Source organism: Asaia sp. A2 (assembly GCF_057319415.1).
This window is the reverse complement of the sequence record NZ_JBXWTO010000005.1, coordinates 172,898-229,443: the sequence shown is the minus strand read 5'-3', so window position 1 is coordinate 229,443 and position 56,546 is coordinate 172,898. Positions and strand designations below refer to the sequence as shown.

General features: G+C 58.9%; 55 protein-coding genes, 4 tRNA genes and 1 riboswitch (2 of these 60 running past the window's edge). Of the genes, 18 read left to right on the top strand and 41 right to left on the bottom strand.

The window, feature by feature from the left end:
- The 4 genes from addB to ACWNRM_RS06500 form a co-directional block, all read right to left on the bottom strand.
- A protein-coding gene (gene addB / locus ACWNRM_RS06515) for a double-strand break repair protein AddB (RefSeq protein WP_485169874.1) crosses the window boundary here: on the bottom strand, window positions 1–2,336 show its 5' portion. The gene continues 646 nt to the left of window position 1, outside the view; only the first 2,336 of its 2,982 coding nucleotides appear in the window; its start codon is at window positions 2,334–2,336; its stop codon lies beyond the left edge, outside the window.
- Complete coding sequence (gene tsaE / locus ACWNRM_RS06510) at window positions 2,333–2,767, bottom strand: tRNA (adenosine(37)-N6)-threonylcarbamoyltransferase complex ATPase subunit type 1 TsaE (RefSeq protein ID WP_485169875.1); 435 nt, start codon at window positions 2,765–2,767, stop codon at window positions 2,333–2,335. Before tsaE ends, addB begins: the two co-directional genes overlap by 4 nt.
- A 273-nt stretch (window positions 2,768–3,040) precedes the next feature.
- The gene (locus tag ACWNRM_RS06505) at window positions 3,041–3,679 is read right to left on the bottom strand and encodes a trimeric intracellular cation channel family protein (RefSeq protein WP_485169876.1); all 639 of its coding nucleotides are present in this window, start codon (window positions 3,677–3,679) and stop codon (window positions 3,041–3,043) included.
- Entirely contained in the window at window positions 3,676–4,701 is a 1,026-nt protein-coding gene (locus ACWNRM_RS06500) for a threonine aldolase family protein (RefSeq protein WP_485169877.1), read from the bottom strand. Before ACWNRM_RS06500 ends, ACWNRM_RS06505 begins: the two co-directional genes overlap by 4 nt.
- A 58-nt stretch (window positions 4,702–4,759) precedes the next feature.
- Window positions 4,760–4,871: riboswitch (SAM-I-IV-variant riboswitch) on the bottom strand.
- Between the two features lie 209 nt (window positions 4,872–5,080).
- Here ACWNRM_RS06500 and ACWNRM_RS06495 point away from each other — a divergent pair.
- From ACWNRM_RS06495 to ACWNRM_RS06485, 3 genes are read left to right on the top strand one after another with little or no spacing between them, the layout of a single operon-like run.
- On the top strand, window positions 5,081–6,103 hold the full coding sequence (locus ACWNRM_RS06495; protein ID WP_309682360.1) for an NAD(P)/FAD-dependent oxidoreductase: 1,023 nt from the start codon (window positions 5,081–5,083) through the stop codon (window positions 6,101–6,103).
- A gap of 58 nt (window positions 6,104–6,161) precedes the next feature.
- Window positions 6,162–7,307, top strand: coding sequence for an alanine racemase (gene alr, locus ACWNRM_RS06490; RefSeq protein WP_485169878.1), 1,146 nt, complete (start codon window positions 6,162–6,164; stop codon window positions 7,305–7,307).
- Window positions 7,304–8,563, top strand: a complete 1,260-nt coding sequence (locus tag ACWNRM_RS06485) for a D-amino acid dehydrogenase (RefSeq protein WP_023979251.1) — start codon at window positions 7,304–7,306, stop codon at window positions 8,561–8,563. Before alr ends, ACWNRM_RS06485 begins: the two co-directional genes overlap by 4 nt.
- 78 nt (window positions 8,564–8,641) lie before the next feature.
- Here the strand turns inward: ACWNRM_RS06485 and ACWNRM_RS06480 are convergent, their stop codons facing one another.
- The 4 genes from ACWNRM_RS06480 to ACWNRM_RS06465 form a co-directional block, all read right to left on the bottom strand.
- On the bottom strand, window positions 8,642–9,601 hold the full coding sequence (locus ACWNRM_RS06480; RefSeq protein ID WP_485169879.1) for a DUF2971 domain-containing protein: 960 nt from the start codon (window positions 9,599–9,601) through the stop codon (window positions 8,642–8,644).
- A gap of 102 nt (window positions 9,602–9,703) precedes the next feature.
- Entirely contained in the window at window positions 9,704–9,988 is a 285-nt protein-coding gene (locus tag ACWNRM_RS06475) for a hypothetical protein (protein WP_485169880.1), read from the bottom strand.
- 310 nt (window positions 9,989–10,298) lie between these two features.
- A complete protein-coding gene (typA, locus tag ACWNRM_RS06470; protein WP_485169881.1) occupies window positions 10,299–12,122 on the bottom strand; it encodes a translational GTPase TypA in 1,824 nt (607 codons plus the stop codon).
- Between the two features lie 308 nt (window positions 12,123–12,430).
- Window positions 12,431–13,408, bottom strand: coding sequence for an adenosine kinase (locus ACWNRM_RS06465; protein ID WP_485169882.1), 978 nt, complete (start codon window positions 13,406–13,408; stop codon window positions 12,431–12,433).
- Between the two features lie 477 nt (window positions 13,409–13,885).
- Here ACWNRM_RS06465 and ACWNRM_RS06460 point away from each other — a divergent pair, with 477 nt between their 5' ends.
- On the top strand, window positions 13,886–14,401 hold the full coding sequence (locus ACWNRM_RS06460) for a bactofilin family protein (protein ID WP_485169883.1): 516 nt from the start codon (window positions 13,886–13,888) through the stop codon (window positions 14,399–14,401).
- An 80-nt stretch (window positions 14,402–14,481) separates the two neighbouring features.
- Here ACWNRM_RS06460 and ACWNRM_RS06455 read toward each other — a convergent pair whose 3' ends face one another.
- Window positions 14,482–15,231 carry a GcrA family cell cycle regulator gene (locus tag ACWNRM_RS06455; RefSeq protein ID WP_485169884.1) on the bottom strand — a complete coding sequence of 250 codons (750 nt, stop codon included), beginning with the start codon at window positions 15,229–15,231 and terminating at the stop codon, window positions 14,482–14,484.
- A 206-nt stretch (window positions 15,232–15,437) separates the two neighbouring features.
- Window positions 15,438–16,622 (bottom strand): ribonuclease D, encoded by a 1,185-nt coding sequence (rnd, locus tag ACWNRM_RS06450; protein ID WP_485169885.1) that lies wholly within the window; start codon window positions 16,620–16,622, stop codon window positions 15,438–15,440.
- A 29-nt stretch (window positions 16,623–16,651) separates the two neighbouring features.
- Between rnd and queF the strand changes: the two genes are divergently transcribed.
- A complete protein-coding gene (gene queF / locus ACWNRM_RS06445) occupies window positions 16,652–17,122 on the top strand; it encodes a preQ(1) synthase (protein WP_023979818.1) in 471 nt (156 codons plus the stop codon).
- Window positions 17,123–17,440: 318 nt separating this feature from the next.
- Here the strand turns inward: queF and atpC are convergent, their stop codons facing one another.
- From atpC to atpH, 5 genes are read right to left on the bottom strand one after another with little or no spacing between them, the layout of a single operon-like run.
- Entirely contained in the window at window positions 17,441–17,860 is a 420-nt protein-coding gene (atpC, locus tag ACWNRM_RS06440) for an ATP synthase F1 subunit epsilon (RefSeq protein ID WP_485169886.1), read from the bottom strand.
- 4 nt (window positions 17,861–17,864) lie between these two features.
- Complete coding sequence (atpD, locus tag ACWNRM_RS06435) at window positions 17,865–19,319, bottom strand: F0F1 ATP synthase subunit beta (RefSeq protein ID WP_023979815.1); 1,455 nt, start codon at window positions 19,317–19,319, stop codon at window positions 17,865–17,867.
- 26 nt (window positions 19,320–19,345) lie between these two features.
- Complete coding sequence (locus tag ACWNRM_RS06430; RefSeq protein ID WP_485169887.1) at window positions 19,346–20,221, bottom strand: F0F1 ATP synthase subunit gamma; 876 nt, start codon at window positions 20,219–20,221, stop codon at window positions 19,346–19,348.
- Between the two features lie 9 nt (window positions 20,222–20,230).
- Window positions 20,231–21,766 (bottom strand): F0F1 ATP synthase subunit alpha, encoded by a 1,536-nt coding sequence (gene atpA / locus ACWNRM_RS06425; RefSeq protein WP_485169888.1) that lies wholly within the window; start codon window positions 21,764–21,766, stop codon window positions 20,231–20,233.
- A complete protein-coding gene (atpH, locus tag ACWNRM_RS06420; protein WP_485170044.1) occupies window positions 21,766–22,314 on the bottom strand; it encodes an ATP synthase F1 subunit delta in 549 nt (182 codons plus the stop codon). The genes atpA and atpH overlap by 1 nt, the downstream gene beginning before the upstream one ends.
- A gap of 469 nt (window positions 22,315–22,783) precedes the next feature.
- Between atpH and ACWNRM_RS06415 the strand changes: the two genes are divergently transcribed.
- Complete coding sequence (locus ACWNRM_RS06415; protein ID WP_485169889.1) at window positions 22,784–23,344, top strand: cupin domain-containing protein; 561 nt, start codon at window positions 22,784–22,786, stop codon at window positions 23,342–23,344.
- Window positions 23,345–23,426: 82 nt separating this feature from the next.
- Here ACWNRM_RS06415 and ACWNRM_RS06410 read toward each other — a convergent pair.
- Window positions 23,427–23,500: transfer RNA gene (locus ACWNRM_RS06410), tRNA-Gly, on the bottom strand.
- Window positions 23,501–23,684: 184 nt separating this feature from the next.
- Here ACWNRM_RS06410 and ACWNRM_RS06405 point away from each other — a divergent pair.
- From ACWNRM_RS06405 to nusG, 3 genes are all read left to right on the top strand, one after another.
- A tRNA-Trp gene (locus ACWNRM_RS06405) sits at window positions 23,685–23,761 on the top strand.
- An 83-nt stretch (window positions 23,762–23,844) separates the two neighbouring features.
- Entirely contained in the window at window positions 23,845–24,141 is a 297-nt protein-coding gene (secE, locus tag ACWNRM_RS06400) for a preprotein translocase subunit SecE (RefSeq protein WP_485172177.1), read from the top strand.
- An 11-nt stretch (window positions 24,142–24,152) separates the two neighbouring features.
- Window positions 24,153–24,683, top strand: a complete 531-nt coding sequence (nusG, locus tag ACWNRM_RS06395; RefSeq protein ID WP_023979810.1) for a transcription termination/antitermination protein NusG — start codon at window positions 24,153–24,155, stop codon at window positions 24,681–24,683.
- A 119-nt stretch (window positions 24,684–24,802) separates the two neighbouring features.
- Here the strand turns inward: nusG and ACWNRM_RS06390 are convergent, their stop codons facing one another.
- The 3 genes from ACWNRM_RS06390 to ACWNRM_RS06380 are packed head-to-tail and all read right to left on the bottom strand — an operon-like array spanning window position 24,803 to window position 28,621.
- On the bottom strand, window positions 24,803–25,462 hold the full coding sequence (locus tag ACWNRM_RS06390) for a PqiC family protein (protein WP_485172176.1): 660 nt from the start codon (window positions 25,460–25,462) through the stop codon (window positions 24,803–24,805).
- Window position 25,463: 1 nt separating this feature from the next.
- Window positions 25,464–27,149, bottom strand: a complete 1,686-nt coding sequence (locus ACWNRM_RS06385) for a PqiB family protein (RefSeq protein ID WP_485169891.1) — start codon at window positions 27,147–27,149, stop codon at window positions 25,464–25,466.
- On the bottom strand, window positions 27,146–28,621 hold the full coding sequence (locus ACWNRM_RS06380; RefSeq protein WP_485169892.1) for a paraquat-inducible protein A: 1,476 nt from the start codon (window positions 28,619–28,621) through the stop codon (window positions 27,146–27,148). Before ACWNRM_RS06380 ends, ACWNRM_RS06385 begins: the two co-directional genes overlap by 4 nt.
- A 92-nt stretch (window positions 28,622–28,713) precedes the next feature.
- Here ACWNRM_RS06380 and ACWNRM_RS06375 point away from each other — a divergent pair.
- Window positions 28,714–28,788 (top strand) — tRNA-Thr (locus ACWNRM_RS06375).
- Window positions 28,789–29,660: 872 nt separating this feature from the next.
- Here the strand turns inward: ACWNRM_RS06375 and ACWNRM_RS06370 are convergent.
- Window positions 29,661–30,284, bottom strand: coding sequence for a recombinase family protein (locus ACWNRM_RS06370; RefSeq protein ID WP_485169893.1), 624 nt, complete (start codon window positions 30,282–30,284; stop codon window positions 29,661–29,663).
- Between the two features lie 301 nt (window positions 30,285–30,585).
- Between ACWNRM_RS06370 and ACWNRM_RS06365 the strand changes: the two genes are divergently transcribed.
- Both ACWNRM_RS06365 and ACWNRM_RS06360 read left to right on the top strand, forming a co-directional pair.
- Entirely contained in the window at window positions 30,586–31,182 is a 597-nt protein-coding gene (locus ACWNRM_RS06365) for a recombinase family protein (RefSeq protein WP_485169894.1), read from the top strand.
- Window positions 31,183–31,538: 356 nt separating this feature from the next.
- Window positions 31,539–35,672 (top strand): hypothetical protein, encoded by a 4,134-nt coding sequence (locus tag ACWNRM_RS06360; RefSeq protein WP_485169895.1) that lies wholly within the window; start codon window positions 31,539–31,541, stop codon window positions 35,670–35,672.
- 655 nt (window positions 35,673–36,327) lie between these two features.
- Here ACWNRM_RS06360 and ACWNRM_RS06355 read toward each other — a convergent pair.
- The 11 genes from ACWNRM_RS06355 to ACWNRM_RS06305 all read right to left on the bottom strand — a co-directional run bounded on the left by ACWNRM_RS06355 (window position 36,328) and on the right by ACWNRM_RS06305 (window position 44,075).
- Window positions 36,328–38,202, bottom strand: coding sequence for a DUF927 domain-containing protein (locus tag ACWNRM_RS06355; RefSeq protein ID WP_485169896.1), 1,875 nt, complete (start codon window positions 38,200–38,202; stop codon window positions 36,328–36,330).
- A 4-nt stretch (window positions 38,203–38,206) separates the two neighbouring features.
- Window positions 38,207–39,289 (bottom strand): DUF7146 domain-containing protein, encoded by a 1,083-nt coding sequence (locus tag ACWNRM_RS06350; protein WP_485169897.1) that lies wholly within the window; start codon window positions 39,287–39,289, stop codon window positions 38,207–38,209.
- The gene (locus tag ACWNRM_RS06345; protein ID WP_485169898.1) at window positions 39,279–39,857 is read right to left on the bottom strand and encodes a hypothetical protein; all 579 of its coding nucleotides are present in this window, start codon (window positions 39,855–39,857) and stop codon (window positions 39,279–39,281) included. The genes ACWNRM_RS06350 and ACWNRM_RS06345 overlap by 11 nt, the downstream gene beginning before the upstream one ends.
- Window positions 39,854–40,447 carry a hypothetical protein gene (locus ACWNRM_RS06340; RefSeq protein WP_485169899.1) on the bottom strand — a complete coding sequence of 198 codons (594 nt, stop codon included), beginning with the start codon at window positions 40,445–40,447 and terminating at the stop codon, window positions 39,854–39,856. The genes ACWNRM_RS06345 and ACWNRM_RS06340 overlap by 4 nt, the downstream gene beginning before the upstream one ends.
- A complete protein-coding gene (locus ACWNRM_RS06335) occupies window positions 40,444–41,181 on the bottom strand; it encodes a phage antirepressor (protein WP_485169900.1) in 738 nt (245 codons plus the stop codon). The genes ACWNRM_RS06340 and ACWNRM_RS06335 overlap by 4 nt, the downstream gene beginning before the upstream one ends.
- Window positions 41,178–41,384 (bottom strand): helix-turn-helix transcriptional regulator, encoded by a 207-nt coding sequence (locus ACWNRM_RS06330; protein ID WP_485169901.1) that lies wholly within the window; start codon window positions 41,382–41,384, stop codon window positions 41,178–41,180. The genes ACWNRM_RS06335 and ACWNRM_RS06330 overlap by 4 nt, the downstream gene beginning before the upstream one ends.
- Before the next feature lie 230 nt (window positions 41,385–41,614).
- Window positions 41,615–42,454 (bottom strand): hypothetical protein, encoded by an 840-nt coding sequence (locus tag ACWNRM_RS06325; RefSeq protein WP_485169902.1) that lies wholly within the window; start codon window positions 42,452–42,454, stop codon window positions 41,615–41,617.
- Between the two features lie 155 nt (window positions 42,455–42,609).
- Entirely contained in the window at window positions 42,610–43,044 is a 435-nt protein-coding gene (locus ACWNRM_RS06320) for a hypothetical protein (protein WP_485169903.1), read from the bottom strand.
- Entirely contained in the window at window positions 43,041–43,508 is a 468-nt protein-coding gene (locus tag ACWNRM_RS06315) for a hypothetical protein (RefSeq protein WP_485169904.1), read from the bottom strand. Before ACWNRM_RS06315 ends, ACWNRM_RS06320 begins: the two co-directional genes overlap by 4 nt.
- On the bottom strand, window positions 43,505–43,741 hold the full coding sequence (locus ACWNRM_RS06310) for a hypothetical protein (protein WP_485169905.1): 237 nt from the start codon (window positions 43,739–43,741) through the stop codon (window positions 43,505–43,507). The genes ACWNRM_RS06315 and ACWNRM_RS06310 overlap by 4 nt, the downstream gene beginning before the upstream one ends.
- A 163-nt stretch (window positions 43,742–43,904) precedes the next feature.
- A complete protein-coding gene (locus ACWNRM_RS06305) occupies window positions 43,905–44,075 on the bottom strand; it encodes a hypothetical protein (protein ID WP_162993341.1) in 171 nt (56 codons plus the stop codon).
- 170 nt (window positions 44,076–44,245) lie between these two features.
- Between ACWNRM_RS06305 and ACWNRM_RS06300 the strand changes: the two genes are divergently transcribed.
- Genes ACWNRM_RS06300 through ACWNRM_RS06290 form a run of 3 tightly spaced genes read left to right on the top strand, consistent with a single transcriptional unit; the run spans window position 44,246 to window position 45,850 of the window.
- Entirely contained in the window at window positions 44,246–44,464 is a 219-nt protein-coding gene (locus ACWNRM_RS06300) for a helix-turn-helix domain-containing protein (RefSeq protein ID WP_122048774.1), read from the top strand.
- Complete coding sequence (locus ACWNRM_RS06295) at window positions 44,451–45,227, top strand: abortive infection family protein (protein WP_485169906.1); 777 nt, start codon at window positions 44,451–44,453, stop codon at window positions 45,225–45,227. Before ACWNRM_RS06300 ends, ACWNRM_RS06295 begins: the two co-directional genes overlap by 14 nt.
- Window positions 45,224–45,850: a hypothetical protein gene (locus ACWNRM_RS06290; protein WP_485169907.1), complete on the top strand. Its 627-nt coding sequence runs from the start codon at window positions 45,224–45,226 to the stop codon at window positions 45,848–45,850. Before ACWNRM_RS06295 ends, ACWNRM_RS06290 begins: the two co-directional genes overlap by 4 nt.
- A 108-nt stretch (window positions 45,851–45,958) precedes the next feature.
- Here the strand turns inward: ACWNRM_RS06290 and ACWNRM_RS06285 are convergent, their stop codons facing one another.
- From ACWNRM_RS06285 to ACWNRM_RS06260, 6 genes are all read right to left on the bottom strand, one after another.
- The gene (locus tag ACWNRM_RS06285; RefSeq protein ID WP_485169908.1) at window positions 45,959–46,441 is read right to left on the bottom strand and encodes a hypothetical protein; all 483 of its coding nucleotides are present in this window, start codon (window positions 46,439–46,441) and stop codon (window positions 45,959–45,961) included.
- Window positions 46,434–46,922: an ImmA/IrrE family metallo-endopeptidase gene (locus ACWNRM_RS06280; RefSeq protein ID WP_485169909.1), complete on the bottom strand. Its 489-nt coding sequence runs from the start codon at window positions 46,920–46,922 to the stop codon at window positions 46,434–46,436. Before ACWNRM_RS06280 ends, ACWNRM_RS06285 begins: the two co-directional genes overlap by 8 nt.
- A 408-nt stretch (window positions 46,923–47,330) precedes the next feature.
- Window positions 47,331–48,656 carry a tyrosine-type recombinase/integrase gene (locus ACWNRM_RS06275; RefSeq protein WP_485169910.1) on the bottom strand — a complete coding sequence of 442 codons (1,326 nt, stop codon included), beginning with the start codon at window positions 48,654–48,656 and terminating at the stop codon, window positions 47,331–47,333.
- Window positions 48,657–49,128: 472 nt separating this feature from the next.
- The gene (locus ACWNRM_RS06270) at window positions 49,129–50,577 is read right to left on the bottom strand and encodes an APC family permease (protein ID WP_485169911.1); all 1,449 of its coding nucleotides are present in this window, start codon (window positions 50,575–50,577) and stop codon (window positions 49,129–49,131) included.
- Window positions 50,578–50,693: 116 nt separating this feature from the next.
- Window positions 50,694–51,653, bottom strand: a complete 960-nt coding sequence (locus ACWNRM_RS06265; RefSeq protein WP_485169912.1) for a hypothetical protein — start codon at window positions 51,651–51,653, stop codon at window positions 50,694–50,696.
- 291 nt (window positions 51,654–51,944) lie between these two features.
- Window positions 51,945–52,019, bottom strand: a tRNA-Gly gene (locus tag ACWNRM_RS06260).
- A gap of 219 nt (window positions 52,020–52,238) precedes the next feature.
- Between ACWNRM_RS06260 and ACWNRM_RS06255 the strand changes: the two genes are divergently transcribed.
- Both ACWNRM_RS06255 and ACWNRM_RS06250 read left to right on the top strand, forming a co-directional pair.
- A complete protein-coding gene (locus tag ACWNRM_RS06255) occupies window positions 52,239–53,213 on the top strand; it encodes a tetratricopeptide repeat protein (RefSeq protein WP_485169913.1) in 975 nt (324 codons plus the stop codon).
- A 109-nt stretch (window positions 53,214–53,322) separates the two neighbouring features.
- Window positions 53,323–53,502, top strand: coding sequence for a Trm112 family protein (locus ACWNRM_RS06250; protein WP_023979770.1), 180 nt, complete (start codon window positions 53,323–53,325; stop codon window positions 53,500–53,502).
- Between the two features lie 23 nt (window positions 53,503–53,525).
- Here the strand turns inward: ACWNRM_RS06250 and ACWNRM_RS06245 are convergent, their stop codons facing one another.
- Window positions 53,526–54,272: a class I SAM-dependent methyltransferase gene (locus ACWNRM_RS06245; protein WP_485169914.1), complete on the bottom strand. Its 747-nt coding sequence runs from the start codon at window positions 54,270–54,272 to the stop codon at window positions 53,526–53,528.
- Window positions 54,269–54,577 (bottom strand): hypothetical protein, encoded by a 309-nt coding sequence (locus ACWNRM_RS06240; RefSeq protein WP_485172175.1) that lies wholly within the window; start codon window positions 54,575–54,577, stop codon window positions 54,269–54,271. The genes ACWNRM_RS06245 and ACWNRM_RS06240 overlap by 4 nt, the downstream gene beginning before the upstream one ends.
- A 94-nt stretch (window positions 54,578–54,671) precedes the next feature.
- On the opposite strand from ACWNRM_RS06240, the gene ACWNRM_RS06235 reads away from it, so the two are divergent.
- Complete coding sequence (locus tag ACWNRM_RS06235) at window positions 54,672–55,334, top strand: tyrosine-protein phosphatase (RefSeq protein WP_485169916.1); 663 nt, start codon at window positions 54,672–54,674, stop codon at window positions 55,332–55,334.
- Between the two features lie 33 nt (window positions 55,335–55,367).
- Here ACWNRM_RS06235 and ACWNRM_RS06230 read toward each other — a convergent pair whose 3' ends face one another.
- Both ACWNRM_RS06230 and lnt read right to left on the bottom strand, forming a co-directional pair.
- Window positions 55,368–55,868 (bottom strand): helix-turn-helix domain-containing protein, encoded by a 501-nt coding sequence (locus ACWNRM_RS06230; RefSeq protein WP_485169917.1) that lies wholly within the window; start codon window positions 55,866–55,868, stop codon window positions 55,368–55,370.
- 65 nt (window positions 55,869–55,933) lie between these two features.
- Window positions 55,934–56,546 carry the 3' portion of an apolipoprotein N-acyltransferase gene (lnt, locus tag ACWNRM_RS06225; RefSeq protein ID WP_485169918.1) on the bottom strand. Its footprint extends 851 nt past the window's final position, so the window shows 613 of its 1,464 coding nt (coding positions 852–1,464); its start codon lies beyond the right edge, outside the window; it ends in the stop codon at window positions 55,934–55,936.

Sequence of the window (56,546 nt, the reverse complement as noted above, 5' to 3'; positions counted from 1 at the left end):
TGCCCTGCGGCCAGCCAGGCATCGATGCCGTCATGCACCACCACACCGATATCCGAGCGATCCGCTGCCTCTTCCAGAGCAGGCAGGGCTCTCAGGCCCAGCACATGACGGGCATAGATGGCGTAAGGGTCGCGCAACCACAGATCGATTTCCGTTACCGAAAGCCGTCTTGGCCTGCGGGCCACAGGCGGGCGCGGTTCAGGCGGCGGCACCGGACGGGCTGCCCCTTGTGGCTGGTCCAGATGGACCTGCCAGAAAAGGGCCGGATGGCTGGGCAGGTTTTGCCCGCGTCCTTCAAGCAGGGCATCGAGCCGCACAAGCCAACGTGCCGGGACGGCAGGGGCCCCATCGCGTCGCGATGCACTCGACAGGACAATTTCCTCACCTGACAGGAACGCTGTGGTGAAGTCATGCGCCGCCGTGCCCACCAGTCGTTCTGGCGAAGGCAGGCCTGCGCGCGTGCGCATTGGGCGGCTGAGCCACGGGCCGGGGTCGGTGGCAGGCGGCCATATCCCCTCGTTGAGCCCCCCCAGAATGACAAGATTGGCAAACTGCAACCGGGCCTCAAGCACGCCCAGTATCGAGACACGGGGGTGAAGGGCTTCGCCATCGCGCCCCTGCAATACGCGCTGGCCAAACACCATCTGCCCCGCCATCGAGGCAAGAAGGAAGGCAGGCATGGCCGCCAGACCCTGCGGCGGCAGAACGGCACCATGAGTCATCAGGCTGGCGACATGGCGCGAAAGGGCGTGGCCCTCTGCCCCAAGCCAGAGCCGCTCTTCACCCGGCTGATCCGATGTCGTGGCCAGCACCTCTGCGGCACGAACGAGCAGGGTGAGCAGATCCGGCAGGGGAAGATCCCCACATTCCAGAAGAGGCGACATCGCTTCCGAAAGCCGTTCCAGAAAATCCGATAGTGGCTCGACCTGATCGGGGCTGTCTGCCGTCTCGGCCGCGCTCTGGTCCTGCTTCTGCAGCGCAAGGCGCAATCCGGCCATGCCGGGTGGTGGCGCAGGACCGCGCAGCACCAGTCGCTCAAGGCGACGCGCCGTGGCACGACAATTGCCCGGTGTGCTGCCCAGCGCGACAAGCGGATGCTTGAGCAGCGCCAGCAGGGCAACGGGGGCCAGATTGGCGACAGCCGCTTCGGCCACAAGGCGCAGCAGGATGGAAGCAGGCGCGAGCGCCAGCGCCTCACCTGCGCTGTCATCTGCCACAATGCCGTAACGCAGCAGTTCCGTTGCCACGCGACGCGCCAGAGCGCGGTCAGGTGTTACCAGTGAGGCCGTCCGGCCGGGAGTCTCCACCGCATGACGCAGGATCATGGCGAGACTGGCGGCCTCCTGCTGCTGGTCATCGGCATCGACACGCGTGATGCCGGCCAGTGGCAGGGGGGTCGTGCTTTCTCCCCAGGCCGAAAGGCCTTCCATCGGGCGCATGAACAGGCTGGTCAGGGCGGCACGCGCCTGAAGGGCCTGTGCGGCGGCCTTGTCCGCGTTGGTCGGGAGGTCGTCCCAGAGCACGATGGTTTCACGGGAAACACCCAGATCGCTGACAAGGCGACGAAATCCGGATTGCGGATGGCTTTCCGGCAATGTGTCCCACAGCGTTTCCGGCAGATCGAGATCCACACCGGGCAGAATGACACAGCCCTGGGGCGCATCGAGCACCGCACGCAGGATAGCACAGACGGCAAACATGCCATCGGTGAATCCGACAGCCCAGAGCGGCCCCTGAGGCGGGACATCGCGCCAGCGCGCCGCCTGCGCCTGCAGGACCGCCACCTGCCGCGCGACCGGGTTCATCAACCCGGTTTCCTTCAGCCATTGCGGCCAGGCCTCGGTGACGATGTGCAGAAACTGCAGCGTTTTATGCCAGTGATCGGCAAAGCGTGGCTCGGCAGCATCGGGCAGACGCTCGCGCAGATCGACACCAACGCGTTCGGCATCATCCATCAGCTCTGCAAGGGCAGAGGCCAGCGGCCAGGCCTGCTCAAGGGTCAGGTCAGCGCTGAACACGCCCCTGGCCTGAAGCACCAGCGCCGCCAGAACCGACAGGCGGCGCAGCTTGTCCACCGCAGGCGGGAAGGAAAACGCCTCGGCTCCCGAAAGCGCCAGATCCTCCTCGTTCACATCACCAACCGGCACGATGCGGGGTAGCAGCGCTGCCTTGCCATCCAGAGAGCGCAAAAACGCCTCGGTGAGATTACGGGCAGCGCGTCGGCTCGGCACAAGAATCAGCGCATTATCGGCCTCCTGCCGCGCCGGTCCGGCCAGCCAGCGACGCGCCACATCGTCGAGAAAGGAGCGATCGGGTGGGATCGTCGCCAGTGTCACAGCCGGTCGTCCCACCCCGTGACCTGCGCCAGCCTCTCTGTTTCTCCCAGCCCCGGCAAAAGGGTCAGATGCAGGGCATGCGAAGGAAGCTCGTCACCCGCGCGCTCGGGCCACTCCACCAGCATGATTCCTTCCTGAACCTCGTCCCAGCCCAGTTCGAACAGGGCATCAGGTCCGTCCAGCCGCCAAAGATCGAAATGCGCCACGCTGGCCTTGGGCAACTCATAGATCTGCACCAGAGAGAATGTTGGACTGGGCACTTCGAGCAAAGGATCCTCCGCCAGGGCACGCAAGAACGCTCGGGCAAAAACACTCTTGCCCATACCCATCTCGCCATGCAGCGCAATCACATCCCCCGGCCGCGACAACTCTGCCAGACGGACAGCAAGGGCTTCGGTGGCGGGCTGATTGGGCAAAGACAGGACATTCATGGAGGCCAGTCTAGAACCGCATAGGAATGATGGGTAGGGGAAAGCATATTGAGCCGAGCGACGGCTGGCTTACCCGCTCACTTAGGTCAGCGCTTTTTGTCATGGCAAAGACCGCAGTACTGTGAGTAACCACACGGTCTCGCTTTACCTGTCATTGTCAAACACTGTGGAACGCCCCGGTCGGTTCCAGAAAAATCTCGCCGTAAGGCGCAGGCCTGTCATTGACAGGGCCTCTTTCGCGGCGAACTCGGGGGGGGGAGGTCTTGCTGCGCCCTACCGCCGGTAGGCTGGCAGATCGACCTTGTGCAGAATGGCATATCCACGCAGGGCGAAGCCCAGGACGACAGCAACCGCGCCAGCCAGGATGGGCTGCACACCCATCCCTGTCAGGCCAACATAAAGTCCGGCAGCCAGCGCGGCGGCGGTGACGTATAATTCCGGGCGGATCACGATCGAGGGGAGTCCGGCCAGAACATCGCGTATGATGCCGCCCATGCAGGCTGTCACCACGCCCATGATGGCAGCTGGCAGCCAGGGAATACCGTAGGCAATGGCCTTGGCGGCGCCGTAAACGGCATAGGATGCCAGCCCCAGACCATCGAACCAGTCGATCGCCCGTTCGTGCCAGTAGCGATGCGGCGTGAACCAGACCAGCAAGGCGATACCCAGACACACGGCCAGAGGTGCTGTCGCATGCATCCAGAACACCGGAGCACCAATCAGCAGGTCACGCAACGTCCCGCCGCCGACCCCTGTCATGGCCGCAAAGAAGGCGAAGGTCACGATGTTCTGCCGTGCCTTGGCTGCCACAAGCGCGCCGGAGATCGCGAAAACCGCCGTTCCTGCCATATCAAGATCCGACAGGGTGGAGGCCGATAACGCATGGATGGAAGCAAGTGTCGCTGGGCTCACGCGGCAAGGGCCTCGATGTCATCGGCAAGCTGCGTCACACGGGCCGGATCGGCATCCCATGCAAACATGAAACGCGCCCCCCCACCGATGAAGGTGTAAAAACGCCAGCCCCGCTCGCGCAGCCCCTCCAGCACGGCCTCTGGCGCCTTGAGAAACACCGCATTGGCCTGCACGGGAAACATGAGCGACAAGCCCGGAAGCGCCTCGATAAGCGAGGCCAGGGCACGGGCGCAGCTATTGCCATGCGCGCCGTTTCGCAGCCAGGCCCCGCTTTCGAGCAGACCGATCCAGGGCGCGGAAATGAAGCGCATTTTCGAGGCCAGCTGCCCGGCCTGCTTGCAACGATAGTCAAAGCCTTCGGCAAGGGCTGAGTCGAAAAAGAGAATGGCCTCGCCTACCCCCATGCCGTTCTTCGTGCCACCGAAACACAACACATCCACCCCCGCCTGCCACGTCATTTCGGCGGGGGTACAGCCCAGCGCCGCACAGGCATTGGCAAAGCGTGCGCCATCCATATGCAGACGCAGCCCGAGTTCGTGGCAGGTTTCTGAAATGGCGCGTATCTCGCCCAGGGAATAGACCTCGCCCGTCTCGGTCGGCTGAGTGATCGTCACCACCTTGGGCTTGGGGTAATGGATATCGCTGCGACAGGTTGCGAGCGCCCGGATATCCTCGGGGAAAAGCTTGGCATGATCCGTCCGCGCCACCAGCAGTTTGGAGCCATTGGAGAAGAATTCGGGGGCTCCACACTCATCGGTTTCGACATGGGCGAAAGACGAGCAGATTACACTGTTATAGGACTGACAGAGCGCCGCCAGCGCCAGCGAATTGGCCGCCGTGCCGTTGAAGGCAAAGAACACCTCGCAGCGTGTCTCGAACAGTGCACGAAAGCTGTCAGCAGCGCGGCTGGTCCATTCATCATCGCCATAGGCCGGAACGGAGCCTTTATTAGCCTGATGCATGATGTCCCATACTTCGGGGCAGATACCGGCATAATTGTCACTGGCAAATTGCTGGGCCACAGGCTGGAAATCCTTGCGCGTCTGAAAAAGCAGTATGGGCTTGCGGCAAGGAGGGTGTGGCGTGTCCCGAGATTGCCGGAGCGGCCACATCTCTCCGGTTGCCCGGAGATACCACCTTGCCCGGGAGCAGGTTGGCGCCGGTAAAACGATACCGGCTCTTGATGCTGGGTCTCTCGTATCAAAGCCCCAGCGGCACGGCAAGGGTGGGCTTCTCCGGCCGTCTATCAGCCGACAACCGCCCGCAAACAGAGTGACACGACCCAACAGGCACAGAAGCCATGTGAGGGGGGTGCATCGCAGGAAAGAATGTGGTTTCTTTCAGCCTCGTTGCGAAGCATGACCGAGCCGACAGGCCGGACAGATATGGATGAAAGCTGACATGGGCCAGACCCCTCTCGACATCGATGTAGCCATTATCGGTGCAGGGCCGACCGCGCTTTTTGCCGCGTTCGAGTGCAGCATGCTCAAACTTTCATGCGTGCTGATTGATGCATTGAGCGAGATTGGTGGCCAATGCGCGGCGCTGTATCCTGAAAAGCCGATCTATGACATTCCGGCGCATCCTTCCATTGAAGGCGGTGCCCTGATTGCCGCGCTCGATGCCCAGATCGCCCCCTTCGATGTGCCCCGCCTTCTGGGCCAGCGCGTGGAAAAGCTGTCGGGCCAGCGCGGCGCCTTCACGCTCGAGACGGACAAGAACAATGTGGTGACGGCGCGCGCCGTGATCATCGCGGCAGGAGCGGGCGCATTCGGCCCGAATCGCCCGCCGCTCGATGGGCTGGATGCCTATGAGGCGAGTGGCGCTGTCCAGTACTACGTGCGCAAGCGTGCCGATTTTGCAGGCAAGCGCATTGTGGTGGCGGGCGGTGGCGATTCCGCCCTCGACTGGGCGCTGTCGCTTTCCGACATCGCGGAAAAGATCTACCTGCTTCATCGCCGCGACCGCTTTCGTGGTGCACCCGAAACCCTCTCCCAGATCGAATCCCGTGTGGCCGAAGGGCGTATCGAAAAAGTCGTGCCCTATCAGCTTCACGCATTGCAGGGCGAGAATGGCGCCCTTACCGCGGTCGATGTGATCGATCTTGAGGGCCAGACCCGTCGCATCGAAGCCGATACGCTGCTGCCTTTCTATGGTCTCTCGACCGATCTCGGCCCGATTGCCACCTGGAACATCGATACCGTGCGCAGCACGATTCCCGTCACGCCCTCCAGCATGGAAACCAGCCTGCCCGGCGTTTTTGCCATTGGTGACATCGCCACCTATCCCGGCAAGCTGAAGCTGATCCTGCAGGGATTCAGCGAGGGAGCCATGGCAGCCCATGCCATTCATCCCATCGTCCACCCCGATCAGGCCCTTCACTTTGAATATTCCACAAGCAAGGGTGTGCCGTCAGGGTCTTGAGCCGTGACAGGGCCCCGGTTTAGTATGATCCCGAAATGATCGAAAGACGCGAACCCTGATGACAACCCAGCCAGACGAGGCGCAAACCGACGTCGTCAGACGTGCCGGTGGATGGCTTCGTATCGACCTCGACGCCATCAAGCAGAACTACCAGCTGCTGAAATCCCGTGTGGGACCCGATGTCACCGTCGGGGCCGCGGTAAAGGCGGATGCCTACGGGCTGGGTGTGACGCGTGTCGCCCCTGCCCTCTATCGCGCCGGATGCCGTCGGTTCTTTGTGGCCACCGTTCAGGAGGGGCTGGAGCTACGCCCCATCCTGGCGGCCGATGCTGTCATCTGTATCCTCAATGGCCCGGCACCGGGCAGCGAGGCGCTTTTGCAGGACAAAGGGCTCACCCCGGTTCTGAACAGCCTCGACCATGTGCGTCGCTGGGCAGCGCTCTGTCGTGATACTGGCATGCGCTCCCCCTGCCTGCTTCAGCTCGACAGCGGCATGTCGCGCTTTGGTCTGTCCGAGGCCGATATCGATACGCTTATTGCCGAAAACACCCTGACCGATCTGGCCATTGATTATATCATGAGCCATCTGGCCTGCGCGGATGAATACCAGTCGCCGCGCAATGAAGGGCAGCGCCTGCAATTCGACGCTCTGCGCCGCAAGCTTCCGGCCCTGCCTGCCAGTCTTGCAGCGTCGAGCGGTATTTTTCTGGGGGAAGCCTTCCATCATGATCTGGTCCGGCCGGGTTATGCACTCTATGGCGGCAACCCGACCCCGGATCGCGCCAATCCCATGCATCCGGTTGTCACCCTGCTGGCCGGCATGGTGCAGGATCGCTGGATCGCCCCGGATGTGGCGGTAGGCTACAGCGCGCGTTTCATCGCGACACAGCCCACGCGCATCGCAACCCTTTCCGTCGGCTATGCCGATGGTTTCCACAGACGCGGCGGTGGCCTTGCCAGCGCCGTTCTGCCTGACAGCCCTGATATCCTGTTGCCCATCGTGGGGCGGATTTCGATGGACTGCATGGCGCTGGATCTGACCGCGCTGGGAGACAGACCCCTGCCCCCCGGCACCGGTTTCGAGCTGATCGGCCCCCATCGTCCGCTGGACGAACTGGCCGCGGCACTGGATACGATCGGATATGAGTTGCTGACCGGACTCGGGAAGCGCTTCCATCGTGAATATATCGAGAGTTCACAATGAAGATCATCGTCATGGGCGCCGGTGTCATCGGCGTCACCACAGCCTGGTATCTTGCCGAGCAGGGTCATGAGGTCGAGGTCATCGACCGCCAGCCGGGCGTCGGGCTCGAAACCTCCTTTGCCAATGCCGGTCAGGTCTCCCCCGGCTATTCCACGCCCTGGGCCATGCCGGGCCTGCCCCTCAAGGCAATGCGCTGGATGCTCGAAAAGCACGCGCCGCTGGTCGTACGTGCTGCCGCCGTCAACATGCCGATGCTGCGCTTCATGACGCAGCTTCTGACCAACTGTACGCATCATGCCTATGACATCAACAAGAGCCGTATGCTGCGCATTGCGGAATACAGCCGTGACTGTCAGGCCGAACTGCGCCGCAGCACCGGCATTACCTATGACGATGGACAGAAGGGCCTGATCCAGCTCTTCCGCACCGACAAGCAGATCGAGCATGCCCATGAGGACATGCGCCTGCTTGAGGAAAGCGGCGTAGCCCACGAATTGCTGGGCATGGACGACGTGCTGAAATACGAGCCCGGCCTTGCCGGTGCGCGCCAGATTCTCAAGGGTGGCCTGCGTCTGCCCGGTGACGAATCCGGAGATGCCTATCTCTTCACACAGCGCCTTGCCGCCATGGCGGCGGAGAAGGGCGTGAGCTTCCGCTTCCGCACCGAAATCGAAGCCATCGAAGCGGCGAGCGACGCCATCTACGGTATCCGCACCAGTGCGGGGCGCCTGACGGCCGATGCCTATGTGCTGGCACTGGGCAGCTACTCGCCCCGCCTGCTCAAGCCCATCGAACTCGATCTGCCGGTCTATCCGGTCAAGGGCTACTCGCTGACAGCCCCGATCACCGATGAAAGCCGTGTTCCGACCTCGACGGTCAATGACGAGACCTACAAGGTTGCCATGACACGCCTTGGCGATCGTATTCGCATTGGTGGTACGGCAGAACTGACGGGGTGGCGCCTCAAGCTGAGCCAGGACCGTCGCGAAACGCTCGAACTGTCGTTCAACGACATGTTCGGCGGTGCCGATCTGAGCCGTGCCCGCTACTGGACCGGGCTGCGCCCCTGCACGCCGGATGGCACACCCGTCATCGGTCCGTCCGGGCGCTACAGCAATCTGTGGCTGAACACGGGCCACGGCACGCTGGGCTGGACCATGGCCTGCGGCTCGGGTCGCATCCTCGCAGACCGCATCAGCGGCAAGCGCACCGACATCCCCTCACTGGATCTGTCGCTGGACCGCTACACGTCCTGAGATGCTTCAGGGCTCCGCCCTGAACCCGGAAGGGGGCTTGCCCCCTTCACCCCGCCCAGAGTTGGCACTGTTTCTCTGTCACCTGCGTAGGGGAATATTTGAATTGATAACGCGATCACCGGGATTACCAAAACTCGCTGTTACCATAGCATCTCCAATGGCCTCCTTAAGAACGATACCGTAAGGCGACGGGCCTATGATCACTCTCTCTATGATCTTATCCGCGTTCAATGGTTGTCCCTGCCTGTCCTTGAGGTGTTCAAACTTAATCTGTGCGATCTTTTGCGGTACGCCCCCAACAGAAACCGGCGTGACCGGCAGGGGAATCTCACGATTCGGCGACAGGTATTTTCCCGTATAAACTCTCCATTCTTTCTCTTCATGAAAGCCCGGGTGTTTCAAAATAACCGAAAAATGCGTGAATAAACTGTATAATATTTCAACTATATCTATATTCCGAACGATATCGATATGTTCGTTCATGAGATCTATAATATTAGAAAAGTACCTTATGAAGCCATTTGGATCTTTATAGAGAACCGGGCTTATAAATAGTCCATCGTTGCGTTTTTCGTCTCTGATAACGATAGGATCGATAACGAGGCACGCGTTCGTATCGCCTCCATAGGCACGCCACATCGACAATCTACCAAATTTGTTCTCAGAATCATTCTGCCCGTGTTCAGTCAGAGATGTGATATAGGTTCCAGCGTAACGGTCCCGGCTAATGCCCGTCAGCAGAGACCATAGATGAGCCACACCACCCGGTTTGATCTTCTCTATAAATTGGCGGAGCCGCTCACCTTCGTCTCCCGCCCACAGCGCGTCAATGCATTGATGGCCGTGTTCGATTTCAAGAAAATCGTTCATGACTGTCGCATTGCGCAGCCAGATTTCGCCTTTTTCAATGATTTTTATCGCGGTATCCGCACTCGTATAATAGGCGAACCGCTTGTCACCACTTCTGAATGACGCGCGTTGACCGTCTTCGTCGGGAAAGAATATCTCCTCCAATATCTGATCTACATCGACCGTCATCAGCCCCCCCCTCGATACCGTTCATCATAGCACCCGCCAGACGTCAGGCACAAAAAAAGGGGCCGTTTCCGACCCCTTTTCCGTAACCAGTCTCAGGACCGATTAGTTGCCGGAAGCGTCCTTCTCGGCGGCAGCTGCTGCACCCTTCTTGTGGTGCTTGTGCTTGTGCTTGCCCTTATGCTTATGCTTGGCAGCCTTGTCTTCCGTACCAGCCGTCGGGGCAGCTTCAGAAGCCGGAGCAGGAGCCGTGGCTTCCGGTGTGGTAGGGGCCGCAGCAGCTGGGGCCGCCGGGGCGGCTTCCTGCGTGGTCTGGGCGAAAGCAGGAGCGCTCAGCGTCATGGCAAGAGCGGCAACGCCGGTGAGAAGGCGACGATTGAAAACGAGCATGTAACAAGCTCCAGAATACGAATTTACATAATCACAGGCGTCAGCCAGACTGTAGAACAGACCACCTGAACTTATGACGTAACAGACGCTATCAGTATTTTACTGTCTCGTCTTGGAGAAAATTAGATAAAATGCGTGTAATCGCACGGTAAAGGCTTGTTTAAGCCTTAATGCCGACATGATCATAAAAAAAGGCCACCGCTACCGGTGACCTTTCCTCAAGAACTCGTTCGTTTTTGAACGGGCCTTGTCATCCTGTCAGAATGCCTCCTGACCGATTGATACCAACCGGTCAGGAAACACATCCTTATCAGACGTCAGACTTGACCTTGGACATGCGCTTGCGCTCATTCGGGTCCAGGTAACGCTTGCGGATACGCACGGCAGACGGCGTCACTTCGACCAGCTCATCGTCTTCGATATAGGCAATCGCCTGCTCAAGGCTCATCTTGCGCGGCGGCGTCAGAAGCAGTGCATCGTCCTTACCGGCGGCGCGGATGTTGGTCAGCTTCTTTTCACGGACAGCGTTCACATCGAGATCGTTCTCGCGCGAATGCTCACCCAGGATCATGCCGGTGTAAATCTTTTCGCCAGCTTCGACGAACAGCGTGCCACGATCCTGCAGCGAGAACAGGGCGTACTGCGTGGTCGCACCATCTTCTGCCGAGATCAGCGAGCCGTTGCGACGGCCATCGATCGTGCCTGCATAAGGCTTATAGCCTGCGAACAGACGGTTCATAATGCCCGTGCCGCGCGTGTCGGTCAGGAACTCGCCGTGATAGCCGATCAGGCCGCGCGACGGGATGAGGAAGGTCAGACGGACCTTGTCACCACCCGACGGACGCATGTCCTGCATCACACCCTTACGCATCGACATCTTTTCGACGACCACGCCCGAATAGGGCTCGTCAACGTCGACCAGAACCTCTTCGTACGGCTCTTCACGCTCGCCAGTCTCTTCATTGTTCCGGAAGAGGACGCGCGGACGACCGATGGTCAGCTCGAAGCCTTCGCGACGCATGGTCTCGATGAGCACGCCAAGCTGGAGTTCGCCACGACCGGCAACCTCGAAGGCTTCGCTTTCGGCGCTCTCGGTCACCTTGATGGCCACGTTGCCTTCGGTTTCCTTGAACAGACGATCACGGATCTGGCGCGACGTCACCTTCTTGCCTTCACGACCGCCCAGAGGGCCGTCATTGATGCGGAAGGTCATGGTCAGGGTCGGCGGATCGACCGGGGTCGAGGGCAGCGGGGCGTCGAGAGCCGGGTCTGCAATGGTATCGGGAATGGTGGCGTCGGACAGACCGGCCACAGCCACGATATCACCGGCTTCGGCTTCATCCACCGGCACGCGATCCAGACCGCGGAACGACAGCAGCTTGGTCAGACGACCCGTTTCCACGATCGTGCCATCGGGGCGCAGCACGCGCACCGGCATGTTCACGCGGGCGCGGCCCTGCTCGATACGACCCGTCAGGATGCGGCCCAGGAAGTTGTCGCTTTCGAGAATGGTCGAAACCATGCCGAAAGGGGCTTCCTTGTCGAGGCCCGGCGTCGGCACGTGGCGCAGCACCAGGTCGAACAGCGGGGACAGATCCTTGCGGGGGCCGTTCATTTCCAGATCGGCCCAGCCCTGACGACCCGAGGCGTACAGCATCGGGAAGTCAAGCTGATGCTCGTCGGCGCCAAGAGCTGCGAACAGGTCGAAGATTTCTTCATGAACTTCGTCGGGGCGGGCATCGCCACGGTCGATCTTGTTCACGACCACGATCGGACGCAGGCCACGGGCCAGCGCCTTGCCCAGCACGAACTTGGTCTGCGGCAGAGCGCCTTCAGCCGAGTCGACCAGGATGATCGCGCCGTCCACCATGCTCAGGATACGCTCGACCTCACCACCGAAATCGGCGTGGCCCGGCGTGTCGATGATGTTGATGCGCGTCTCGTTCCAGACGACCGAGGTGCACTTGGCAAGAATGGTGATGCCGCGCTCACGCTCGAGGTCATTGCTGTCCATCGCGCGCTCAGCAACGTGCTGGTTTTCGCGGAACGAGCCGGATTGCTTGAGAAGCTGGTCAACAAGGGTGGTCTTGCCATGATCGACGTGCGCGATAATGGCGATGTTACGGATTTCCATGAAGCGGTCCTGATCGGGCTTGCAGGGTCATGCCCTGCCGGATCGCTCCCTGGGAACGACACAAAGCCGGGACTGACGGATTGGCCGTGTTCTGCACAATTTCCCGTCAGAGTGCAATGAAAGGATCGGAAAGACCGGGTTTTTTAGCATTCCCGGGCCTTCTTCCAACGTAATACAGGCCCCTGCCCCGCCTCTCTGAAAGAGTTGAGCCCTTTCTTCCCTGTGTAGTAAGGCAAGATATAGAGGCGCAGGTTTCCAAAGGGCGACCGCCCTTTGGCAGGGTTCGGGGCGGCGCCCCGAAACAGCCTTCAGGCCTTGAGCGCGAAATCCGCGGCAGGGCGTGCGCCCATGCGGGTAATGATCGCACCAGCAGCTTCGTTGCCCAGACGGCCACATGCTTCGAGGCTGCGGCCCTTGGCCAGTCCAGCCAGGAATCCGGCAGCGAAGGCATCGCCAGCACCCGTCGTATCGACCACCTTTACGGGTTCCGTCGGAACGACCAGCTTCTCGCTATTGGAGAGAATGACCGCGCCCTTTTCGCTGCGGGTCAGCACGACAAGGGCAGCGTCACGCCCGGCCTGCGTGGCGGCGGCATCGAAATCCTCGGTCTCGTAAAGGGCACAGATCTCGGACTCATTGGCGAAGAGAATATCGATATGCCCGGCGACCAGCGCACGAAAGGCAGCATGATGGCGTGCCACGCAGAACGTATCCGACAGGGTCAGGGCCACGCGGCGACCGGCCTTGTGCGCCGTCTCGGCCGCAAGGATGAAAGCGGCCTGCGCGCGGTCCTTGTCGAACAGATAGCCCTCCATATAGGTCACGGCGGCGGCGGAGACGGCGGCCTGATCCACATCCTCGGGTCCGAACTCGGTGCAGATGCCCAGATAGGTGTGCATGGTACGCTGCCCGTCAGGCGTGACGAGAATGATGCAACGCGCGGTGGGGCGATCGGCATTCCGGACGGGGGCTGAGGGGTAGAACAGCTTCTGCGCGGCGATGTCTCGGGCATAGCCAAGCCCTGCCTCATCATCTGCCACCTTGCCCAGATACCCGACGCGAGCGCCCAGACGGGCGGCAACGACTGCCGTGTTGGCGGCGGAACCGCCCCCCATGATCTGCTCCGGGGTGATCTTTGCCTCGATAGAAGCGGCCTGATCGGCATCGATCAATGTCATGCTGCCCAGTGGCGAACCGAGCGCCGTCAGTGTCTCATGTGAAACCGGCGCGAGGATATCGACAATCGCGTTGCCGATGCAGAGCAGATCGAGAGTGGGTGCAGTCATGAGGGCTCCGATGCGATGAAATTTAGTGGAGAAAACAAGGTTCACGCCTTGAAATCAACATGATCAGACGTGATCGTAATGTTGCGTGAACGACAGGTTCGGCATTCTTTCCGACAGGCCATGACACAAGAGCGGGTCAGGGTCAAAAACCGCGAAAACCTGCTGTTTATCTGCTTGTCGCTTGCGCAAAATAACGTGTAAGCCGGGTCAGGGCGCAGAGTATCCCTCGGGTGATTTTGCGTCTGCCACCAGCCGCCAGCGGCACCCGAACCGCCACCTTTCAGAACGCGCAGCGGGGTTCTCTTGTTCAAACGACGCAAACCAGAAGATACAGCAAAGCCCTCATCTTCAGGTGCATCGGCCAGTATCGGCCAAAAACCGGCTGCCCCCACGACGGGCAGCGCTTCGCTTTTCCCCGAGCGTCCGGCCCCAGCGGCTGACGCCTCACCAGCCTCACAAGTCAAGGATTCTGCCGCGATGGGTCGTTCGCCGTTCCCCACCCCTCCCTCACCTGCAACGCCTGCCACCCCGGCAGCCCCAGCCCGTCCTGCAGCCGCAGCAGCTTCGGCACCTGGCGGGCGCCGTGAAGTGACCGACCGCCGTACGCTGGTCGTTGGACGCGGTATTTCAGTGCAGGGTTCGATTCAGGATGCCGAACGCCTTGTTGTCGAGGGAACGGTTGAGGCCACCCTGCTTCAGGCAACCGAGCTTTCCGTTGCACAGGGCGGTGTCTTCCGCGGTGAAATTGAAGTCGAGGATGCCGACCTTGCGGGCACGATCGACGGCACGCTGACCGTCCGTGGCAATCTGACCGTGCGTGCTACGGGCCGTCTGATTGGCAAGACGCGCACCCGCCGTCTGCAGGTCGAGGATGGTGGCCAGATTACAGGTCATCTGGAAATGATCACAGGTGACATGCCTGCCCGCCCGACCCCCGTCGAGGCCCCTGCCCCCGCAGCTGAGAAGACTGAAGAGACCACGCCTTCAGCCTGATCCCTCTTGGCCATATGCAACAGAAAAGCCCGGTCCTGTCAGACCGGGCTTTTCTTTATTCATCCTTGTTCAGGCCCGTTTCAGCCAACGCTTTCGCGACGGTCACGCAGCTTTACATAAGCAATCGCGCAATGCTCGGCGCAGTAGGGCTTGCCGGGAACGGGCTTGGCTCCGCAGAAATGGAAGCCCGGGGTTCCAGGATCGCCGTTGGGCCAGCAGCAGGCCGGACCACGACGCGGTGACGTATCGGCCGTCAGCGGGCGCAGGAGCGGGCGGAGCATCAGATCTGGCGCCATGGTCTTGGCCTCTGCGGATTTGCGGGGCGGAGCGGATTTCGCGGCAGTGGCAGGCTCATCTTCGCTTGTCGCAGCGGGACTGGCCGAAGCCGATCCGGCAGCAGACGATGTCGGCGTGGCGGCGATCGGGCGGCCAGCCATGACCGGGGCCGGCGCATCCTCTACCAATGCAGCAGGTGCTGCCTTGACGCCGACAACTTCACTGGCCTTTTTCTGCACCGCCTCGACGGGCTTTTCAGCAGCTTTGGCAGGCAGCTTTTCGCTGGCCGGGATTGTGGCCGGTTCCGCAGCTTTTGGCGCGACAGATTCAACGAACGGCGCCGATGTGGTATCCACGCCCGTCTCAGGAGCAGCATCCTTGCGGGACTTGGCCCCTGCACGGATGGGCGAAGGGCGCGGCGGCAAACCAAGACGATGAGCCTTGCCCACGACAGCATTTTTCGTGATCGAGAGCTGTCGCCCGATCTCGGCTGTCGATAGTCCTTCCTGCCAAAGCGTCTGAAGACGGGAGATTATTTCGTCAGTCCATTCCATCGCCCGTGCTCCTCATTCAGTCCTGTGACGTAAAACTAGGGTGTCGCTACGACTTGCTCAATCCATAAACAGGATTTTTCTGTGATGAGACTGGCGCATAAACACACAGCTCTTGCCCAAGTCAATCAGAACCCGGATGAATTACCAAAGAATGACGTGATAATCCCTGACTACCCCGCCGATCCCGCCATGACGCCAGCTCTGGGTCAGGCTTGGTCGTTGCGTATCAGCCTGACCGAGCGGCCTTCGACAGCAAGCTTGATATCACCGCGCAGCAGCGCAAGGGCGTCCTCCCCGAAAACGGCCCGACGCCATCCCTTGAGAACCGGGCTATCGGTTTCACCCAGTGCCAGACTGTCCAGATCCTCACCCGTGGCGACAAGCTTGGGGGCTACGCGGTTGGCCTCGCAGCTGGCGGCAAGCACGACTTTCAGCAGCGCAACCAGTGCAGCAGAGGGCTTGGCACCCTCGAATTTGCGCGGCGGCCGCGGAAGGTCCGTCTCGGGCAGATCGAGACCTGTCTGGATCGCCGCCAGAAGACCTGGCGCCGCCTTGCCCTCTGCAAAACCACGCGAAACACCCCGCACGCGGGAGAGAGCGTCAGTATCCTGCGGGCGAACAGCGGCAATTTCGAGCAGGCTCTCATCGCGGATAAGGCGCTGACGCGGGATGTTCAGCGCCTGTGCCTCGAGTTCACGCCATGCCGCAACCTCACGCAAGACGCCAAGCATGCGACGGTTGTTGGTACGGGCCTTCAGCCGCTCCCACTGGCGGCGCGGATCAGGGCGGAAGGTAGCCGGATCATTCAGGATGGCAAGCTCGGCATCTGCCCAGTGCAGACGGTTCTGCTTTTCCAGCTCATCGTGCAAGGCAAGATAGACATTGCGCAGATGCGTGACATCGGCTGCGGCATAAGCGATTTGTGCCTTGGACAGGGGACGCGCTGCCCAGTCGCTGAAGCGATGGGTCTTGTCGATGCTGGCCCCGGTAATGGCATTGACCAGCGTGTCATAACCCACCTGATCACCATACCCTCCCACCATCGCCGCCACCTGAGTGTCGAAAATGGAGCGCGGCAAGGCGTCGAACAGATGCAGAAAAATTTCCAGATCCTGACGGGCAGCGTGAAACACCTTGACGCAGCTTTCCGTTGCCAGCAGATCGGCCAACGGCGCAAGGTCGATCCCCGGTGCCAGCGTGTCAATCACGGCAACATCCGACACACCGCCAAGCTGCACCACGCAAAGTTCCGGCCAGTATGTATGCTCGCGCACGAACTCCGTATCGATCGTAACGAACGGCTCCTGCTTGAGTCGGGCGCAGAGTTGCGCCAAATCGTCTGTAGAAGACACGATGACTGGGGCTGGGAAACCGGCTTGAGACACTTGCATTCCCCATCCATACATCAGGGCAGACCCACATGACCACATCAGAGAACGATCTCGCGGCACTCAGCCAGCTTGGCCGACAGACCGTGCAACCGGACAGCCCGGAAACCGCGACGCTCGAACGTGTGCCGAGCCCGCATAAGGGCCGCGATTATGTGGTGCGTTTCACCGCACCTGAGTTCACATCACTCTGCCCGGTGACAGGTCAGCCCGATTTCGCGCATATCGTGATCGACTATATTCCGGATGAGTGGATCGTCGAGAGCAAGTCGCTCAAGCTCTATCTCACCAGCTTCCGCAATCATGGCGCATTTCATGAGGATTGCTCTGTCAGCATTGCCACGAAACTGGTCGAGGTGCTGAACCCGAAATGGCTGCGTATTGGTGCCTACTGGTATCCACGCGGGGGTATTCCCATCGACGTGTTCTGGCAGACTGGCCTGCCGCCCGAGGGCGTGTGGGTGCCTGCACAGGATGTTCCCGGCTATCGCGGTCGCGGCTGAGGTTACGAGGCTAATCTGGATGGGCTGAACAGCGGCAGTGGCTCTATCCGGCACGGAGGCGCCCAAGATCCCGCCCTGTCTTTCCGCTTCTATTGCGGGGACATCGTGGCTGCGCCCGGGGCGCTGTCCTGTCGCTGGTATCCAAGACGATGGTGCGACAACACCGTCTCACGCCAAGACCTGACGTCAGAGCTGATGACGCCCCGCGAGCCAGCGCCAGATTATGACTGCATTCCAGGCAAACTCAGTAAAGGACCGAACAAAAAAGGCCGGCGCCCACAGGGGCAGCCGGCCTTTCCAGTGAAAAATTATGCCCAATCAGTAGATCGGGTGTGCAGCCTCGGCCGCCTCGATCGCAGCACGCGTGGCCTGAATCTTGCGGGAGATACGCTCGATATCGGCAAGATCATCAGCCGCGACATTGGTCAGCTGGAGCTCAAGAGTCTCAAGACGCGATTCTGCGTCGGTCAGGACGATGTCCTTGATCGGCAGGGCCTCGTCAGCCAGAATCGTGCAGCGATCAGCCGTGATGTCGGCGAAACCACCGGAGACGAAAAAGCGCTCGGTCACGACGCCACCCTCGTAAAGGGAGACGACGCCACCGCGCAGCAGGAGCATGATCGGCGCATGATCCGGCATGGCCGCGATATCGCCTTCCTCGCCCGGGATGACTGCCATTTCGACTTCCTTGCGGAAGAGCAGCTTTTCCGGGCTGATGATTTCGACCTGAACCGGCATGGGCTTACGCCGACTCCTTCATCTTCTCGGCCTTGGCGATCGCTTCTTCGATCGGTCCGACCATGTAGAAAGCGCCTTCCGGCAGGTGGTCATACTCACCGGCCACAATGGCCTTGAAGCTGCGCACGGTGTCATCGAGTGCGACCAGCTTGCCCGGCGAACCCGTGAAGACCTCGGCCACGTGGAAAGGCTGCGACAGGAAGCGCTGGATGCGGCGTGCGCGCGCCACGACCTGCTTGTCCTCTTCCGACAGCTCATCCATGCCCAGGATCGCGATGATGTCCTGCAGGCCCTTATAGGTCTGAAGGATACGCTGCACGTCACGGGCCACCTGATAGTGCTCTTCACCGACGATCTTGGGGTCGAGCGAGCGCGAGGTGGAGTCAAGCGGATCAACTGCCGGATAGATGCCCATTTCCGCGATCGAGCGGTTCAGCACGGTCGTGGCATCAAGATGGGCGAAGGTCGCAGCAGGAGCCGGATCGGTCAGATCGTCGGCAGGCACGTAAACGGCCTGAACCGAGGTGATCGAGCCCTTCTTGGTGGAGGTGATGCGCTCCTGCAGGGCGCCCATCTCGGTGGCCAGCGTCGGCTGATAGCCCACGGCCGAAGGAATACGGCCCAGCAGAGCCGAGACTTCCGAACCGGCCTGGGTGAAGCGGAAGATATTGTCCACGAAGAACAGCACGTCCTGGCCTTCCTCGTCGCGGAAATATTCTGCGAGAGAGAGGGCGGACAGGGCCACGCGGGCGCGGGCGCCCGGCGGCTCGTTCATCTGGCCATAAACCAGCGCCACCTTGGAGCCAGCCGTCGAGCCGTCTTCACCGATCTTGATCACGCCGGCATCCTGCATTTCGAAATACAGGTCGTTGCCTTCACGCGTACGCTCACCGACACCGGCAAAGACGGACACGCCGCCATGAGCCTTCGCGATGTTGTTGATCAGTTCCTGGATGATGACGGTCTTGCCAACGCCAGCGCCGCCGAACAGACCGATCTTGCCGCCCTTGAGGTACGGGCAGAGCAGATCGACAACCTTGATGCCGGTGACCAGAATCTCGGAAGCCGCGGCCTGGTCCTCGAAGGAGGGAGCCTTGCGGTGGATCGGATAGTGCTTGTCGGACACGACAGGGCCGCGCTCATCGACGGGCTCGCCGATGACGTTGAGGATACGGCCGAGCGTCGCCGGGCCAACCGGCACCGTGATCTGGGCACCGGTATCCTTCACTTCGCTGCCACGGACCAGACCGTCGGTGCTGTCCATGGCGATGCAGCGCACTTCGCGCTCACCAATTTCCTGTGCCACTTCGAGCACAAGGGTCTGGTCGCCAATCTGGACGTGCAGCGCATTGAGGATATGCGGCAGCGTGCCTTCGAACTGGACATCGACCACGGGACCGCGGACCTGCGTCACGCGACCCACGACGTTGCTGCTGGCAGACGACAGAGTTTCGGACATCGTATTTCGGCTCCTGCGTAAAAGTCTCAGACGGCTTCAGCGCCGGAGATGATCTCGATAAGTTCTTTGGTGATGTTGCTCTGTCGGGTGCGGTTATAGCGCTGCGACAGAGAGTCGATCGCCTTGCCTGCATTCCGTGTCGCGTTATCCATGGCGGTCATGCGTGCGCCCTGCTCGCCAGCTGCGCTTTCGAGAAGCGCTGCATAGAACTGCACCTGGATGTTACGCGGCAGAAGCTGAGCGAGCAGCTCGGCTTCATTGGGCTCAAATTCGTATTGAGCGCTATATTCTGTCTGGTTGTCGTTCTCCGGCACCGACAGGGGCACCAGGGCCTCTTCTGTCGGTGTTTGCGTCATGGCGTTCACGAAGCGATTGAACACAACCGTCACGCGGTCGACCTGACCGGAAGTCAGCAATTCCGTCACACACTCGCCAAGCTCGGCAGCAGCCTGAAACTGCACCTCGCGGCCGCCTGTGCCCGTGATACGATCAACAAGCCTGGTGGGGAAGATGCGCGCCATGGCATCGCCGCCCTTGCGGCCGACGGGCAGGATGCGCACCGTCTCGCCCTGTGCTTCGAGACGCGCCACGATCTGACGCGTTGCACGCACCAGATTGGCGTTAAAGCCACCGGCGAGACCGAAATCGCTGGTCAGAAGAACAACGAGATGGGTCGATCCCTTGCCGCCTTCGAGCAGGATCGGCAACTCGCCCTGACCAGCTGTTGCGACAGCCAGCTCGGCCAGCATGCGACGCATGGCAGCAGCATAGGGACGCGAGGCCTCGGCATGCTTCTGAAAACGGCGCAGCTTGGAAGCTGCGACCATCTTCATGGCGCTCGTGATCTTGCGCTGTGATTTCACGCCCGCGATCCGGGCGCGTAGTTCCTTCAGCGAGGGCATGATCCGTCCTTAGGCTGCAAAGCGCTTGTTGAACGCCGTAAGCAGCTCGGTCAGCTTGGCTTCGACTTCCGGCTTGATCTGACGATCAGTGCGGATGGCGTCGAGAATGTCCTTGCCCGGGCCGCGCATCTCGGCAAGCAGGGCGGCTTCGTAGCGAACAACCTGATCGACCTTCACCACGTCGACAAAACCACGCGTACCGGCAAACAGCACCACAACCTGCTCTTCAACCGGCAGCGGCGAGGTCTGGGGCTGCTTCAGCAGTTCCGTCAGACGGGCGCCGCGTTCCAGCTGCTTGCGGGTTGCGGGATCAAGATCGGAAGCAAACTGCGCGAACGCAGCCATCTCACGATACTGGGCCAGGTCCAGCTTGATCTTGCCGGCAACCTGCTTCATCGCCTTGATCTGGGCTGCGGAGCCGACGCGCGACACCGAACCACCGACGTTCACGGCAGGGCGGATGCCCTTGTAGAACAGATCTGTCTCAAGAAAGATCTGACCGTCCGTGATCGAGATCACGTTGGTCGGGATGTAGGCGGCAACGTCACCAGCCTGCGTTTCGATGACCGGCAGAGCCGTCAGCGAACCACCACCGAACTCGTCGGACATCTTGGCAGCGCGTTCGAGCAGACGCGAATGCAGATAGAACACGTCACCCGGGAAAGCCTCACGGCCCGGCGGACGACGCAGCAGCAGCGACATCTGGCGATAGGCCACGGCCTGCTTGGACAGATCGTCATAGCAGATCAGGGCGTGCATGCCGTTGTCACGGAAGAACTCACCCATCGAGCAGGCAGAGTACGGTGCGAGGTACTGCATCGGTGCCGGGTCGGATGCCGTAGCGGCGACAACGATGGAGTATTCCATCGAGCCTTCTTCCGTCAGCGTGCGAACGAGGTTGGCAACGGTCGAACGCTTCTGGCCGATCGCAACATAGATGCAGTAAAGCTTCTGCTTCTCGTCACCCGTGGCGTTGACAGGCTTCTGGGCCACGATGGTGTCGATCAGAATGGCGGTCTTGCCGGTCTGACGGTCACCAATCACGAGTTCACGCTGACCGCGGCCAATCGGCACGAGGGCATCGATCGCCTTGATACCGGTCTGCATCGGCTCGCACACGGACTGGCGCGGCATGATGCCCGGAGCCTTCACTTCGGCGCGCTTCATGACGACGTCGGTCAACGGGCCCTTGCCGTCGATCGGGTTGCCGAGCGCGTCAACAACGCGACCCAGAAGACCCTTGCCGACCGGCACTTCAACCACGGCGCCCGTACGGGTGACGGTGTCACCTTCACGGATGCCATCGCCATCGCCGAACACGACGATACCGACGCTGTCCTCTTCGAGGTTCAGCACCATGCCGCGGTCGCCCGTGGCCTGGAAATCGACCATTTCGCCGGACATGGCATTCGACAGGCCATAGACGCGCGCGATACCGTCACCGATGGACAGGACGGTGCCCGTCTCGGAGACCTGCGCTTCGTCATTGAAGGACGCGATCTGCTGCTTGAGGATGTCCGAAATCTCTGCGGGACGGATATCCATCACGCGGCTCCCTTCATGGCATTCTGGATGCGGGTCAGACGCCCGCGAATGGAGGTATCAAAAAGCTTGGCGCCAATCTGCACGACGAGACCACCGATCAGCTCGGGCTGAACGCGCTCGATCATGGAGACACGGGCATAGCCCGCCTCGGCCAGGCGAGTCTGCAAGGCACTGCGCTGACCAGCCGTCAGAGGCTGCGCGCTGCGCACTTCGGCAATCGTCTCACCACGACGCTTGGCGTCGAGGGCAAGGACGGCACCGAGAATTTCATCAATGCGTGATGCACGACGGTTGCGTGACACCACACCAGCAAAGCGCTTGAGCGTCTCGCTGAAGCCCTGCGCCTTGAGAACAGCCTCCAGGCCCTGACCTGCCTGTCGGGAATCGAGGCTCTGGTCGGCCAGAAACTCGCGCAGTGCCGCACTTTCCGCAATCAGCTTGCGCAGGGCGCGCACCTGATCCAGCACTTCAGGGAGCACCGATTTCTCTTCAGCATATTCATAGAGCGCGAGAGCGTAGCGTTGCGCCATGCCCCCCGACGCATCCATGCTGACCTGCGGTGCCTCGGCTGTTTCGACCACTGTCACGTCCGGCGTTCCCACCCCAATTACACAAACATCCTGATGACCATCGCGACCACACTGCAGGGCATATGCCCGACGCATCGTTCATGGAACCGATCGATCATGACTCAGATAACGAGACTGTTCGTCCCGATTCCGCAATAACGGATCAGGCCTCGCCGGGCGTCTAGCACGCAGGCCGCGCAAAGCGCAACTGACACTCTATGGCCCAAGGCAACGAAATCGCAGCGTTGTCTCTCTCTTCTGGCACAAGACACCTGCCCGGATGCCGGCCTTTCATGTTGGCGCACGCGCGAGCTCAAGGCAGCGCCATGACTCTCCCGCCGGGACACCCGATGACGGGCCAGTTTGTTCCCGAGGTTGCACTTATGCGTGTGATTTTGCCAAAACCCCGTCACCACCCCCAACAAAGAGCCAAAGGCCCCCTTGCCTGATGTTTGCCGCCTACCTTGCCCGCCCCCAGCCCTGTCGCCGCACGCTATCTTCTATTTCGATTCTGGCAGTGATGATGCCCTTCACGGCTTTCGCCCAACCCGAGACGCCATCCGTCGAGCAACCTGCCGGTGTACCTTACTGGGATAACTGGACTGATGCGCAGGGTGTGAGCCATCTCACGAAATGCAAATTGAAGAATTTCACCCTGAGCCGCCTTGCTGCCCACGCCGATCCGCAGTGGGTGAATCATGCCCAGCAGGGTGAGGCGCGCATGGTGACCAGCATTCAGCCCGCCCACTGGAAGGGTGGCTGGCACGCCCCTGAGAGCGTGCAATGGATCATCCCCATTCAGGGCGTCTGGTTTGTGCAGAGCATGGATGGGACGCGCGTCGAGCTGAACCCCGGTGATGCTCTTCTCAGTGAGGATGTCGGGGCAAAACCCGATGCGCAGGGCCATGCAGGGCATCTGTCCGGGAATGTGGGCGACGCGCCGGTTGCCCTCATGATCACGCAATTTGCCTCGGCCCATGCAAGCCACCGGTCCTGCGCGACGGAATGACGGGGCGACATGCGTCAGCCCACGGCAGGGCGTGAGATATTCGCCTTGAAAAAGGACTGATTTTTCCGGGAGGGATATCGGCTGGAGCGGGCGAAGGGAATCGAACCCTCCTCAGAAGCTTGGAAGGCTACTGCATTACCACTATGCTACGCCCGCGCTTCAGCTGATGGCTCTCCCTAACGCCGATCCCGCACTGAAGCAAGAGACAGTTTTGCTCGAAAAACTGCAAATGATCTCTTGACTTAAAAGCCCGAGCGCCGCATTACGCCGCAAGTGGTCTCGTCATGACCCAACCCGACCGGATGTTTCATCCTCGACGGTTGACCAGGCGGACGACGCTAGGGGTGTAGCTCAATTGGCTAGAGCGCCGGTCTCCAAAACCGGAGGTTGAGAGTTCGAGACCCTCCGCCCCTGCCACCACGCCGCAGCCGCTGGTTTGCCCCAGCGAGCGGAGTCGGGCGCGGTATTCCGCCACGCGCGGCTTTCTGAAGAATATGAGGATGACGGTGTCGGTCACTACCCCAAAACATGGGTCGCAGCAGTCTTCGCCCTCCAAGGGAGGCGCTTCGAAAGATGCCCCGAAACCCTCGTCCAAACCAGCCGCACGTTTCAATCTGGTTCAGTACCTGAAAGACGTGCGTACGGAAGCAACCAGGATCACCTGGCCGACGCGCCGTAACACGCTGGTCACCACGGGCGCCGTCCTTGCCATGGCTGCCCTTACCTCTGTTTTCTTTTTCGTTGTCGACCAGGTCATCGGGCTTGGCGTGCGCGAACTCTTTGGCGTTGGAGGCTAAGACGAACAACCATGGCTAAGCGTTGGTACGTCGTGCATGTCTATTCCGGGTTCGAGAAGAAGATTGCGACCCACATCAAGGAACAGGCAGCCCAGAAGGGTCTAAGCGACCAGTTTGAGGAAGTGCTGGTTCCGTCAGAGGACGTCACCGAAGTTCGTCGTGGTCGCAAGATCAATGCCGAGCGCAAGTTCTTCCCCGGTTATGTGCTGGTGAAAATGGAACTGACCGATGATGCATGGCATCTGGTCAAGGACACACCCAAGGTCACCGGCTTTCTGGGAACGCGCAATCGTCCATCGCCCATCACTGAAGCCGAAGCCGAGCGTATGCTCAAGCAGGCGGAAGAAGGTGTGGAGCGTCCGCGTTCTGCGCTTACCTTCGAGATTGGCGAACAGATCCGCGTGGCCGATGGCCCGTTTACCTCTTTCAATGGCGTTATCGAGGAAGTGGACGAAGAGCGTTCGCGCCTCAAGGTCAGCGTCTCGATCTTCGGTCGTTCCACCCCGGTGGAACTGGACTACACTCAGGTCGAAAAGCTCTGAGCGTCTCGCGATAGACAAAAAAACCCGCCCCCGAAAGGAGGCGGGTTTTTTTATGCCCTCTGCCACTGGGCAGGCAAACCTGCCTCCCCAACGGGGTCGGGGCAAAGCCCCGCTTACCTTCAGGGCGTGATCGGCAACACCGGCAGGACGCGAATTTTCTGCGCGGCCAGATCAGCAAGCTGGCCGGTTAATGTACTGAGGCCCGCTACGAGCGTGTTAGGCCGTTTGTTGTCCAGATGGGTCTGAAGCTGCACCGGCACAGTGAGGTTGGGGCCGATACCCGGCTTATCGCCATGCACCGAAAGCGATCCCGTCAGCAGGGCGTTACCCTGCTGATCGGCGTTGAACGCCGTGATCGTGACCTCAACGAAAGCCTGTGCCTTGGTCGAGACGGCATCGTTCTGCGCAAAAACCGTGCTGCCCGGCAGGCGCTGGGCCAGATCATGGGTAAGGACACGACCAATCATGTCACCAATCGGCTCGCTCCAGGCATTCCCTTTGGCAATTTCAAGCTTGTAGTCCTTGTCCTGTCGCACGATTTCGTCGCGATCGAGGCTGGCCGTCACGACCGGGGTTCGCACTTCTACCGTAACCGGCCCACCGGATTGCGCCACACCAGGAACGGCCGCCACAGAATAAAGCGTTGGGTCGCTGCCGCAGGCGGTCAGTGCAGTGCCCATGACACCCAGCATCAACGCGCTGGCGCATAGCCGAGGCATCACGCGCCCCACTGACGGGGAACGCGATTGACCGAGGAGAGGGAAGGAAAAAATCTGCACGTCAGTGGCGTCCCGTAATCAAGGCTGAAGGATGATGGTTGAGATAATCCGTCAGGAAACGAATGGAGCGTGCTGCCTGGCTGAGCTGCGTGATCATGGCCTGCAGATCCCGATGGAAATCGGTATCGCCACCATAGCTTGCGAGAACGGTTTGCGCATTTTTCAGTGTGCCCTGAAGGGCGTCGCTCATGGCAGGAAGCTTCTTGAGAAGCGGCTTCATGCCTTCGTTCGCATTCTGGGTCAGCTCCGAGATATGACGCAGTGAATCGCGCAGTGCGACGATCGACTGCTTGACCTCGGGGCTTGCCAGACGCTGGTCCGCATGGGCCAGAAGATCATTCAGATGCTCGCCAATCTGGGTGAGGGGCATGGCAGCCACCTTGTCCATGGTGGTGGCAGCTGAGGCCATGATGCCATCAATTCCACCAGGCTGACTTGGAATGATGGCCACATCGTCCTCATAAGTCAGCGACGCAGGCTTGGCATTCTTGATGAATTGCAGACCGATCATCGATTCGCCCGTCAGGAAACTGGCGCTCTCGACTGAGGCGCGCATCCCCTTGGCAACGAAAGCCTCCAGCAGCTTGTGCTGGGAGTCTCGCGATGTTTCCTCGCTGTTCAGAACGCGCTCGGGTTCGAGCTCCATTTCCACGCGCACCCGTGCCGTAGCGTCCTGCTCGTTCACCTTGAGTGAGACATCGGTCACGCTGCCCACCTGGATACCGAACATGCTGACAGAGGCCCCCGATGTCAGCCCCTTCACTGAGCTGTCGATATAGGTCGCTGCCTTCACACGCTGATGATAGCGCGCATTGTCGGCCTCAGCCTGGCTCGCATAGAGACGAAACACCGAGTTGGCCGGTGCCTGCGGGGCATCTACTTTCAGGCGGCGCGTCGGAAGGCCGAAGGCCACACCACCGGAGAGAAGCGCCTGTAGTGAGGTCAGCTGGACCTTGAGGCCACCGGCACCGAGCCCCACCTGCACGCCTGAGACGTTCCAGAAACGCGAATCGGTACGAAGGTAATGGTCATAGGGTGATTTGACGAAAACCTGGACCATGATCGGTCCCTCGCCCCCCGGCGGCATAGTATAGCCAAGAACCTCGCCTACAGACATGTCGCGGAAGAATACGGGAGCCCCCTCACCGATCGACCCCAGCGTCGGCGTGACCAGCATGAAGGTGGAGCCTGGCTGGTCGGAACGCACGCCAGGTGCGGCTTCGAGCCCTGTGAAATTGGTCTCGTAGCGACCGCCCTTCTCACCCGGATCGATCGCGATATACGCACCGGAAAGCAGGGTTTCGAGCCCGGTGATGCTGGCCCCATTGATGCGGGGGCGCACCACCCAGAAGCGCGTATGGTCGGTCAGAATGTCTTCCGTATCACCATTCATGCGTACATGAACGATCACGCGACGCATGTCCGGTGTCAGGCTGATATCCTGTACCGTACCCAGCGTAACGGCCTTGTTCTTGACCTGTGTCTGTCCGGCGGTCAGGCCGGAAGCGGTATCAAAAGTAATAGTGATATCCGGCCCACGATTGGCCAGGCTGCGCCAGGCAAGCCACCCTGCGATGACTATAGCGAGAATAGGAATCAGCCAGACAATAGAAAAACGTGTCTTTCTGATACCCGCCTTTTTGGGGGCGGGAGTCGGCTGCCGGGGTTGATCGTTATTATCGCTCACGCGCGCTCAGGCTCCATATCGTGAGGAGGAAATGAAGAACCGGCCTCAGAGATCCCCCCTTGGTCGGAATTTTGTCTTGCCTCGCGAGGAGCCGGTACAGGACCGTTCTCCCCTGCGGCATCCCACATGCTGCGTGGGTCGAAGCTATGCACCGCAAAGATCGTCACGATGACGACAATGGTGAAGAAAACCACACCCGGATCAGCCAAAACATTGGCGAGAAAATTAAAATGAACGATCGCAACAAGAATTGAGATCATGAAAACGTCGATCATTGACCAGCGCCCGATGATATCGATCAGACGATAGAGCTTGGTCAGCAGGCGTAGTCCACGCTTCTGCTTGCGCCACGTGCCGAGAACCATCAGCGCCAGTGAGACGATCTTGAGTACCGGCACGGTGATGGAGGCGAAGAGTACCAGCAGGGCGAGCGGAATCAGATTGGACTGCCAAAGCTCGATCACGCCATGAATGATGGTGCTGGTGTCGGGCTGACCCATCTTGGTGTAAGTCATCACAGGCAGCATGTTGGCCGGAATGTAGCAGATGATCCCGGCCAGAAGCAGGGCAGCCGCATTGCTCAGACTGTTCGATTTACGTCGACGCAGGATCTGATGGCATCGCGGGCAATCGCCCATATCCCCTTCGTGCGACACCTCGTGATCGAACGCCATGACCAGCCCGCAGGAATGACAGGACAGCATGTGCTGAATGGGCGGCATCGATTCGTCAGTCGCCGTAAGGTGCTCGACCGGCAGGATGCGGCCCTGACCATCTTCCATCTCTTCACGGATATCGCGATTATCCCAGATACGCTCAACATCGAGTGTGGAGTCGGTCGCTGCCATGGTGATCATGAGCGCCGCAATCAGAAAGACACCAGCCTGAAGGTCGACAATCGCCAGATCGATCAGCTTGGTATAGGCGACGAACACGCCGAGGATATAAACCTCGATCATCGACCATTCGCGTAGCCGCTCGTACCAGGACATCAGGCGTGGCGCCCAATCCGGCATGGTACGACGGCTGGCCCCCACCAGAATCGCCCCCATAAGGGCAATGACAACGCCGGGCATGATGAGCGTCGTCAGCCCGACGATCAAACCGATCTCACCAAACCCTTCCCGACCAAGTTCGATCGGCCCGGTGAGAATGGTGACTGTGTTGACCCGCCCATGCACATTGATGGTGAGAAGCTGCGTGATGAGCAGTGCAATATAAAGCGCTGCGGAGGCCAGGCAGAAAGCGGTAGGCGCCGCAATGGGCGGCGTTCGACGCCTGCGTGCCAACTGGGCATCGCAACGCGTACAATAGGCGACCTGACCCCGCCTCAGGCGCGGCACGGTCTGAAAAAGGCCGCAGTCAGGGCACTCTCGCAAACCTTCCACGACCTTGAGGGTCGGTATGGGAGGCACTGCGGAAGTCATGGTGACAGCGTTGCGCCAGAGACGCTTGTGGAAGCGATCAGACATGAATCATAGTGTAGCGGACGATTCCATTGAGAGATAGGTGTTTGCCCTGTTGCAGTCGCCCCCAGTCTCGGCTATAGCACCGCGCCAAGGACGCCGACATAGCTCAGGGGTAGAGCAACTGATTCGTAATCAGTAGGTCCTCGGTTCAATTCCGAGTGTCGGCACCATTTTCTCCAAAAAAATCAGTGTCTTGCTCGCGCTACCGTGCGAAGTGATCTGCGTTGTCATCGCGCCTCCTGTGATCCGGAGCATTTCCGGAGTCATCTGTCTCATTTTTTCTGCGCTGTAAGCCACAGAGCGCACCAACGCTAGAATCGGCGCTCGGATGCAAACGGACGCATTTTCTCTCATTGGAGACCTAACCCCTGCCATCGCTTGCTCTGTCGTTACGACAACAACAACAACACCAACCTGTTTTTGATATTATCGAAGAGTGTGGCCGCCCGGGGTGCGAACAATCCCCGGCAGGGGATCTCTCTAGGAGGGACCCAAATTTTTCAGGTCACTTCGAGGGGCCCGGCTGATCAGCGCCAACCAGATCGGGTGAGCCTGGTTACAAAGAGGGCAACACGCGCAAACTGCAATAACGATCAGTTCGGCTGTTCTGGGATATGCGCTCGACGCATGCGTTCAGGTGCTCCACACCCTCTCTCTTTCTCTACCCATACAGAAAATAGGTGTGGGAGGTGTGGGAGGTGTGGACCACGACGCAACATACTGATATTAATTTGTTTATACACCCCACACCAATCCTCACCCGATAAAGAGAAAGGTGTGGAAGGTGTGGGTAACGTTGGATGAAACGTTAGGAAAATCCTAGCTCTCACTGCCCATCGGCGCTTTACCCAGCTAACCAACCCATCATTGTCTCTGTAAGCGGCGATCAATGAGAGCATCCTCAGATATGCATTAGGCGCATATCTTGCAACAAAGACGGTCCCGTATGCGGTGTGATGTCCGTAATTGAAAAAGCGGCGGGAAAGAAGCCTTCGCGCTGCCCGCGCGCCGCGCCTCACCTTCGGAGCCAATGCGGCTCAGCTTACGCCACGCGCCCCAAACACCGATAAACAGAGGTGCGCCCGATCTTAAGGCGTCTCGCAATCTCGGCTGCCGAAACGCCCTGGCTCGCCAGAGACTTAACTCCCTCTGCCTGATTACGAGCAGAGGGCTTACACCCCTCGTATTTGCCGCCACCCTGAGCCTTCGCGATGCCCTCAGCCTGACGCTCTTTCATCAGATCACGCTCAAATTCAGCGACGGCCGCCTGCATGGTGAGCATGAGCTTGCCGGTCGGGTTCGTCCTGTCGGGTGTGAAACCGCTCACGCTGAGCGCGATCAAGCCGCACCCTTTTATCTTGAGGTCCTCGACCAGTGTCGGCCTATGCCTCGCGCATACCGCCACGGACAAACAGGCTTGGCTGGCCACAATCGAGGTCGATGCGGAGTGGCCGGTCATAGAGGGCGGCCACTCCGCATTGGTGTAGACAATGCGACCGAGTGCCATTCGGAAGCGCCGGAGCGCGGATGCGCCCAGTATGATATCGTGGTCGACTGACGACCGCTTGGGCGACCACAGGTTGGCGGTGTGGTGGAACGTGTGATCGACACGCCGATGGAACTGGTGCATGGCCTGCCCGGCACGACTTTCTCCAACGTCATGCAACGCGGCTGACCTTGAGCGTTATGCAGTCGAACCGACGCAGGAGTTGTTGGAGCGCTTGGCATGCGGAACCGGTCAGTCGATGCGCAGGCTCAGCAACATGACCGTGGCGCGATGCCACGCCCGGGGAGAGGTGGCATTGCGATGGATCATCCGACGCGATCCCGAAATCGTCCATAAAGGGCATCTACAAATTTCTGGACAGAATGGGTTTGTGGACGGTATTTAGGGACGGTGAATGCCGGCTTTTGTTTGTGCTGGATGCTTGTCCACAAACCGAGCGAATTAAGGACGAAATAACGCGATGCCGGACGTGTTGGGCTATGCCCGCGTTTCTACCAGTGACCAGGACCTGGAGGCCCAACGCCGCCGACTGACCCAGGAAGCCGGTGCGATCCGCGTTTTCAACGACATCATCTCCGGCAAAAACTTTAATCGCCCGGGCTTGACCGAAATGCTCGGCTTTTGCCGCGCGGGCGACACTATTTGCGTGGTGCGACTTGACCGGCTTGGGCGCTCACTTAAAGAACTGCTGGAAACCATTGATGCGTTCAAGGCACATGGGCTGGCATTCCGCTCATTGGAAGAGCGCCTCGATACCTCATCAGCCGCCGGAGAACTGGTGTTTCATGTCTTCGGTGCTATCGCGCATTTCGAGCGCCGCCTCATCATTGAGCGTACACGCGATGGCATTGCCGCTGCGCGTGCTCGCGGCAAAGTGCCGGGTCGTCCGGGGCTTGACCCGGAAAAGCTTTCGTCAGCGCTGAAGCTGGTTGCCGCTGGCACCCGCCCGGCACAGGCTGCCAGGCAACTTGGGCTTGGTCGGTCGACGCTCTATCGTGAACTTGCGGCGCTTCGACAGATTGCCCCGGATACGCCGGCTCTAGAGAGCACAACGTGATACTCTTTCGCAGCCACTATAAACTTCGCGCGGCAATCGAAGAATAAAGATTAACGTCCGGAGATCGCATCTTTGACCTCCGGCTCCGCCTTCAAGGCAGACGTCGAAGTAGTGATAGTGGTTGCCCGAACGCCGACATCGTCAGGCGAGTTGCGAAAACTCTAATTCGAACTCCGTGGCCATTTTTAGGCCGCCGGCGGAGGGAAGGTTTCCAGTCGAATACCGGGCATTTTCTACGATAGAGCTTGGCTGAGGGGAGCGGGAGAAATAGACCGGCTATGGCGAGGCTAGATGACGTAATGCTGCTTTTCGCATAAACGAGACAGTCTATTGAGGCTCACTAATGCGGCTGGCGAATGACCCCTGATATTGACCTTTCAAAAATTCGTGCGGAACGCGGTGACAAGAGAGAGGGCTTTGAAGAGTTCTCCGCACAAATTTTCCATCGGCTCAGCATAGCTGCAGGCTCACGGTATGAGCGGTATCGCGGAGCGGGCGGCGATGGCGGCGTCGAGGCAATCTGGCGATTACCCACGGGGGGAGTTATCGGTCTTCAATCGAAATACTTTCTGCCTCTTAAGGCTGCACATCTTTCCCAGCTCGAAAAGTCGCTCGACGCAGCCCTCGACAATCATCCTGACCTTCAAACCTATATCGTCACTCTGCCATTTGACCCGACGCCGACGGTCAAAGCGCGTAAAGGCGAAGGCCAGGCGGAGAAGCTAGAGACTTGGCGAAAAGGCCTAATTGCTCGCGCCTGCAAACGTGGCGTCACGATAACAGTCGAGTGGTGGTATGAGAGCGAGTTGAAGTCTCGCCTCCTCGGCATGGACAACTCTGATGGGCGTATATTGTACTGGTTCGGCTCGCCGCATCTAAGCATGGCGACCCTTGAAAGTGCCGCCACCGTGGCTGAGGGCGTAGCCGGCCCGCGATATTCACCTCGCCTTCGGGTCGGAAACGACGCCGGCGATACGATCAAAGCCTTTGGCCTCGATCCGAGTTGGCCTGCGGTCCATCAGGGCTGGGTTGAGCGGTTGGGCGAGGCAGTTCGTGTCTGGAGTGACAGGCCCCCCAAAGCGCACCCGGGTCCGTCCGCGCAGCTACTGGCGGCCCTGCGCGATGCGAATCTTTGCTTTGCCGCGGTCGAGGAGCTGCGCTTTACCGAAACTGACCGCTTAGCGCTGCATAGGCTCGCCAGTCACACGCTTTCCATCGCCCTTTCTCTAGAAGCCGAGGTCAAAGTTGCATTTGACAGCACGCATGGCGCTCAGAACGACAATATTAGATGGAGACAATTTCAGGCTGCCTATCAGTGCGTATTCCCCGCCGCAGATCTCGATCACGCTCGCGAGGCATGTGCGCTCCTACGCGACATACTCACATTTGCCGAAAGTCCAGCTGCGGTCGCAGCCGGAGCGGACATACTGCTCATGCGAGGGGCTGCCGGCATCGGCAAGACTCATACCACGATCGATACAACCAAGGAACGGATATCCGTCGGGCGAGGGGCATTGGTCATACTCGGACAAGAAATAACACACGGCCAAAACCTGTGGAGTGTGGTGGCAAGCAAGCTCGGTATCGGGGCTTCGACGAGCAAGTCCGAGATCTTGGGCATGTTGGCCGCGTTCGCCGAGGGCACAAATGCCGTGTTCCTGCTTTGCGTAGATGCGATTAATGAGACCCCCGATCGGCAGCAATGGCGATCCTGGCTTCCTCAACTCAAGGCGGACCTTGTAGGGCAGCCGATCAAACTGCTCCTCACCTGCCGGGACATCTTCATAAAGGATGCGCTTGGGGTCGCAGCCGACGACCTCCCCTCTTTTGTGCATACAGGTTTTGCAGGCTGCGAATATGACGCCGCATATGCCTTTGCGGCCTTTTATAAAGTTGGACCGCCAGCTGAAGTGGTCGCGCAACCTGAGTTCGCCAATCCGCTATTCCTTCACCTGGTCTGCCGAGCGGCAGTGAGCATGAAGTGGGATCGCATTCCAAGCGGCCAGATCGGCCTCACTAAGCTAATCACGGCAATCCTCGAAGGCGCGAACGAGAAGGCAGCCGAACTGCTTGACTTCGACGTTCGCCTCGAGAATCCGGTGCGAGACGGGGCCCTTGCCCTTGCCCGGTCCATGGGCCAACTAGGCGTTCGCCTATTACCGCTGGCCGATGCCCAGATGGTCCTCACGGGCATTCGGCCAGCGCAGGTCGCATCGAGATCCTTGCTCAGGGCGATGGAAGAAGCCGACTTGGTCTCGGTCGCCTCCGACAGTGGCGCCTTGTTCCTCCGGTTCGCCTTCGAGCGTTTGGGTGATGTGCTGATTGCGCAAGCGAGTATCGCAGACCAGGACGAGGCGACCGTGCGTGCGCGGTTCCTTTTAGGAGACTTAGCGGCGCTAGCGGCAACATCGGATAACGTGTCCAAAAACGCGGGCCTCCTGCAGGCCTATTCGATCCTTCTGCCAGAAATTTACGGTGTTGAGATCGCGGATCTTCTCAGGCCGACTGCTACCAATCTGGAAGTGACGATGCTTGCATTGGGTGTTTTGGCCTGGCGAGATCTCACCAGTTTCACCAGCACGGCCTGGGTGTTGCACCATGGTAGGTTCGTCGATCTCATCGACGTTTTCGACCGGGCTCTCGCGGTAGCTGCGGTGCCAGGGCATCCAATAAATGCAAAGTGGCTCGACGAGCAGCTTCGGCGATATCAGCATCTTGACCGAGACGCCTTGTGGACATCGGCATTAAAGCAGGCTTGGGAGCAACGGGGGTCAGGGTACCAGCTCGTCAGTCTTGGCCGGCGTCAAAACCTTTCGCATCTGTCAACTGAGTCAGCCATTCTGTTTGGCATTATTTTAGCTTGGTGTACTGGCAGTGCGGACCTGTTAATTCGCGATGAGGCATCCGAGGCCCTGACGCGCCTCCTCTTAGCACAGCCGATATCTAGTGAACTGTTAGACTATTTCATTAAGTGCGACGATGATTTTGTACGCGAGCGAGTGCTAAATTCGGCGTATGGTACGGGCCTGCTGAAGCAAGATCCGGCCTATTGGGGCAGGATCGCCGATATCGTGTTCGACAGCTTCTTCGCTTCGGGCATGCCGCCTGAGAATGTGCTGCTGCGGGATCTGGGGCGGCTCATTGTCGAGGAGGGCATCGCGGCAGGCACCATGGCTCACACACCGGCTTTAGCATCGGTACAGCCACCCTATGTAAGCGCGTGGCCGCTGAAATTTACGTTTCCGGATTGGCCGGCGCTTGATGCTGCGCATCCGGACCTGCCGGCGAACCTCAAACTGGGGGAACAGTTACAACCTGACTTCGCGCTCTACGTCGTCGAGCCTGCCGCGAGGGATTTCAACCTTGCCGCCGCCGGCCTGACGTTTGAGCGCCTCAACCAGTGGATCGTCGAGCAGATCCTAGACCTTGGCTATGATAGCGCTCATAGATTCGCTCTTGCCTACGATTGGAAGCTCTCCGAGGAACATGGCCAGGAACGGGGCGTACCTAATCGCCATCGGCGCGTCAGCAAGAAGCATCAGTGGATTTTTCTGGCGCGACTACTAGGTCAAATCCACGATAGCGTTCCCTACAATCCACGCCCATGGGAAACGCCTCGAAACCCAACCGACTTGCAGGCAGTTGAGCTTCGCACGCTTGATCCGACGGACTTGCCGGATGATCTGGCACTGCCGCCTCCAATAATGTCCATCCCAGATTTTTCCGTCGCGCCATCCACCCAGGTCGAGATGCGCAATGCCAAGGACTGGGCGGCCGAGCTTTTTGTCAGCCGAAAACTCGAACTGGTCAGCGAAAAATGGCTCTTACTGGCGGGCTATCAAAGTTGGCAACATAACGACGAGTTTAATAGCCGCCGTTTCGATGCATTTCGGCGCGTGGTAGCGCTACTTGTTCCCGAGAGAGAGATGGCAGCGCTGAAGAAATCTTTTAATTCTTCCATTCCGAACTTGGACATGCCTGCGTTTCGCCAATTATACCAAGGCGAATTTCCCAGAGGCGCGGCCCTACATGCACATTCTAACCAATGGTCATTCGAAACAGAATTTGGCATTCCGGCATCTGTGATCGTTACGCAATTTGACTGCACAGAGATCTCAACGCGTCCGCTTTATGCACCAGCTTCGGGTCTCATAATCAATAGCATGGCTAAATGGGACGGTTCACGTAGCTGGAAGGATGCATCTGGAGAAACAATTGCAGCGGTGACTGATAACGGAAAGGACACCTCTCTAGTATTCGACAAGGAGACACTGCTTGCGTATCTGACGGCCACCGAGTCCCGGATCGTTTGGGTCTTGTTCGAGGAACGGAGGGTTTTTACCAAGTATAAGTCTCTGGCTTCTAATGTCCGTCGTCAAGCTTGGTGCTGGGATGGCAAAAAGCTGACCAAGCTCGCCGAGGCAAAAGAAAGCTACTCCGATGAAGATAAGACCGAAGAGACTGGCGACTCGCTGAGTAACGACCCTTAGCTTGCGGATTGCCTGGCATTGCGAACGGTCGGTTTCAGCTTTCCGGACATTGCCGCACCGTCATAGGAGCTACATATGCTGGTCAGTAGTTATCATGAACAATAGCTCAGGGAATGACCGCTTTCGGTTATCGCGTCCAGATAGCCGACATTCGGCTCCCCCCCCTAATCAGCCATTGGCGATTTGGGACATTGGCGGAAGTTCGCCAATCCGGGCTGCCGGATGCCCGTTGACCAAGCGTGTCAGCACGTCGCGCAGCCATGATAGGCAGATTGAGACGCTCGAACGACGGCTTACACTGCCTCTGACCCACCGCTGACATCAACTTCGGAAACCAACAGGCTGCCTGCAAATCACGCTCCTGCCCAGCAAGTCCTGCGATTTGCTTTGTGGAGGAAGTGCGAACGTAGCCAATTTTCATTGGAGTACTCTTTTAGGGTCTAGACCCTGGCTTATAGGTGTTCCGAAGCTACAAAATAAACGCTATTGAAACGGCAAAGTGTTCCAGACTCATTGTTCCGCTAGACCTTGCCCTATTGGAACAATCAAAGACATGCATCAGACGCATGAGAGCCGTTAGGCCACGCGAAAAGGGCCGGAACAACGTCCCGGCCCTAATCCTCCCGTCCTTGGCGGCTTGCGCAAGCCCCCGACTTCAATCGCTATCGCCAGCGCTCTCCCCAAGGATAGATGATCGAACCTCGTAGAGACGGACGGACTTTATGCCTGGCGGCGAGTGCAGTCCCGAGAACTTCCCATCGCGGCCCGCCACGAGGAAATCCCGCTCTTGCAAAACGCGCTTGGCATCGACCTGATTGAGGCCGAGCAATGCCTCCTTCATGCCTGGACTGGTCAGATAAAAAGCCCATCCCCAGACACTATCACCAAGCTTGCACCAACGCTTCCACCCTGCCCGATTTTGCGTCCTGAACCTCTCAGATGGCGGCCCGACGATATCGTCAGGCGGATCACCCTCAAGAGCCCCAGGATCAATCCAACGTTCAAAGCGTGCCTCACTATGACGGGCAAGAAAGTCCCGTAGTTGAGCCACGGCTTGTTCATCTTCCCTACGACCTACTGTGCCGCGCTGCGATAGCCATGACTGGAAGCATAGGCGGACCAGTTCACGCGCTGTATCTGCGTCCCATCCTGTGATCCCCCATTCCGTCGCAAGTTCCCCACCCACAACAACGATGGCGAAACGTCTTGCGACGGATCGAACCTGACCTGAGGCGTCTGTCCAATTCGCGAGGTAGTCGGCGGACACCCTGGCCACACGAGCACGCAGCATCTCACGGACAGCCGGAAGACCATCGCGGCTTATCCAGTCCGTGAGGTGCTTCAGAAAAGCCTGGAAGGGAGCACCATAAATTTTGCCCGTTTTTTCACGCAGGTATTCGGCCAGATCACCGGGCGCATCCTCGTGATGCAGGTTCTCGAATAAGCCGTAGCCTGCTCCTGCATCGGCAGGGACATCGACGAAACGCGCCTCCTGCCCAGCTTTGGTCGCACGGCCAGCCTCAGCGTTCAAATCGGCCAGACCTTTCTCACCAGTGCTTAGAAACAGGAGGCGCCAACGCGCGATGGCGCGTGAACCACCCGTCCTGTTAGCGCGCGCCTTACCGGAGCCGTTGGCGAGCATATAAGCGACATCACCCACTTCACGAGGGTCCAGCGAGCCAAGCTCATCGAGGGCAAGAGTCGCATCACAGGACCCTTGAGCCACGCTTTCGAGCGCGTTACCCGTCGCCCGCCAGCTTTTTATGTAGCCGCCAGCACCGAGCGCGGAGGTGCCACCAATCACGGAGGCCGCCACATGTAGCGCGGTCGACTTGCCAACGCGTGACGCACCGACGAGATTGAACCCGCCGCCATCCTCGCCAATCAGATAGAGCAGCGACCCCGAAAATGCTGCCGATGCTGCCATGATAAGACGCGAATTGCCCCGGCACATCAGGCCGATCGATTCACGCCAGTCCGCGACGGTGCCAGCTACGCCAAACAGGTCAGGCTCAGGGCTCTCACGTTGGAGCACAACACGTTCTCGTGTCTCGCCGTAGGTGACGGCGGGCAGAGCAAAGACCGGACGCATTCCGACTTCATGCCAGCCAATTCGCTCAACGCAACGAGCCCTGTCAGGGGAGGTGATAGAAGCGAACCATTCAGCAAAAGCATTTTTGGCGGCTGCACCCGGTTCGAGCCGAACGCCACCATGCGCAAGACGACTACGAATAGCCGCGCAATCTCCCGTAGCCGCCTCTCTTGCAAAGCTCTCGACGTGATCGATCCCGTCCCGGTCGATCCATTCGAGGAGAACACCCCAATTACCGCTCTCCCCGTCGCGTGTTTCCGCCACAACGTCGATACGGGAGCCGATGAATATATCCTGCTTTTTCTCGTCAAACGACCGGCGGAAAAGGCCATCGTCAGTCGCATAAAATCGACCGCATTTGCTCTCTGTCTTTGGCTTTCGTCTCGCCACCTTGCCGCTCATGGCAACGACATTCGCGCCATCGATGGCGTCTTTCACCGCTTTACGCCCGCGCGGGGCGTGTTCCTGTTTTGTCATTTTGCCCCCGCAAGACATCATTCCAGTCCGCGCCAGTCATTTCAGGAATTGCGAGCCGGACCGTTCGCCCCTGCTCTGCAAAAGCACGACATGCCGCTTCCAGGGCGCGTCGTGCAGCTTGATTGTCGCCATCATTATCGCCCGCTATCGTCACATCCGTGATCGAGGGCGGTAGAACGAGGCGTGCCATATTCGACACCGATACTGCCGCGAGAATGCGCCGTTCGGGGCATGCAAGAGCTAAAGCCAGCCCCGTCTCAATGCCTTCGCAGACGATGGCACTTTCCCCTTCAGGAGCCACCCCCAGAGCCAGACCAGACGCCCCGCGCCACAGCCGGATACATCCCCCGGCAAAGCCGCCCAGAACCATCTTGGGCCGGTCCAGTGTTGCTTTTTGCCAGTGACCGTCAGAACCTCGCTCAAGCCATGTGCGATGGGTCGCAACATGCTTGCCATTTGGCCCCGCAATGGCGGCAACCATCGCGGGCAACGCCTCTCGCCGCTCTCCATTCCAACACGCCGAAGCGAAGCGGAGTGCGCCCGGAGCCCTGCCAAGTTCGCGCAGATCGAGCCCACGCCCTTTCAGATAATCCTCGACTGGTGTTCCAGCGATGCAGGGATCTGCGTGAAACCATAGGGCTCGGGCCTGAGCGCGCCTTTTCTGAGCTTCCTGATCGATCTCACCTGAGACACCTGCATCAGACTTATCGGGCGCTAGCGGCCTGTTTATCCGTTCCTGAGCAGGCGCCCCGTCATTAGACAGACCCAGCCATCGTCGTGACCAGTCCATGGCCGAACGCCTGTCACCGCGAAACAAACAGGCGGCGACCAGATCGAGCGCATCCCCCCGTTCACCGGAACTGAAATCTGCCCAGACCCCACGCCGCTCGCCGTTGATGCGAACTGCCAGACTCTGTCCCTTTTCACCGGCGAGGGAGCCACAACGCCACTCGACGCCATCACGCTTGCCGCGAGGCAGCAATTCGCGCGCCAGAGCATCGGCACGGTCAGACAACATGCGGGCAAGGGATGCGGCATCATGCCTCATGGCAACTCCCCCTGAGCCGGATCACACGCCCTGCTTGGCCAACGTGATCAATCACTGCCTGTCCGGCGAGAATGGCCTGAGCCGCAATGTCACGCCGCCTCGTATGTGCAACGAGATCGTTCCAGCCGAGCCCATTGAGCCAGGCAGGCAGCAGATCAAGCGCCGGATCGACCTGAATTGCCCGTGCCGCGAGCGTCATGACAGGGGAGGTAAAGCAGAACGCTGCCTGAGCGATGGCGGCCCCCTGTAGCGCCACCAGGTCATGAAAAGCCAGATCGGCACGGATCAATGACCGTGTGATCCGACTGGCGCGAATAAGCTGACAGACCACGCCATCGCTCATTTCAACGCTTGGCGACAATCCCGCCGCACGAGAGGACCGCAAACGCCAGAGCGCCGATGCACCGGCCATAGGCATCAACAGCGCAGAGAGAAGTCCCTGAAAGCGATCATCCAGGCTGCCAGATGCCGTATCGGGTCGCCATAATACCCCGTCATCATCGGCCTGCTTCAGATAGCTCCTGCGATCAATCGCGGGCAGACGCATAGTAAGGGCGGATTGGCTCATGGCGCGCCCTCCTGAACCGCCGAGTACACCAATGCAGGCGATGAGCGTCCGGTCGGGGGTGAGATGGGGCCGCTTGGTCCCGGCGTTACGTCACCGAGCAAGAAATACATCGGTCCGAAGACCGCCGCAGCCCGCCATGCCCGATCTATATAATCAGCGATATAAAGACCCTTGCGATCACGGGCCTCATAGAGCCAATGGTCACACGCCCCGACAAGCCCCCACATTTCCGAGGACACTGTCTGGCGCGCCTCTGAGACAGGAAAGCTGCCCATGCGCTGAGCGATCCACCAGGCAGCCCACGAGACGGGCACTGTCAGGTCTATCTCTGTATCATGCGTGAACTCATTGTCCGGACCCAAGCACCATTCCGGGGCACCGCGTAGCTGAGCGACCACCATCGCCCTGTAAAGGTTCGGGCAGTTTCCCACCGTCACACTATCAACCGTCAAAAGCTCCTGCGCAGCTTCCTCGAAAACACGCCTCTCGCCGGGATTGAGCCGGAGACGGCGGCGCGGATGAATGAGACCGACGGCGGCGAGATTTGCCCGCGCGTCCCCTATCACAGAGTGGCCTACGACGCCCATCATACGCCCTCCGAGATGCTGAGGAGTGTCGCAGCCTTGGCCAATCCCGATGCGGTGATGAGCACTTGCGCCTTGGTATGCAATCGACCATCTGCATCACGCACGTCGCAGGTTCTGTGACTGACCAGCCCGGCCCGCTCTTTTGCTGCATGACCCAACCACCGTTTCTTGCCCGCAGAGCGGTAAATCCATCCGTGCGCATGTAGGACAGCCAGAAAGCGATCACGCGGGCAGCCGCATTCTTTGGCTGCTTCCGTGAGACTGTGGAGCCCCTCAGCGTTTGTCAGGCGATCATAGGCGCGGGCTTTAGTCCCAAGCACATCGACCTGCGCCTCAAACCTTTGGAGAGCGTCACGCACGGCGGCATCTGCCCTCGCGGCCAAGTCGATCGCGCTATCACCAGGCTTTCCGGCAACATAAGCGCCCGTCTTGCGGATGGCAGGAATGACCTCGCTGGTAAGCCATTTCTTGAAGCGCTTCGCCTCAGGCTTACGGCTGGTCAATACGAGTGACCAAAGGCCGGACTCGTTTATAGCGACGGTCTCTTGCACCCCTCCAAGGGTGTCCACTACTAGCGACCCCCTTTCGTCATCCTCCAATCGAGCAGCGGCGTCGCGAGGCTTGCTGATCTCAAGCACGGCGCAGATGTCGGACATGACCCACCATGACTCGCCATCGCGTTCAGCTACTCGCACTACGTTGTCGCCGAAGGCAAACGGAATGATTGCGCCCATCATGCAATCCCTCCAACACCGCGAACGGTGGCATCCGATGTCGATGTGACGAGACGTTCGGCCACCCATGCCTGCAAATCGCAGACCCGATATGCGACCTTCTTATTCGTCAGCCGGATGAAGTGCGGCCCCCGGCCCTCAAGGCGCAGGCGTTGCAGCGTGCGACCGCTCAACCCCGTGTAGAGCTTGGCGTCATGTTCGCTCACAACCAAAGCTTTCGGGTCGATAGTCGCCTGCGATGGCGACACAGACCCCCTATTCCCGTGATCCGGACGATGAAGATAATCGATAACCATTTGAAAGCCCTCTAGCAGGCACCGTCAGCGATCTTCTTGCCGCGACTGGTGGCTTGCTGGGATGCAACCGCATAAAAATGAGGGGGAAAAAGAGGGAATAAATAAGGGGGTAATAAATCACCCTCTATTTATCGCCCCCCCTATTTGATTGACGGCCTACCGCGCCTGCGAAGCGGGATGCCCCGTTCTTTCGCCGTGGCCTTCAACTCATGCCAGAATTCGCCATCGAAACGGCTCTGCGTCAGGATAGGACGGATCTCGCGAGCGATCTTGCTGATATCGGATTTCTTGAGATCGCTGATATCTTCCTGACCCAGCAGGATATTGATCACAACACTCTCACTGGGAAAGCTCTTGCGCGCACGGTTACCAACCGCGTGAGGCACATCACCCGCGCTGGCGACTAAAGTGTTATGAACCGCACGCAGTTCGGAACCCTCTGAAATCATACCTACGGAACGGCTAACGGGCACCAGACCCTGAGTATCCTCAGTGCTTTTCTCTCTCTGTGGTTCGAGCCGCGTCATGATGGCAGGTGTCTGATCGACGGTGTGCTGCGTCGTATCTCTCTCCGCTGAACGGAGCAGACGAAAGTCATACCAAACGGTGTCGCCTACAATCAGCTCCGACCGCCTGAATGCCTGCACACCCTTACATTTCACATACGGGATAAAATGCTGACGCAATAACGTTGGCTCCGCGTCAAGCGAGCCGCACCTGCCGAACGCATGAAGCCGTTTAGCCCGAAGCTCATTCAATAAAGCTATGAGGAGCCGCTCAGCCGCGAGACAATAGTCATGCGTCAAGCGCAAAGCGGCTGAGGGGGGCATGACCGCTTGATCATAAGGCAACTGTTCTTTTTGCAAGCGAGTATAGTGTTCGACATGCTTCACCATAGTGTCGAAGTCATTCTGAAGGTGACGGTCTTCCGCCTTCAGTAAGCACCCAGCTTGCACCAGGAGCACCCCAATGTCGCTCATTGCCGCCCCACGCCAGCAGTCCCCACGCATTGAAGGCGGCGCGGCGGGCCAGACGTGGGGTTCCGGCGTTCGGCGGCCAGACCTAGCCGCGCCATCGACTAGAATGGGAAACATAGGTGGAACAGGCAATAGGAATCGGGCAGCGGATAACTGCGTCATCTCAGCGCTCTCACGTCGCGGGCGAGGAAAACGGAAAGCCGTATCGGGGCTGAATTGCTATCCAGATCGAAGCTATCGACTTCACGCGGCAGGACACGCTCGACGATGGCGGCCTTGAGAATAAGGGCCGCATGGGTCTGTGCGGGGATACTCGCAAGACGCGCCAGTGCAGCCTCCTGCTTGGCAGTCAGGGCATCCCGCTGGGCTTCGTGACGCTGATTGACCTCACTGCCGAGCGGTCCATCAGGGACGTGCTCCAACGCCTCCAATCTCGCCTCGCAATCCCAGAATACAGCACTGGCGAGATGCAAAGCGTCATCTGGGCGCATAACACCCTCACTGCCTAATGCCGTGCCAGCGGCCAAACCAGAGAACATAAAGGCGCCAGCAAGAGCCCCGCGTCGGGTCACGGCAAACGATGGCGTGCTCATGCCACACCTGCCGTCCGTGCGAGAAGATCACGGTATAAGGACCAGAAGACGGCCTCAAGGCTCTCCGAATCGGCCAAGAGCGTTTGTTGCTGGGGCTCCCCGACAAGTGCCAGGCGCACCTTAGCCTGCACTTGCGCCATCACGTTTGCTGGCATGGACTCAGCCTTAGACCTTAGCCGCATAAACTGTTGCAGATAGGTGCCCGAAGCCCCCCTTACCTCATCCAGTTCCGCTCCTACGCGGCCATCTTGCCCTGGCACAGTAGGTGTAGCGCTCGGGGCCAGTTCATACTTTGCCTTGCTTACGACACCCCAAAGAACCGCATCGCCGGCAGCTGTGATATAGCGGGTATTGACGCAAGTCCCTGCAACCAGCAGTGGGCGCAGCCGGACGCTAATCTCCAAAAGGCCGATCAGTTCTCCAACCTTTAAAAAGTGCCAGACGGTGTATGGAAGGGCTATCATGCGCCTTCCTCCGATTTGGTTTTTAATATGTCGTCGATGCGCTCTAGGGCGACAGTAATCTGACCTGCAATCCATGCGCAGGCCCCTGCAACTTCGTCGGCATCAAGGCCCTGCAGGGCCGCCTGGAGAACGTGGGCCATACTTTTGGCTTCGAAAGACAGCAATACTACGTCCCTCATCTCGAGCACGACTTCTTCTTCCTCACGAGTGAGGATGCCTAGCCGGCCGCTCACAACACCGGCCCTCGGCTAGCAGTGGCCGACGAGATGGCAGGACACTTTGCCCACGCGGGCAGCGTCCTACGCAGCAGTGCAGCACTGGTGCTAATGGAGGCGCCGATGACCTCGAAGATCGAATAGGGGGCGCAGCCGATGAAACGAACCCGGTACATCTGGGTCATCGCACGGCCTCCACGGCGTAAGCGTGGCCGGACGTGACTGGATCGGGCGTTTCCAAGCCGATGACCGCAATGGCCAGCAGGAATGAGAGTGCGATCCCGGCCACAAACTGGACGCAGATCGACGCTGCCCGCGATGGCGCGGACATGCTATGGGCGTGTTCAGCCATTGCCGAAATTCTCCTTCGGTTGCGGTTAGGCCGAGTGTGGAAGGTGCAATCTCCGCACTCGGTCGCCTGACATTGTAATGATGTCAGAACACGGTTACGATAATACCGCACTCGTAACAGTGCAAGGGTATCGTAACGGGGTAACGATGATTTTGCCTGTGCAATGTAAAATGGCACGAGTCGCTATTGGCTGGGGAGTGCGGGAGTTAGCCGCTAATGCGGGGGTCTCTCCTGACACGGTTTCACGGCTTGAGCGCGGTGAGAACCTCAACCTCCGTACCATTGAAGCCATACGCGCCGCCCTAGAAGCCGCTGGCGTCGAATTCATCGCGGAGAATGGCGGGGGTCCAGGGGTTCGCCTCAGGGAGCGGCTACATGATGGACTTTGACGACCAGGACGATGAGCGAACGCTCAAGGAAAAGGTCGAGAAGTTTCAGATGGGCCTCATATGCCGGGCGACAGGTGAGACCCAGTTGGATGACCATGTCTTCATCCGCCTCCGACAGGAACTCCTGCAGGAAGCCGCCATTGCAAACCGACTACCCGACTTTGTACGTCGCTGCCGAAATAACGATCAGTTTTGGCAATTCATCAAGGCAAAATTCCCATCGTATGCGGAGCGCCGGAAATACATCTGGGATGGCTTTGCGCCAACATTCGAGCACCTCGAAGCGCAGCACCGCGGAGTGGCAATTCCCCCAATCTCAGAGGCTCTACAGACCTTCGATCCGGCACATGTGACCGATATCTGGCAAAAGGCCCTTGATCGTCGGCTATCCGATCCCGATGGTGCGATCACTACCGCGCGCACCCTTCTCGAAACCGTATGCAAGCATATCCTCGATGATGCGGGTGAGATTTACCCCTCGAACGCAGAACTCCCGAAGCTTTGGTTTTTAGCCGCAACGCGCCTGAATCTTGCCCCCAGCCAACATCAGGAAGAGACCTTCAAAGCGATCCTCGGGGGCTGCCAGACTATAGTGAATGGGCTCGGAACCATAAGAAACAAGATTGGCGATGCTCACGGGCAGGGTAGAAACCCCATAAGGCCGCAGCCCAGGCACGCGGAACTCGCAGTCAATCTTGCTGGCACGATGGCGTCCTTCCTCGTCTCGACTTGGAAGGAAAAGTATGAAGGGAAGATAGGATGAGCGGAGATTTCTGGACCACCGTCGCGTCGGGGTCGTTATCTGGATCCGTGTCTGGCTTCTTGGGCGGGGGAATATTTTCTATAATAACAACCTACTGGACGTTAAAACATAGAGAAAAAGAAGAAAGGAAGGTAGAAAATATACTCGTGTCAAATGCGCTAATATCGATTAGGTCTGAACTGAATACCGTTTTCAATCGATACCAGAGCCAGATAGGAAACTCACTAGAGAATACACCATCGGCAAATGCGACTCCCATATATATACCAATAAGTGGTGATTATTTTCCTATATATAGGAACAACACGAATATAATTGGAAAAATATCAAGCGAACAAACAATAGAAAATCTTGTTTACTCGTATACGTTATCGTCGGGTCTCATAGACTCCTTCCTATTTAACAATTCGCTTTACGAGAAATTCACCGCACTGATAGCGGAACAACGACGAAGCGATAATAAGGAGAGGTTTGATAAGCTATCTATAGAAATAGGCGCAATAATCATCGAGATACAAGATTACTGGGAAAAAATACGAGTAAGTCACTTCGAGATGAAAAGAATAGCTAGCCTTGCCTACACTGGGCTAACAAGCGAAATAGAAAAAAGAAAGAATATATAATCATTGTGATTTGGCGTACCACAAAGCCGTTTCACGTCCGCCATCGTCAACTCAGGGCTTCCACCCTATACGATGCCAAGCCATTTGGTCAGATGAACAACACCGCTCTTACTTATTCGTCAATGCACCCTTAACTGTATCCACAAGGTCCTTGGCAGATTCGAGAACCTTAGACAGTGAGCCCAGAACAGACGCGTCTTCCGCCAAGTCTCGTTCCTGCTCCTTCCGCACCAAGCGGGCCAATGTCCAGAATATCGAGAGGGGGATAAATGCAAGCATGACGAAAATCGCATCTGCCGCCAGAAGTGCGTGCCAGCCTGCTTGCTCTGCCAAGTCTAACAAAAATCGACCTTTTATATAATAAAAGGCCAAACAAATTAGTGCGCCAATGAAAACAACTGAAATCAAGCCAGATCCATAGAAAAGCCACGATCTATGCTTGATTATTTGCTCGGCTTCTTTCTCTATCCTAGCGAGCGCTTGAGCGTTAAGATTAGCAACTGCTATATCGAACTCTGTTTTCCTTCCGGGAGCGATAGCTTCGTCATCGCCCACACCGGAAAAGTCGGCATCATCGGGCTGCTCAGACATTGAGCGTACGATATCCAAGGTTCTTCAGGCGATAGCCCATTGCTTCCTCAGATACGCCAAACTGCCTCGCCATCTGGTAAAGAGGAGTCGCATTGCGAACTGCATCGCGCACATGATCTTCAGGCATAAGCAACTCAGCCGCGAAGCGATTTGCCGAAAACTCCACAGGATCACGCTTCTGTAGCTGCGCCTTAGTGTCTCGGGCGCGCGGTCCGTGCCTCATGAAAAAATGCCCCAACTCATGAGCAAAAGTGAACCGCTGATGGGTCTGCGCACGCAAGGGGTTGATCAGGATAACAGGGCGATCATTCCTCAACAGGAACTGCCCACTTGCCCCATCCCGCATTGCATCGTCCTCGTCCATGTAATGAACCTCAACGCCCCATCTTTCGGCTATGGCATCGAGGTTTATCGCTGGCACGTCAGGCAGACCTGCCTGGCTACGGACAAGATCAGCAACTTTCTGTTCGTATGTGCTCATGACATGCTCCCCTGGACGGGAACGCGATTCATCATGGCGTGCATGGTCAATTCCTTCATTCCGTGGTTGCAGGGGGCCCCATGAATCAAAAGGCATCATCCGGAAAATGACGCTTGACTCACGGAAAGTGTCTTCGAACGCAATATGCTTGTTGGATTCGCGATTCGCAAGATGCGCAGATGGAAACAAGAAGCGAAATTAGGAACGGTCAGACCTCTTGCGCCAAACTGGCGCAAAAGGCCAAGCTCGGACGATTGATACTAGGATTATTGCTGATCTACGCGGGCCTTGTGAGCATCGGAAAACTTGACGCCAAGAGACGGACGAAAGCCGATAACCTCACTCCGTCTATTAGCACAAAACGACATTTTTAGCACGTTCGATCATGCTTTTGGGTGACGGCCCCCTTCAGCGCCGGAATGGCACCACGTTTCCATGAACCTCGACCAGCCCGGAAGCGATGGCTGCCCTTTCGAGGTGGGATGCCCAGACATTCAACGCCTGCGCCCGCTCATCCATGAATTGATGCCTCTGATAGATCGCGGCGACACCCTTAAGCGACGCCGGAACGTGATTGAGGGTCAGGTCCGCAACATGCGGCGGGATACCCAGCCGCGCCATAGTCGTCACGCCGGTTCGACGCAAGTCATGCAGGGTCCAGCTTAAGGCTGGGGCAGGCCCGTTCTTTCCCGCTATAATTTGCTCTTGAGGAGCCTGCTCAGCTATGTCTGCAGCCATCAAACGGCCCAAGCGTTCGGTGGCATCTGAGAAGCCGGAAATTGGGCTGTGGCCGGTTGTCGTGAAGACCAGAGGCGACAGAGTGCCGTCAGCAAGCTCACGTCGTGGCAAGCCCGCCAGTTCGCGCCGTGCCGCCTCCGACAGATGAACGATGTGCGCCTTCCCGTTCTTGGCTCGACCAGCGGGTACGGTCCAGGTCGATAGGTCTGACGTGATCTCATCCCACCTCATCCCGGCAACCTCACGCAGCCTCTGCAATGTCAGAGCCAAAACCCGGAAATACGGCCCAAACGGATAGCCCATGGCCCCAGAAGCGCGCCAGAATGCGCCTAGCTCAGCATCGTCCAGAACACGGTCTCGGCTGGTATCTCGGCTATCGAGCACGACTTCGGCAAAGGGGTTATCGCCCACCAAACGTCTCTTGACTGCCCAGCCGAACATGGCCCGCCCGTAAGCATGGACACGCCGCGCTGTAGTAGGGTGCGCTTCACTAATGTCATCAAGCCGGGCCTGAACGTCACCCACGGTAAGCTGGCGAGCAGGTAGGCCGAGGCTTGGCCCGAACGCATAGCGCAGACGGTGCGGGGCCTCTCGCCTGTAGTTCTGGCTCCGGTCACGCAACGCGCCGTCCTGCCAACGGCCAATCAGAACGTCGAGCGTGAGGGCATCAGCGATGGCGTCGCGCGCCTCCTGCACCTCAGCCGCAAGGGTGGCCTGTGCCCTGACCTTACGCTCACCCACCGGGTCACCACCCGCCAGGACACGCCCACGCGCTTCCTGAGCCATACGCCTTGCCTGCGCAAGCGTGATCTGTCCGTAGGTCCCGAGGCCAAGACGGCGGCTCTTCCCGCCATACCGGTATTCGAACAGGAAGGTTTTGGATCCTGTGGCGTTCACCCTGACCCGAAGGCCCTTTACCTCATCATCGGCATACATCACGTCCCGCTTGTCGGGCGGACATGTGAGGCCATCGAGAACGGGCTTGGTGAGCTTCATTGCGATCGGTTCCGGGGCTCCCCACACCTCCCACACCTTGGAAAATCAGAGGTGTGGGAATTGTGTCAGACAGTGGGGAAGAGAGGGAGAGGAAAAAAGGTAAGGAAAACAGGTGTATATGTGTGTTTGTGTTAAATACATTTATATTCCCCACACCTTCCACACCTCCCACACCGCAAAAACATAGCCTCCCGGATTTTTGACCCTTTTTCTCCGGAGTAAACGGCCCTTCACCCACTGACGGAATTTTCCGGAGTCAATCCGGAGTCATTCAAAAAGGTAATATAGGCACCTTCTGGCACCTCGCGGCATGAGAGTCCCGCATGGGGTCCGACTTAAGTCATTGATTTGGCGGGGTTTAGCACATCTTGGCACGTTTAAGGTATGATACCTGACGTGTTTCGTAATCAGTAGGTCCTCGGTTCAATTCCGAGTGTCGGCACCATCTCCCCTCCCTGCATTTTGCGCTTGATCAGTGCGATACATGGTCAGGCCTGGTTTGCCTGCGCCCAAGCAACCAGCCCGCGACGCAATACAACGTGAGAAACCCAAGCGGGATCCACTCGCCACGCAGGGTTTGCGCGGTCAGGTCGGTCAGTACGGTCGCCAGATTGATCAGGCAGGCCACTATGGCCAGCACCGGCACAATCCCGATCCAGAGCCCACCAAGACGCACACCGCCCAAGGGTACACGAAACCGCGCCTGGGGCAGGCTTTCATCACCACGAAGCTTCATGACGGCAAAGGCGATTACCAGAAAACCGATCATCGTGCCGATACTCACGAGATCGGCCAGCAAGGTGATGGGAAGCAGCGCGGCCGTGAGCGCGGTCAGGCCGGTGGTCAGCGCAATGGCAAGCACGGGTGCACCTGTTTTTGCATCGACCAGACTGAGGCGCGGGCTGATGAGGCGATCATGGGAGAGGATGTGGCAAAGACGGGACTGCCCATAAAGACTGACAAAAAGCACCGAACCCAGGCCAATGACGGAACCGAATTGCAGCACGAGCGCCAGAGCTGGCATGGCCAGTGCCTGCACGGCGAGCGCAACAGGGCTGGCGGTGCCAAGCTGACGAAACGGCACAAGCCCAGTCATCACCAGAGAGACCATGACGTAAAGCACCGCACTGATCGCCAGAGCACCAATAAGCCCGAACGGCACGTCCCGCCCTGGATGGCGGGCCTCAGACGCCGCAATCGAAATCGAATCGAAACCCAGATAAGCGAACGATACGACGGCAACCGCGCGCATCAATCCGGCAATACCGAAGTGGAACCCACCTTCGGAAGGCGGCAGGAACGGGTGCCAGAGAGCCGGTTTCACCTGCGAACACCCCACCCCGACAAAAACCACGAGCACAGCAAGCTTCAGAAGCACAAAGGCGGCATTGGCCCTGCTTGCCTGACGGATGCCGCGTGACAGCACCAGGCCAAGAACAAGCACCAGAAAGAACGCTACCGCATTGATCTGCGCCACAAGATGGAAGCCGCCACCCTGCCAGATGACGGTCGACCCGCTGAGAGAGGCGGGAAGTGTGATGCCACAGCCCGACAGGAATTTGGCAAGATAGCCCGTGAGGCCGACAGAGACTGCCGATCCGGCAAGCGCATATTCCAGCACCAGCATCCACGCGACCCACCATGCAGGCCCCACCCCCAGCACAGCGCGCGCATACCCGTAAGCGCCGCCCATCGAGCGCGGAAGCGCCGAGGCAAGCTCGGCATAGCAAAGACCGATGAAGCCGCAGCTGATCGCTGCCAGTACGAAGGAAAGGGAAACGGCTGGTCCGGCATATTGCGCAGCGGCGACACCGGGCAGAACATAGATGCCGGCTCCAACGACACTGCCGATCCCCATCATCAACAGACTGAACGGACCGAGCTGGCGATGAAGAGTGCGAGACGGACCGTCTGTCGCCATGAAGCAGTTCCTTGAAGCAAGATCAGCGCCAAGCTGTGGCGTGGTCTCGCCGCCAAGGCAAGTCCTGTCAGCGTCCGGAACGGCAAGCCCAGATGCGGCCTGAGGCCATTTCGCAATCAGAACATCATATTGACTGCAATCTGCGGTGCTACATTCATATTGGTATTATGTCCTGCAAAGAACGCCGATGCCCCCGCTATAACGCCAAAACGAGGTGACCAGCTGAATTCGAGCGCTGGGGCAACCATCCAGTCCCCCGAGGACCCGTTGATTCGATCAACGCGCCGACCCATCGCATCCGATCCCCAGACGCGCGCACCATTTGCCCAGTCACGCACCATATCCACCGCAAGCACCCAGCGCTGATTGAAGCCGTATTCGAGCGAAAAGCCCGTCTGACCACTCATGCCGGGACGCCCTCTCCCGACAAAGCCTTTGGTTGTGCCATAGCTCGTAATGTTGTCCAGGCGGGCCGAAGTGACTGCACGACGAAATGTCGCCCACATACGCAGGCGCAGCGTATGATCATGCGGCAAATCATATGTGGATTGCTCGACCAGAGCCGTACGAAAAACATAGGCGCCGTTACCCACACCATCCATACTGCGGCCCAGATTTGAGTAATCACCTGTCGGCATGAGCATGCCCACAAACAGGCTCAGTGAAGGAATATACCGTTTGGGATCAGGGTCCAGAAAACGCCAGAGGAAATCGACCGGCATATCGCCAAATTTCAGGCTACTCGTCGTACCATCACCACGTTTCCAGCCATAACTGATCGCCGGGAAGAGCTGGATGCTGATATTGTCGGTCAGACCATATTTGACCATCGTGGAATTACTGATCGTTCTCTGTCCCGGCCCGGACGGCAGAGAACGACCATTGGAACCAAGATAGTCAACAGGCTGGTTATACGTCAGGTAGGGCTCGATACCGAGAACCCCTGCCTTGAACTGCGGTCCAGATGGCGAGATGAGCGACCCGGTATACCATTGCTCGCGCTTTGGCTGGGGCTCAGCATCAGAAGCCCAGACCTCACCAGTCAGCCTGCTGGCCGTTGAAAAGGCCAAGATCAACCCGAGAATAGCAGGAACTGACCTTGAGTAGCTCTTGATCGTAGGAAAATATCTCAAAATCTTGCCGCGTTATTTTTTTGTTACCCTGAGATGGTTAAAAACCTTCCGCGGGTGACGCAACCTGTCCGAGACGAAATTTATCTGATCAGAGAGTCAGCTTCATTGGTATGTAAAGCGTTTCAACGCACAAGTTCACGAATATGTCAGGAAAGTAATTCCAGCCATTCGGAGAGTACTGATTTTTTGTATGAAAATTCGGAAGCGCCGCTCCAGATAAATCATTGGTTTATCTGGAGCGGGCGATGGGATTCGAACCCACGACCCCAACCTTGGCAAGGTTGTGCTCTACCCCTGAGCTACGCCCGCGTTCCGTTGGACGGGTAATTACTGCCAGAGGCCGTGGCACGCAAGAGGGTTTTTCAAAAAATATGCTTTTTTTCTGCTTTTCTTTCCTAAGCGCCCCTCCCGACGCCTTGCGCCCAGGCTCGGGCTTGCGTCCTGCACGCTTCAGAACAATCTTGTAGCCATGATGATCAACAGGTGATGCCAGCGAAAAGCCGTGCATCATCGGGACAGAGAGATTCCATGGACTATATCATTGGGCAGAATCGCCCCCAGCCCGGAAACGACGCAGGTCTGACCCCGTCTCCCGGCGCTCCTGGCACACAAGGTGCACTCATCGTCGATGCCGATCAGCACAGCTTCATGCCTGAGGTGCTCGAAGCCAGCCGGCAGCTTCCCGTACTTGTGGATTTCTGGGCGCCCTGGTGCGGACCCTGCAAGCAACTGACCCCCGTGCTCGAGCGAGCCGTGACGGCGGCCGGCGGTCGGGTCAAGCTGGTCAAGGTCGATATTGAAGCCAATGCCGCGCTTGCGGCCCAGCTTGCGCAGGTTGGTCTGCCTATCCAGTCGATCCCGCTCGTGGCCGCCTTTTATAAGGGCCAGATTGTCGACATCATGCAGGGTGCCCAGCCCGAGAGCGAAGTGCGCCGCTTTATCGAGCAGATCGTCAAGGCAACCGGCGCCACGCTGCCAAGCGCGGATATCCTTGCCGCGGCCTCGGCTGCCCTGCAGGAAGGTCAGGCAGAGGAAGCCGCCGGGCTGTTTGCCTCGCTGCTCGAAATCGAGCCGGAAAACCCCGAGGGCTGGGGCGGCATGATCCGGGCGCTGACGGTACTGGGTGATGATGAGGGTGCGGACGAAGCCCTGAGTCAGGTACCACCCAAGCTGGCGGAGCACCCGGCCGTGACAGGCGCACGCGCTGCCCTGGCCCTGCACAAGGAGAGCCATCAGGCAGCCTCGGCGCTCGACGGGCTCCGGGCAGAGTGTGCGGCTTCTCCCGACGATCTCGCTCTGCGCTTTCGTCTGGCTGGAGCCCTGAATGGTGCGGGTCATAAATCAGAGGCAGCAGACACGCTGCTTGCCATCATCAAACAGGACCGCGAGTGGAATGACGGCGGAGCGCGCGCCGAATTGCTGCGCTTCTTCGAAGCCTGGGGTAATACCGATCCGGCAACCTTGCCCGCGCGACGCAAGCTGTCAGCCCTGCTCTTTTCCTGAGCCACGCCTCGCGGCTGCCATCCTGCCTTCTTCCCCTTTAAAAGAGGAATGACGAAGGCAGGGTCGAGGCCATTCAACCCCCTCTCCCATCCATCAGAAGGATTCACCTATGGCTCAGGATCTCGATCCCCGCCTTCTTTCCATGCTTGTCTGCCCGGTGACGAAGGAAGCGCTTATCTATGACCGCGAGGCACAGGAGCTTGTCAGCAAGGGGGCCCGCCTTGCTTACCCTGTGCGCGACGGCATTCCGGTGATGCTGCCGGAAGAAGCCCGCCCCCTGGCCGACTGACAAGCCATGACCGGCACTGCGCCTTAACGTACCGTGAAAAGCGCCGTATCGAGCATGAAGCTTCCGTCAGCCTCGACAGCAAAATGCTGTCGGGTTCCGGCATCCGTCGCCCTCTGAAGCGACAGGATGGCCTGCTGATGCAAGGCGGGCGTCCGGGTTCGCGCAACCCATGAGGCGAAGTCGAGCTTCAGGCGCAAAGGCTGATAGTCCTCCAGCGTAAATCCGGCGCTCTCAAGACCGCGCCTCCACTCCGAGACGCGATAATTGCGCATGTGCGAGGGATCGCGCAGGGTCTCAATCGCCTGTAGCACGGAATCGACCATAGGGGCCTCCGGGGCGACCGTGTCGATAAAGATCCCCAGACCGCCCCGTCTCAGTACGCGACGCGCCTCATTGAGCCCTGCCTGCAGATCGCACCAGTGATGGGCGCTGAAGCGGCTGGCCACCACATCGAAAATGCCATCTGCAAAGGGCAGGGATTCCGCAAAACCTCCGACAGGGTGGATCCGGGTCAGCCCCCGGCGCTCTGCCTCGTTCCGGACGGCAAGAGCCATGCTCAATGTCGGGTCATAAGCCACGACCTGCCCGCAGAACGGCGCCATGGCATAGCTCACATGACCGCCGCCACAGCCGAGATCGAGTGCCACATTGGGGGTCTCTTCACGCAGAAGGGCGACAAGACGCTCCAGATCCTCCCCGACCGCATGGGTCTGGCTGCTGACATAATCATTGGCGCGAGGGCCATAATGCCCGGTGACGAATTCGCTCATGGATTCCCTCTCTTGCCGTAGGAGACTTCGGCATCGGGCACGGCATATTGCGGTTTGACCTCACTGGTCGTCACGGTCTCGGTGGCAAGGCCTGGCAGAACCGGCGGACCCGACGCCCCATCCATGCCCGGTATGGCAACCGGCAGCGAAGCATAGGCGCGGGCCATGCGATCGCGATGGGGCGGCTGACCGGGCGGATGCCCAGGTGGACCATTGACGGCCAGATCCGGCTTCGGGGGGCCGAATGTATTATCCGCACAGCCGGCAAGAACCATCAGACAGAGGAGGAGCGAGGCTGAGCGCATGACGAATCTTGTATCAACCTCATTCACTGGCGGCAATTGACGGATGATGCCGGGTGCGGCAGGCATCGCACAGCAAATCGGGGGAGAGTTTTTCGTGTTTGATGGATCGCTGGCAATTGCCGCAGGCCGACGCAAGGCGTGGATCGACAGTCTTTTCGTCGATCATGCCATTTTCCGTCTACCCTGGACCAATCTCGCCACCGTCGTGCCGGGCAAGGTCTATCGCTGCAATCACCCCACACCCGCACGGCTGGCCCGACTTAAAAAGCGTCTGGGCCTGCGCACACTGGTCAATCTGCGCGGGCATCGGCGCTGCGGCTCCGATGCTCTGTCGCGACAGGCCGCACAGACGCTGGGCCTCAATCATATCGATATGGCTTTTGAAAGCCGTGGCGCACCGCACCGAGACAGGATCCTGCGCTTTGCAGGGTTGTATGAGCAGATTGATCGTCCCATGCTCATGCACTGCAAGTCAGGAGCCGACCGCGCAGGTCTGGCCTCGGCATTGGTCGTCCTGTTTGAAGGCGGCACAGCGGCGCAGGCACTGCGGCAGCTGCACTGGCGGTTCGGTCATTTCAACCGCGCCCGCACAGGCATTCTTGATGCGTTTGTTTTACGTTATCAGGCCGAGGCAGAAGGGCGTGTCCCGTTCATGCACTGGGTCGAAAATGAGTATGATGAGGTCAGACTGAAACAGGATTTTACTGCGGGTAAACTCGCCTCATTCGTGACTGACAGGGTTCTGCGGCGAGAATAGGCTGACACGGAACAAAAAGCCCTATTTTCTTCATCAAGCTGGTGAGGCCAGGCTTTTTACAAGTTTGACCAGTTGAAGCCTAACCTTGGCGTCGGCGATATTCTGGAAAGCCTGTAATAACTCGACAGACATTGCATCAAGATGCAAGCCGCTCATAGCCTTGTGCAAGGGAGTACCGCTAGCAGGTCTACCCTCAGGAGGCGCCTCGCTGAAGCTCGCAGGGGCTTCCGAAAAGCCGTTGGAAAACGTGGGCACCCCGTGGCCACGGGTCAGCTGCGCACTCCCTCCCCCTGTCAGATCGTCGAAAAAAAAGCCGATTGGCACATCAAGAACGCGCGCCATCTCATAGAGACGACTTGCACCAACCTTGTTGGCGCCGCGCTCATATTTCTGCACTTGCTGGAATGTCAGCCCCAGTGCCGCACCGAGTTTTTCCTGGGACATGCCAAGCAGTGTCCGCCGCAACCTGATCCGTGCGCCAACCAATGCATCAATCGGACCAGCCGCCGAAGCGCTTTTCGCGGTATTACTCATGAAGAAAGGACTCATATTGGGGGTTAATCAAAAGCACCCATTGGTGCCGATTAACTTTTTATTAGCTATTTGCGGCGATACCCAAAAAAAATAGCGGCCATGATGGCGAGGGCACATAAGCCTAATGGTACAGCTTTCCCATAGCGCGAGAAAGTAGTCGGCAGATGCGGCGAGGGTAAGGCGACAACCAGACTATCAGCCTTACCCCAAGGCAGACGGGCAATTTCATGCCCTGCACCATCAAACGCTGCTGTGATACCCATATTGGCGGCCTGTACGATGGGGAGTCCCTCCTCCACCGCACGAATCCTGACCGTCGCGAGGTGCTGGCGCGGGCCGGCACTGTTTCCGAACCAGGCGTCATTGGTAATATTGGCCAGCCAGTTGGGGCGTTTAGCGCCTATCACATGTCCGGAAAATATAATCTCGTAACAGACCAGGGGTCCTACCGCACCCAGCGCCGGCAATGACCAGGTGGCAAGTCCCTTACCAGGCGTCAACTGATCCGGCAGCAGGTTGAAGGGTATAAAGCGGGGTTGATATTCGCCGAACGGCACCAGCGTGGACTTGTCGTAAACTGCCCTGATCTGCCCGCTTTCATCGAGCGCGAAGATGCTGTTGTAAAAACGATTGGCCTCATCTCGTCGATCCGATCCGATCATCCCCCACGCCCCGTCA

Coding starts and splice junctions, on each gene's coding strand:
- typA (WP_485169881.1), bottom strand. CDS start 12,122: ATGGAAATCCGTAACATCGCCATTATCGCGCACGTCGATCATGGCAAG.
- ACWNRM_RS06295 (WP_485169906.1), top strand. CDS start 44,451: ATGATGGACTTTGACGACCAGGACGATGAGCGAACGCTCAAGGAAAAG.
- atpH (WP_485170044.1), bottom strand. CDS start 22,314: ATGGATGCGTCGGGGGGCATGGCGCAACGCTACGCTCTCGCGCTCTAT.
- ACWNRM_RS06415 (WP_485169889.1), top strand. CDS start 22,784: ATGTTTGCCGCCTACCTTGCCCGCCCCCAGCCCTGTCGCCGCACGCTA.
- ACWNRM_RS06280 (WP_485169909.1), bottom strand. CDS start 46,922: ATGAGCACATACGAACAGAAAGTTGCTGATCTTGTCCGTAGCCAGGCA.
- ACWNRM_RS06275 (WP_485169910.1), bottom strand. CDS start 48,656: ATGAAGCTCACCAAGCCCGTTCTCGATGGCCTCACATGTCCGCCCGAC.
- ACWNRM_RS06300 (WP_122048774.1), top strand. CDS start 44,246: ATGGCACGAGTCGCTATTGGCTGGGGAGTGCGGGAGTTAGCCGCTAAT.
- ACWNRM_RS06485 (WP_023979251.1), top strand. CDS start 7,304: ATGAAGATCATCGTCATGGGCGCCGGTGTCATCGGCGTCACCACAGCC.
- ACWNRM_RS06250 (WP_023979770.1), top strand. CDS start 53,323: ATGGCTCAGGATCTCGATCCCCGCCTTCTTTCCATGCTTGTCTGCCCG.
- ACWNRM_RS06285 (WP_485169908.1), bottom strand. CDS start 46,441: ATGTCTGAGCAGCCCGATGATGCCGACTTTTCCGGTGTGGGCGATGAC.
- ACWNRM_RS06480 (WP_485169879.1), bottom strand. CDS start 9,601: ATGACGGTCGATGTAGATCAGATATTGGAGGAGATATTCTTTCCCGAC.
- ACWNRM_RS06255 (WP_485169913.1), top strand. CDS start 52,239: ATGGACTATATCATTGGGCAGAATCGCCCCCAGCCCGGAAACGACGCA.
- ACWNRM_RS06460 (WP_485169883.1), top strand. CDS start 13,886: ATGGGTCGTTCGCCGTTCCCCACCCCTCCCTCACCTGCAACGCCTGCC.
- ACWNRM_RS06455 (WP_485169884.1), bottom strand. CDS start 15,231: ATGGAATGGACTGACGAAATAATCTCCCGTCTTCAGACGCTTTGGCAG.
- ACWNRM_RS06345 (WP_485169898.1), bottom strand. CDS start 39,857: ATGAGCCAATCCGCCCTTACTATGCGTCTGCCCGCGATTGATCGCAGG.
- ACWNRM_RS06270 (WP_485169911.1), bottom strand. CDS start 50,577: ATGGCGACAGACGGTCCGTCTCGCACTCTTCATCGCCAGCTCGGTCCG.
- nusG (WP_023979810.1), top strand. CDS start 24,153: ATGGCTAAGCGTTGGTACGTCGTGCATGTCTATTCCGGGTTCGAGAAG.
- ACWNRM_RS06465 (WP_485169882.1), bottom strand. CDS start 13,408: ATGACTGCACCCACTCTCGATCTGCTCTGCATCGGCAACGCGATTGTC.
- ACWNRM_RS06340 (WP_485169899.1), bottom strand. CDS start 40,447: ATGATGGGCGTCGTAGGCCACTCTGTGATAGGGGACGCGCGGGCAAAT.
- ACWNRM_RS06290 (WP_485169907.1), top strand. CDS start 45,224: ATGAGCGGAGATTTCTGGACCACCGTCGCGTCGGGGTCGTTATCTGGA.
- ACWNRM_RS06475 (WP_485169880.1), bottom strand. CDS start 9,988: ATGCTCGTTTTCAATCGTCGCCTTCTCACCGGCGTTGCCGCTCTTGCC.
- tsaE (WP_485169875.1), bottom strand. CDS start 2,767: ATGAATGTCCTGTCTTTGCCCAATCAGCCCGCCACCGAAGCCCTTGCT.
- ACWNRM_RS06360 (WP_485169895.1), top strand. CDS start 31,539: ATGACCCCTGATATTGACCTTTCAAAAATTCGTGCGGAACGCGGTGAC.
- ACWNRM_RS06315 (WP_485169904.1), bottom strand. CDS start 43,508: ATGATAGCCCTTCCATACACCGTCTGGCACTTTTTAAAGGTTGGAGAA.
- ACWNRM_RS06305 (WP_162993341.1), bottom strand. CDS start 44,075: ATGGCTGAACACGCCCATAGCATGTCCGCGCCATCGCGGGCAGCGTCG.
- ACWNRM_RS06240 (WP_485172175.1), bottom strand. CDS start 54,577: ATGCGCTCAGCCTCGCTCCTCCTCTGTCTGATGGTTCTTGCCGGCTGT.
- ACWNRM_RS06325 (WP_485169902.1), bottom strand. CDS start 42,454: ATGAGCGACATTGGGGTGCTCCTGGTGCAAGCTGGGTGCTTACTGAAG.
- ACWNRM_RS06320 (WP_485169903.1), bottom strand. CDS start 43,044: ATGAGCACGCCATCGTTTGCCGTGACCCGACGCGGGGCTCTTGCTGGC.
- queF (WP_023979818.1), top strand. CDS start 16,652: ATGACCACATCAGAGAACGATCTCGCGGCACTCAGCCAGCTTGGCCGA.
- ACWNRM_RS06230 (WP_485169917.1), bottom strand. CDS start 55,868: ATGAGTAATACCGCGAAAAGCGCTTCGGCGGCTGGTCCGATTGATGCA.
- rnd (WP_485169885.1), bottom strand. CDS start 16,622: ATGCAAGTGTCTCAAGCCGGTTTCCCAGCCCCAGTCATCGTGTCTTCT.
- atpC (WP_485169886.1), bottom strand. CDS start 17,860: ATGCCGGTTCAGGTCGAAATCATCAGCCCGGAAAAGCTGCTCTTCCGC.
- ACWNRM_RS06430 (WP_485169887.1), bottom strand. CDS start 20,221: ATGCCCTCGCTGAAGGAACTACGCGCCCGGATCGCGGGCGTGAAATCA.
- ACWNRM_RS06380 (WP_485169892.1), bottom strand. CDS start 28,621: ATGTCTGATCGCTTCCACAAGCGTCTCTGGCGCAACGCTGTCACCATG.
- atpA (WP_485169888.1), bottom strand. CDS start 21,766: ATGGATATCCGTCCCGCAGAGATTTCGGACATCCTCAAGCAGCAGATC.
- alr (WP_485169878.1), top strand. CDS start 6,162: ATGACAACCCAGCCAGACGAGGCGCAAACCGACGTCGTCAGACGTGCC.
- ACWNRM_RS06365 (WP_485169894.1), top strand. CDS start 30,586: ATGCCGGACGTGTTGGGCTATGCCCGCGTTTCTACCAGTGACCAGGAC.
- ACWNRM_RS06245 (WP_485169914.1), bottom strand. CDS start 54,272: ATGAGCGAATTCGTCACCGGGCATTATGGCCCTCGCGCCAATGATTAT.
- secE (WP_485172177.1), top strand. CDS start 23,845: ATGACGGTGTCGGTCACTACCCCAAAACATGGGTCGCAGCAGTCTTCG.
- ACWNRM_RS06495 (WP_309682360.1), top strand. CDS start 5,081: ATGGGCCAGACCCCTCTCGACATCGATGTAGCCATTATCGGTGCAGGG.
- ACWNRM_RS06335 (WP_485169900.1), bottom strand. CDS start 41,181: ATGATGGGCGCAATCATTCCGTTTGCCTTCGGCGACAACGTAGTGCGA.
- ACWNRM_RS06350 (WP_485169897.1), bottom strand. CDS start 39,289: ATGAGGCATGATGCCGCATCCCTTGCCCGCATGTTGTCTGACCGTGCC.
- atpD (WP_023979815.1), bottom strand. CDS start 19,319: ATGTCCGAAACTCTGTCGTCTGCCAGCAGCAACGTCGTGGGTCGCGTG.